This is a genomic window from Streptomyces sp. NPDC088197, assembly GCF_044741185.1.
Taxonomy (GTDB): Bacteria; Actinomycetota; Actinomycetes; order Streptomycetales; family Streptomycetaceae; genus Actinacidiphila.
On the sequence record NZ_JBIUSD010000002.1, the window covers coordinates 801,512 to 857,449 of the forward strand.

The window sequence follows — 55,938 nt, forward strand, 5'->3', positions numbered from 1 at the left end:
CATGGCGGCGGCGAGCACGGCGGGGCTGGGGTCGGCGGTGAGCAGGACGACGCCGATGGCGGGGAAGCGCAGGGCGACGTCGCGGATGAGGTCGAGCGCGGGCATCGGTCCGATGCCCTCCTGCACGATGACGACCTCGGGCAGTTCGTCGATCCCGGCCTCGGCGGCGCGCGTGAGGGTTTCGAGCAGCGTCGTGGAGTCGCCGAGCGCGGGTGCCGGTTCCGCGCCGGGCAGTTGGCCGAGCAGGCCGAGCAGGGCGCGCGCGGCGTCGGGGTCGGCGGTTCCGGCGAGGATGCGTACGGTCACGGCTTGCCTCCGGTGCCGCCGTCGCCGCTCAGGGTGTACGTGCGGTCGGTCTGCGAGGGTGCGGAGCTGTCACCTGGGGCGACGAGCGCGAGGCGTACGTGTTCCGCGAACGACTCGGCGTAGGCGACGCGTTGGGCGTCCCCGGCGTTGAGCGCGAAGGTGATCGGCACGCCTTCGGTGGACAGCCGCTGGGCGTTCTCGCTCTTGTCGAAGGCCTTGATCTCGCCGACGTCGATGACCTGCGCGCCGGACACGATGATCTTCGAGACGTCGGGGTCGGTGTCCTTGCGGCCCTGGAAGGTGGCGAAGATGTTGACCCGGGCGCCGGGGGTGATCTTGCCCGCCACGCCGGTCTCGGCGTCGATCATGATGGCGATCTCCATCTGTCCGGCCTGGAGTTCGGGCCGGGCGGCGACCATGTCGGACTGGAGCAGCGAGCCCTTGCGCAGCGGCACGGCGGCGATCTTGCCCTGGAGCTGGCCGAGATCGCGTACGGCGGTGTCCGGCAGCCAGCGCTTCGGTATCCGGATCCGGTGCACCTGGGACGCGGTCAGCGCCTGGTACGCCGGTACGTCGGCGCTGAGTTCGTACGCGGTGACCTTCGGTCCGACCTGTGACCGCGCGTCGCTGACGACGGCGAGCACTCCCGCGAAGGCGGCCACCGCGCAGATCACGGAGATCACGAGGAGGACGACACCACGACGCTGACGTGAGTTCATGTGCGGGCGGACCTATCGCTTGTGGGGTTCGAGTTGGGGGCGGCGCGGTGTCTCGACCTCGCGCCCCGGCCGGGCGGCGGCGTGCTTCGCCGGAGCCGTACGATCCCCCAGCCGTGTGGCGCAGAACAAGCACTGGTCACCGATGACTTCGAGCCCGCACCAGGTGCAGGTGTCGCGCCGTACCGAGGTGACGAGTTGGTAGAGCATGCCCACATCGGCGATGTAGGCGGTGAATTCGACCAGCCGGGACGTGCCCCACCAGCGTGGGGAGTCGGTCGGCAGCGGCACTTCGCGCAGGTGCTGGGCGCGCCAGCCGCTGGCGAGCGGTCCGGTGACCCAGGCGGGGTCGACGCCCTTGCCCGCGACGGCGAGCTGTGTCTGGTAGCCGGGTCCCGGCGGTACGGTGCCCGGTTCGGCCTCGGCCAGGTACGGCTCGGGGTGCGCGACGACGGCGAAGTGCCGTCCCGGCACGAGGGACTTGACGTGGGCGCCGACGCCGACCGGGACGCGGTCGAGCTTGGCGACGGAGCCGAGCAGCGCGCCGGAGTGCAGGTAGTACGTGAGCAGCCGGGCGGCGCCCGCGAGGACGCCGGGGCCGAGGTCGGTGCCGGAGAGCTGGCGCAGTTGCTCGGCGAGCAGGGCGATGGCCAGCGGGGGCAGCGGGCTGGGGACGATCGCTATCCGGTCGGCTTCGAGGGCGGACCGCACGGTGTGCATCCGGCGCCTGGCGGGGTCGGCCGGTTCGGCCGGTGCCAGGGCGATGAGGTGCCCGTACGTGTCGAGCGCGGTCGTGGTGCGCGTCAACTGCTCTTCCAGCGAGAGCGAGAGATCGTCAGAGGTGACGGTGATGACGCTCGGCATGCGGAACCTCCCCTCCTGCGCCCGGTGGTGGCCGGTACCTGGCGATTCGCGGTCGTCAGCTTATCGATGTGTAGCGGCTTGGGTGCGGAAAGTTGCGGATCGGAAGTGGTGAACGACAGGTGTCCGGCGGAGGTCTTGACAACCGAATTGGTCTGGACCAACTTTCTCCCTGTCATCTGTTTTCTGCATGCGCTTCACATTGCTCCGCACGTCGGCACTTCAGGTCACCCGTTCACGTCCGTACGTCATGTCATGCGCCACCGCACTCCCACTACCCCCCAACTCCTTGCCCCCAGGAGGCAGTCGTGGAACGTGCATCGCACGCGAATCAAGCGAGCCATGCCCAGCACAGATCAAAGCTCGTCCGCTCGACGTTCTTCCGCCGAGGCATCGCGGGGCTGAGCGCCGCCGCGGTGATCGGCACCGGTGTCGCGCTCGTCGACATGGGCAGCGCCAGCGCCGCGACCACCAACCTCGCCGCCAACCCCGGCTTCGAGAGCGGCCTTTCCGGCTGGACCTGCACCGCGGGCAGCGGCAGCACCGTCTCCAGCCCGGTGCACTCCGGCTCCGCCGCCCTCAAGGCCACCCCGACCAGCAGCGACACCGGCCAGTGTTCCCAGGTCGTCAGCGTGCAGCCCAACTCCCAGTACACGCTCAGCGGTTGGGTGCAGGGCTCGTACGTCTACCTGGGCGCGACCGGCACCGGCGGCACCGACCCGTCCACCTGGACGCCGTCGGCCTCCTCGTACCAGCAGCTCAGCGTCAGCTTCACCACCGGCGCGAACACCAAGTCCGTGACGATCTACACCCACGGCTGGTACGCGCAGCCCGCGTACTTCGCGGACGACATCTCGCTGTCGGGCCCCGGCGGTACGGGCACGACCCCGCCGACCACCCCGCCGACGACGCCTCCCACGACGCCTCCCACCACTCCCCCCACGACACCTCCCACCACCCCGCCCACGACGCCTCCCACCACGCCGCCGACCAGCCCGCCCACCAGCAGCATCCCCAAGCACGCGGTCACCGGCTACTGGCAGAACTTCAACAACGGCGCCACCGTGCAGACCATCGCGCAGGTGCAGAGCCAGTACGACATCATCGCCGTCGCCTTCGCGGACGCGACGACCACGCCCGGCGCGGTCTCGTTCACCCTCGACCCGGCGCTGAACTACAGCACCGCGCAGTTCAAGGCCGACATCGCCGCCAAGCAGGCCGCGGGCAAGAAGGTGATCATCTCCGTCGGCGGTCAGAACGGCACCATCTCGGTCCGTGACTCCGCCTCGGCCACCAACTTCGCTAACAGCGTCTACACGCTGATGCAGACGTACGGCTTCAACGGCGTCGACATCGACCTCGAGAACGGCATCGACACCACCTACATGCCGCAGGCGCTGCGCGCGCTGAGCGCCAAGGCGGGCTCGTCGCTCATCATCACGATGGCGCCGCAGACCATCGACATGCTCTCGGCGGGCAGTGACTACCTGGCCACGGCGCTGAAGATCAAGGACATCCTGACCGTCGTCAACACCCAGTACTACAACAGCGGTTCGATGAACGGCTGCGACGGCGGCGTCTACAGCCAGGGCACGGTGGACTTCATCACGACCCTGGCCTGCACCGCCATCCAGGCCGGGCTCTCCCCGTCCCAGGTCGGCATCGGCACCCCGGCGTCCACCAGCGCCGCGGGCTCCGGTTACGTCAGCCCGACCGTCGTCAACAACGCGCTCGACTGCCTCGCCAAGGGCACCGGGTGCGGGACCTTCCACCCGTCCACCACCTGGCCCACCATCCGCGGGGCCATGACCTGGTCCACCAACTGGGACGCCTCGGCGGGTAACGCCTGGTCCAACAGCGTCGGGGCCCACGTGCACGGCATGCCGTAACACGGAGTCCGCTCCAAGGGGGCGCCCCCTGTCCCGCACCCGCGGGACAGGGGGCGCCCCCGACGCGTTCCCCGCGCCCCGAAAGCTCTCCTCCCGCGCGGGAGGAGCCGTCACCCCAGGACGGCCAGGGCGTCGATTTCGATCAGCAGGCCGGCGGGGAGGCCGACGTAGATGGTGGTGCGGGCGGCGGGGGGCTCGACGAGGGAGGCGAAGAACTCGTTGTAGATGGCGTTGAGTTCGGCGAAGTGGTCCGTGTCCGTGAGGTAGACGCGGATCATGATGACGTCTTCCCAGGTGGCACCGCCCGCTTCGAGGACGGCCTGGACGTTGGCGAGGGTCTGGAGGGTCTGCTCGCGCAGGCCGGGGCCCGCGGGCGTCGGGGGCTGGCCCTCGACGGCCGGGAGGAAGCCGACCTGGCCGGCGACCTGGAGGAGATTCCCCTTGCGGACGCCGTGCGAGAACTTGGCGGGCGGCGCCGTGTGGGTGGCCGGGACGATCGCGGTCTTCTGGCCGTTGCTCATGCGGAGTTGTCCTTCACTGAATCTGGTGCGGGTACAGACGCGGATGCGGATGCGGATACGGGTACAGATGCGGATGCGGGCGCGGGCGCGCTTCCCGACAGGTCGCGGCTGACGGCCTCGGCCGTCCGCAGCAACAGCGGGCGCAGGCGCAGCAGTTCGTCGGCGGGGACGACGACATTGGGGGCCGAGAGCGACATGGCGGCGCAGACCCGGCCGTCGGGACCGCGCAGGGGCGCGCCCACGCAGTTGATGGACTCCTCGTGGCCGCCGAGGTCGGTGGCCCAGCCCTGTTCGCGGACGCGGGCCAGTTCGGCCAGGAACGCGGCGGCGTCGGGCGTGGACTTCGCGGTGTAGCGGGGGTACTCCAACTGCTCGGCCACCGAGCGCCGTTCGGGCTCGGGCAGGTCGGCCAGGAGCAGTTTGGCGACGGCCGCGACCGTGATGGCGACCGGGCGGCCGATCCGGGAGTACATCCGTACCGGATAGCGGCTCTCGACCTTGTCGATGTAGACGACCTCGCCCTGCTCGTACACCGCGAGGTGCACGGTGTGGCCGGTGCGTTCGTTGAGCGCGGCGAGGTGGGGGTGGGCGATGCCGCGGATGTCGAGGGTCTCGATGGCCTGCTGGGCGAGGGCGAACAGGCGGGCGCCGAGCCGGTAGCGCTGGTCCTGCTGCCGGTAGACCAGGCCGTGTTCGTGCAGGGTCCGCAGCAGCCGCAGCGCGGTGGACTTGTGGACGTCGAGCCGGGTGGCGACCTGTTCGAGCCCCGCCGGGCCCTCGGCCAGCAGCGGCAGGATGCTCAGCGCGCGGTCGACCGTCTGGCTCACCGCGGTCCCTCCTCCGTCGTCGTGGGCGCACGATCTCCGGACGCCGTCCACCCGGCGCCCAGCCGCAGTCTCCCCCATGCCGCGTCGTCCAGGGCGACCAGCGCGTCGGCGCGGGCGCGGCCGGGCGGCGTGCCGAGGTCGCCCGGCTCGGTCAGCGCGGCGGCGGCCAGCACATGGCCGTGCCTGACGCGGTCGCGTACGGGCAGGCCGCGCAGGGCCGCCGACAGGTACCCGGCGGCGAAGGCGTCGCCCGCGCCGACGTGCGCGACGACGTCGACCGCGAGGGCGGGGACGTGACGGCGTTCGTCGCCGTCGAAGACGGTCGCGCCCTCCTCGCCCTGCTTGACCACCAGCGTCCGCGGCTCGGGCAGCGCGGCCCGTACCGCGGCCGCGTCCGGCAGCCCCCAGGCGGCCTGCGCCTCGTCCTCGCCGACGAAGACGAGGTCGCAGCCGCGGGCGAGGTCGAGCGTGCGCCGGGGGTCGGCGTCGCGCCACAGCGCCGGGCGGTGGTTGACGTCGAAGGAGACCAGCGGGCGTCCCGGCGCGCGGCGGGTGAGGCCGCGCATCAGCTCCGCGCAGGTCGCGGAGAGCGCGGCGGTGATGCCGGTGAGGTGCAGCACCCGGCCGCTCCACGCGTCGGCGCGGGCGACGAGGTCGGGGGCGAGCGCGGAGGCGGCGGAACCGGCCCGGTAGTAGACGACCTCGGCCCGGTCGGCGGGGGCGTCCGTACCGACGGCGCGCTCGCCCGCCGTACGGAAGTACACGCCGGTGGGGCGGTGCGGGTCGCGCTGTACGGCGCTGACGTCGACCCCGGCCGCGGCGATGGTCTCCACGAGGTGGTCGCCGAAGCCGTCGGCGCCGACGCGGCTGATCCAGCGGGCGCGGTGGCCGGTGCGGGCCAGGGTGCAGGCCACATTGGACTCGGCGCCGCCGATCGCGCGGTGGAAGGCGGGCACGTCGGCGAGGCGGCCGGGGCGGGAGGGGACGAAGGTGACCATGGACTCGCCGAGGCAGACGACGTCGAAGTCGGCGGCGCCGGGGGCGGCGCTCGGGCTCGTCGGTACGGTCACGGCGGTCACTCACTTCTGCGGGCCGCGGCGGGAGCGGCGGTGGCCTGGTGGGCAGGAGCACCGTTGACCAGGCACTCGCGGGGATGTTAGACAGCTTGCATCACTGTATGCAACGGCCGTTGCATATGTTGCAACTCGGGAGGTTCGATGACGGCGGACGTGGGCGGACACGGGGGCGGGGCCGGGGCCGGGGTCGGCACGGGAGCCGGTGCCGGAGCCGGTGCCGGTGCCGAGCGGGTGGCGGCGCTGGCGGCCGGGCTGCGCGAGGAGCGGGTCGACCACCGTTTCAAGGGGCTGCCGCCGGACGCCGAGGGGCTGACCGTCGGCGAGCTGGCCGACCAGCGCCGCGGCCTCTTCGACGGCGGCTTCACCACGCCCGTCCTCGTCCTGTCCCAGGCCGCCCTCGCGCACAACCTCGACCTGCTGGAGCGGTACACCGCCCAACACGGCCTGTCCTTCGCCCCGCACGGCAAGACGTCCATGGCCCCGCAGCTCTTCGCCGACCAACTCGCGCGCGGCGCCTGGGGGATCACCGTCGCCGTACCCCACCAGGCGCGCGTGTGCCGGGCGTTCGGGGTGCCGCGGATCTTCATCGCCAACGAGGTCGTCGACCCGGTGGCGCTGCGCTGGATCGGCGGTCAGCTCGACGCCGACCCCGGCCTCACCGTCGTCACGTACGTCGACTCCGTGCGCGGTGTCGAGCTGATGGACGCGGCGCTGCGGGACGCCGGGACGCGGCGGCGGCTGGACGTCGTGGTCGAGCTCGCGGGCGGCGAGGGCGCCAGGACCGGTGTCAGGACCGAGGACGAGTGCGCGGCCGTCGCGGCGGCCGTCGCCGCGACCGGCACGCTGCGGCTGACCGGCGTCGCCGGGTACGAGGGCGAGGTGCCGGACGCCGACCCCGGGCGGGTACGTGCCTGGCTGCGGCGGCTGGTCGCGCTCGCCGCCGCCCTTGACGCCGACGGGCTCTTCGGGGACGCCGAGCAGATCGTGGTCAGCGCCGGGGGCTCCGCCTGGTTCGACCTCGTCGCGGAGGTCTTCGCGGACGTGCCCGCGATGTCCCGGCCGGTCCTGAAGCTGCTGCGCTCCGGGGCGTACGTCACGCACGACGACGACCACTACCGGCGGCGCACGCCGTTCAACCGGGTCCCGGACGAGGGCGCCCTCGAACCGGCCTTCCGGCTCTGGGCCCAGGTCGTCTCCCGGCCCTCCCCCACCCAGGCGTTCCTCAACGCCGGGAAGCGCGACGCGCCGTACGATCTCGGGCTGCCGTCCGTCCAGACGGTTCGCGGCGCCGACGCCGGTCCGCGTCCGGCGCCGGACGGGCTCACCGTCACCGCCCTGTCCGACCAGCACACCTGGCTGGCCGTGCCCGCCTCCGACCCCCTCGCCGTCGGCGACTGGGTCGCCCTCGGCCTCTCCCACCCCTGCACCACCTTCGACAAGTGGCCCCTCATCCCGGTCACCGCCCCCGACGCCACCGTCCCCGCCTACATCCGCACCTTCTTCTAACCCACCCGCCCCCCATGTCCTCAATCGCCGGACGGGCTGAAAGGGGTGTGCCGCGGCCCGCGCCGGAAGCTGGGCCCGGACGGCCCGGACCGTCTGGCGCGGGTGGCGCGGCGCGGGCGCAGGCTTCGCCCCCCACCGGACGGGCTCGGCGGAGGCCGCCGGGATGGGCGGGAAGGCGGCTCGGGTCCGGACGGGACGACCGCCGGGTCCAAACCCTGGGCACGGGCGGCCGGTTGGGCGGGCGCGCCAGAAGCGCCGGACCAGCCCGTCCGGCGACCGAGGACGAAGCCCACCGCCAGCCGACCAGCGCGAAGCAACACACAGCCCGACCCGCGACCGACGACGCAACCCCCGCCAGCCGACCAGCCCGTCCGGCGATTGAGGACCAGGCCCGGCGGTGATGAGTGGCAACCGTGACGACATGAAAGGCCCCGCCATGGATCTCGTGTTCCGCGACGCTCGCGTCATCGACGGAACGGGGGCGGCGTCGTATGTGGCGGACGTGGGGCTGGCGGGGGGCCGGGTCGGGGAGATCCGACGGAAGGACGGGGGGCGGCGGCTCACGGCGAGACGGGTGGTGGACGCGGAGGGTCTGGCGCTGGCGCCGGGGTTCATCGACATGCACGCGCACAGCGACCTGGCGCTGCTGCGGGACCCGTCGCACGAGGCGAAGGCGGCACAGGGCGTGACGCTGGAAGTCCTCGGCCAGGACGGCCTGTCGTACGCGCCGGTCGACGACCGGACGTTGGCGCAGGTGCGGGCCCAGATCGCGGGGTGGAACGGCGACGGCTCGGACGTGGAGTTCGACTGGCGGAGCGTCGGCGAGTACCTGGACCGGCTGGACCGGGGCATCGCGGTCAACGCCGCGTATCTGGTGCCGCAGGGCACCGTGCGGATGCTGGCGCTGGGCTGGGAGGACCGCCCGGCCACGGCGGCGGAGCTGGCACGGATGAAGGAGTTGGTCGCCGATGGCCTGGGCCAGGGCGCGGTGGGCCTGTCGTCGGGGCTGACGTACACACCGGGGATGTACGCGTCGGACGCGGAACTGACCGAGCTGTGCCGGGTGGTGGCGGCGTACGACGGCTACTACTGCCCGCACCACAGGTCGTACGGGGCGGGCGCGCTGCGGGCGTACGAGGAGATGGTGGCGCTCACCGAACAGGCGGGCTGCGCCCTGCACTTGGCGCACGCCACGATGAACTTCCCGGAGAACGAGGGCCGCGCCCCCGAACTGCTGGCGCTGCTGGACGCGGCCCTGGCCGCAGGCGCGGACATCTCGCTGGACAGCTACCCCTACCTCCCCGGCTCCACAACCCTCGTGGCGATGCTGCCCAGTTGGGCCACCGAGGGCGGCCCCGAGGCGACGCTGGCCCGGCTGCGCGACGACGCGACGGCGGCGCGCATCCGCCGGGTGATGGAGGTGGACGGCGCGGACGGCAGCCACGGCGTCCCCGTCGACTGGTCGGTGATCGAGGTCGCCGGGGTGCGCGAGCGCTCGCTGGCCGCCCATGTCGGGCGCAGGATCGCGGACTTCGCGACCGCCCGGCGGCTCCTGCTGGAGGACCGGCTCGCCACCACGATCCTCCAGCACGTCGGCCACGAGGAGAACGTCCGGGCCATCATGCGGCACCGCGTGCACACCGGCGGCTCCGACGGCATCCTGCGCGGCGACAAGCCGCACCCGCGCGCGTACGGCACCTTCCCCGAGTATCTGGGGCGCTACGTCAGGGAGTTGGGGGTGCTGCCCCTTGAGGAGTGCGTGGCCCATCTGACCGGCAGGCCCGCCGCCCGGCTGCGGCTGCCCGATCGCGGCCTGGTCCGCGAGGGCTACCGCGCCGACCTGGTCCTGTTCGACCCGGCCACCGTCGCGGCCGGTTCCACGTACGACCGCCCCCGCGCCCTGCCCACCGGTATCCCGTACGTCCTGATCGACGGCCGGTTCGTCATCGAGGACGCCCGTCGGACGGACGTGCTGGCGGGACGCTCGGTGCGGCGGACCGAGGCGCGGCGAACGGCTGGTCGGCGAACGGCCCGGGGATGAGGCCCCCTGGGGCGAGAGTCCCTGGGGCGAGGGTCTCGGCGATCGCCGGTACGGCGGTCAGGTCGTCGGTGATGACCGCCTCCAACGCCCCGGCGGCGGCCCGGTCGTTGGGCGTGATCCGCCCGGAGTAGAAGATCACCGGACCCGCGTAGCCGCGTGACCTCACACCGCGTACCAGCGCGAAGCCCTTGGCGGGCTCGTCCGCGAAGCCCGCGTGGCAGAGCAGCAGGGCGGGGCGGTGTTCGGCGAAGATCTGGACGAGTTCGGCTTCCGTGTCGGCGGGGAGCACGGCGGAGCTCACCGTCAGCAACTGGGCGATGGCACGGCCTCTGCCCCGCGCGAAGCCCGCCGCCACCGCGAGCGCGAACGTACGCTCCGGCGTCCCGGCCGGGTAGCCGGAACCCTGTTGCGGCGCGTGCCAGGCCGGTGCGTCGGCGCCGTACCCGGCCAGTTCCGGGTCGTCGAGCGCGGGGCTCACCGACTGCGGCCGCTCCAGCGGATCCGGGTCGTACGGCGACCCGTCACCGCGCGGGTAGCCGTACCCCTGCACGGGCCCCTGCCCATACCCCTGCCCGTACCCCTGCACGGGCCCCGGGTACGGCGGCGTGCCGACCCCCGTATCCCCGTAGTCGACCGACGATCCGCTCGGCCCCGGTGACGCCACCGGGTCCCCGGCCGGTTCCGGCCCGGCCGCGGGCTGCGGCGCGCTCTCCCACGGACCGGCCAGCGGCGGATACGGCGCCGCCTCGCCGTCCTCGGTGCCCTGCCGCAGCCGTCGCAGCACCAGTTCGGACTCGGGCAGCGCCACCAGGTCCTCGACCAGGGAGACGAAGGCGGGGTCGCCCGCCAGGTCGGGGAAGCCGACCGGGAGCTGGGCTTCGAGGTCGGCGAGGACCGTGCCGTGGTCCTCGTGCCCGTGCAGCGGCGGCAGGGAGTGGGCGCGCAGGAAGTCGGCGACCATCGGCCGGTCGGGGTCGGCGAGCGGCGCCGGGGACCACAGGCGGGTGCGGACCCGGCGGTAGGTGCGGAATTCGCGCACCACGTCGGCGTCGTCCCCGGGCCCGGCGGGCGCCGTCATCATGCGGTGGAAGTCGGGATAGAGGTACTGGAGCAGCAGGGTGCGGATGACGGCCTCGGGGCGGATGCCCGCCCAGACCGGGTTGAGGCTCGCCTCCAACAGCAGCCCGTTGAGCAGGCGTTTGACCCGGCGCGGGTTGCGGGCGGCGCGGTAGGCGAGGAGTTCGACCAGGTGCGGGTCCAACAGGTGGTCGATACCGGCCAGTTCGGCGCAGGAGCGGACGTACGCCTGGATCTCCCGGCCGCTGGGCGCGGGGATGCGGTAGCTGGTCTGGAAGATCTTCTCCACGAAGGCGGCCCCGGCTGGCGAGAGGTCCGGCAGCAGTCCGCCGGGGCCGATCGCGGCGCGGTCGCAGCCGATGACGAAGGCGAGGCCCGGCACGTCGAGGTAGACCTTCACGGCCTCGCAGACGGCGAGGAAGGTCTGCTCCGAGCAGCGGTCGAGGTCGTCGATGAAGATGACGAGGAGTTTGCCGCCGGGCGCGGAGCCGCGCGTCGCGGTCCACTCGCCGACCATGTCGCGCAGCGCGTCCCGCATGCCGTTGCGGGCGCCCGCGTCGACCGACAGGCGCTTCCACAGCTCGTCGACCATGCCCGCCACGCCGAGCGGCCCGGCGGCGACGACGGTCAGCGCCCGTAACAGGCCCATCAGGGCGCCGCCCGCCCTGATCCGGCGCAGGGCGCGCCGCAGGATGCTGGGGTCGACCTGGTTGAGCACCGATTTGATGAGCCCTTCGAGGGCGTCGCCGCCGGTCGAGGTCCAGGCGTTGTACCAGACGGTGTGCACGTCGGGGAACCGCTGGAGCCGTACGTCGACCAGCCGCATCAGGCTGCTCTTGCCCATCCCCCATCCGGCGTCCACCGCGAGGGTGAAGGGCGTCGCGTCGCGCGAGGCCACCAGCAGTCCGGTGAGCTGCGCCGCCGCCCGGTTGGCGCCGAGCAGGTCGCGCGTCTCGTCGGCCACGGGTTCGTCGTTGAGCAGAGCGAACGCGGGCGGGGTCACCGGCGGGTACGAGGACCCGTACGGGGATGCGTACGGCGTCGCGTACGGCGTCGCGTACGGCGACATGGGCGGCGGTCCGGCCGCTGGGGAGGACACCGTCCAAGTCTGGCAGCCGCGCCCCCGGGTCCGCCGGTACGTGGCGGAAAACACCGAGCGGTCCGCGTGACGTGGCCGTAAGGTGACCGGCATGCAGGTGATCCAGTCCACGAAGCTCGCCAACGTCTGCTACGACATCCGGGGCCCGGTCCTCGAAGAGGCCATGCGGCTTCAGGCGGCGGGTCACCGCATCCTGGAGCTGAACACCGGGAATCCGGCGCCGTTCGGGTTCGAGTGCCCGCCGGAGATCCTGGAGGACATGCTCAGGTCGCTGGGGACGGCGCACGGGTATGTGAACTCCAAGGGCATCCTCCCGGCGCGCCGCGCGGTGATGCAGCACTACCAGACCAAGGGCATCGACCTGGACGTCGAGGACGTCTACCTCGGCAACGGGGTGTCGGAGCTGATCCAGATGTCGATGCAGGCGCTGCTCGACGACGGTGACGAGGTGCTGGTGCCCGCGCCGGACTACCCGCTGTGGACGGCGTCGGTCTCGCTGTCCGGCGGCACGGCCGTGCACTACCGCTGCGACGAGCAGGCGGAATGGCAGCCGGACCTCGCCGACATCGAGCGGAAGATCACCGACCGCACCAAGGCGATCGTGATCATCAACCCGAACAACCCGACCGGCGCCGTGTACGACGACGAGATGCTGCGCGGCATCGCCGAGATCGCCCGCAGGCACCGGCTGATCGTCTGCGCCGACGAGATCTACGACAAGATCCTGTACGACGACGCGACGCACACCCCCTTCGCCGCCATCGCCCCCGACCTGATGACCCTGACTTTCAACGGTCTGTCGAAGGCGTACCGGGTGGCGGGCTTCCGCAGCGGCTGGCTCGCGGTCTGCGGCCCCAAGGACCACGCGACCAGCTACATCGAGGGTCTGACGATCCTGGCGAACATGCGGCTGTGCGCGAATGTGCCCGCGCAGCACGCCATCGCCACCGCCCTCGGCGGGCGCCAGTCCATCAAGGACCTCGTCCTGCCCGGCGGCCGGCTGACCGAGCAGCGCGACGCGGCGTACGCGGCCCTGACCGCCATCCCCGGCGTCACCTGCGTGAAGCCCAAGGGCGCCCTCTACGCCTTCCCGCGCCTCGACCCCAAGGTGCACAAGATCAAGGACGACCAGCAGATGGTCCTCGACCTCCTGCGGGCCGAGCGCATCCTCGTCGTCCAGGGCACCGGCTTCAACTGGCCCGACCCCGACCACTTCCGCCTCGTCACCCTCCCCGCCAAGGAGGACCTGACGGACGCGGTCACCCGCATCGGCGACTTCCTGGGCGGCTACAGCCAGGTGCCGTAAGAGGTACGGCGTCCGGGAGGGGTACGGGCCCGGAAGAGGTACGGCGAAGGGTCGCGGGAGGTCACCGCGAAGGGGCGCGGGCGATCCGCGCCCCCCACGTCAGCCCAGGCGCGCCACCAGGGACTCGTACTCGTCCCACAGCTCCCGCGGGGTGTGGGTGCCGAAGGTTTCGAGGTGGGCGGGGATGAGGGCGGCTTCCTCTTTCCAGACCTCGCGGTCGACGGACAGCAGCAGGTCGAGGTCGTCCTGGGAGATGTCGAGCCCCTCGGTGTCGAGGTCGCCGGGGGCCGGCAGGATGCCGATGGGGGTCTCGACACCCTTGGCCTCGCCGTTGAGGCGTTCGACGATCCACTTCAGGACCCGGCTGTTCTCGCCGAAGCCCGGCCAGACGAAGCGCCCGGCGGCGTCCTTGCGGAACCAGTTGACGTAGTAGATCTTCGGCAGCTTGGCGGCGTCGTGCGTCTTGCCGAGCGAGACCCAGTGGCCGAAGTAGTCGCCCATGTTGTAGCCGCAGAACGGCAGCATCGCGAAGGGGTCGCGGCGCAGTTCGCCGACCTTGCCCTCGGCGGCGGCGGTCTTCTCGCTGGCGACGTTGGCGCCGAGGAAGACGCCGTGCTGCCAGTCGAAGGACTCGGTGACCAGCGGTACGGCCGAGGCGCGGCGTCCGCCGAAGAGGATCGCGGAGATCGGGACGCCGCGCGGGTCCTCCCACTCGGGCGCGATGATCGGGCACTGCGCGGCGGGGACGGTGAAGCGGGCGTTGGGGTGGGCGGCGGGCGTGCCGGACTGCGGCGTCCAGTCCTGGCCCTTCCAGTCCGTGAGGTGCGCGGGCGGCTCCTCGGTCATGCCCTCCCACCACACGTCGCCGTCGTCGGTGAGGGCGACATTGGTGAAGACGGAGTTGCCGTACATCGTCTTCATCGCGTTGGAGTTGGTGTGCTCTCCGGTGCCGGGCGCCACGCCGAAGAAACCGGCCTCGGGGTTGATGGCGTACAGGCGGCCGTCCTCGCCGAAGCGCATCCAGGCGATGTCGTCGCCGATGGTCTCGACGGTCCAGCCGGGGACGGTGGGCTCCAGCATCGCGAGGTTGGTCTTGCCGCAGGCCGAGGGGAACGCGGCGGCGACGTACTTGACGGCCTCGGGTCCCCCCTTGGGCGGGGTGAGCTTGAGGATCAGCATGTGCTCGGCGAGCCAGCCCTCGTCGCGGGCCATGACGGAGGCGATGCGCAGCGCGTAGCACTTCTTGCCGAGCAGGGCGTTGCCGCCGTAGCCGGAGCCGTAGGACCAGATCTCGCGGCTCTCGGGGAAGTGCGAGATGTACTTGGTGGTGTTGCACGGCCACGGCACGTCGGCCTGGCCCTCTTCGAGCGGGGCGCCCAGGGTGTGCACGGCCTTGACGAAGAAGCCGTCGGTGCCCAGTTCGTCCAGCACGGCCTGACCCATCCGGGTCATCGTGCGCATGGAGACGGCGACGTACGCGGAGTCGGTGATCTCCACGCCGATGGCGGACAGCGGTGAGCCGACCGGGCCCATGCAGAAGGGCACGACGTACATCGTGCGGCCCTTCATCGAGCCGCGGAAGACGCCCTTGTCGCCGGTGAAGATCTCCCGCATCTCGGCGGGGGCCTTCCAGTGGTTGGTCGGGCCCGCGTCCGCCTCGTTCTCCGAGCAGATGAAGGTCCGGTCCTCGACCCGCGCCACGTCCGAGGGGTCGGAGGCCGCGTAGTACGAGTTGGGGCGCAGGGTCGGGTCGAGCTTGGTGAAGGTGCCCTTGGCGACGAGTTCTCCGGCCAGGCGGTGGTACTCCGCCTCCGAGCCGTCGCACCACACGATCTCGTCGGGCTGGGTGAGTTCGGCGATCTCGCCGACCCAGCGGGTCAGTTCCTGATGGTTGGTGGGAGCCGCAATACCGCGCGCCACGATCGCTCCGTCCCGCCGGGTCCGCACAGAACCGGCGTCACAAATTGAGGGTTTGGTTCTCGGCCCCTTGGGGGCTGCGGCCCGGACGCGTTCGTGGAGTGCTCATCCGGTACCGACCGCACTCATATGAGTGTGGGCCCCGTCAAATGATTCTGTCCAGGGCGCCGCGAGTGAGCATCACCACTCCGGGAGTGTCCCGCGCCACCTTTGAATCTACTAACAGGTAACTTACGCGACCGTAGGTAGGATTGACGGCATGGTCCTTGGCAACGACACTTCAGAGGTGTCCCCCATCGTCGACGGCGTCGACTTGCCGATCCCCGTGAAACCCAAGCTCAGAGGGTGGTTGCACGCGGGGATGTTCCCCGCCGTGCTCGTCTCGGGAGTCGTGCTCACCGCCTTCGCCCAGAGCACCAGGGGACGGATCGCCTGCGGCGTCTTCACCGTGACCGCGTGCGCGCTGTTCGGCGTGAGCGCGCTCTACCACCGGGGCAACTGGGGCCCTCGGGGCGAAGCGATTTTGCGACGACTTGACCATGCGAACATCTTCCTGATCATCGCGGGCACCTACACGCCGCTGGCGATCCTGCTGCTGCCCGGCGACACCTCGAAGGCGCTGCTGTGGGTCGTCTGGGCGGGCGCGCTCGCCGGAATCGCCTTCCGCGTCTTCTGGGTCGGCGCCCCGCGCTGGCTCTACACCCCGTGCTACATCGCGCTCGGCTGGGTCGCGGTCTTCTTCCTGCCGGACTTCCTGCGGACCGGCGGCGTGGCCGTCATGGTCTGCGTCATCGTCGGCGGCCTGCTCTACAGCGGCGGCGCCGTCGTCTACGGCTTCAAGCGGCCGAATCCGTCACCGCGTTGGTTCGGCTTCCACGAGGTCTTCCACTCCTTCACGCTGGTCGCCTTCATCGTCCACTACGTCGGCATCTCGCTGGTCGCCTACCAGCACGCGTAAATCCGCCGGGCCGCAGCCGCCCGCCCCTTCACCCACCCGCGCCCGTCCCCACGGGGGCGGGTTTTTTCGTACGCCCGCACGTCGGCGCGCGTCCGCGGGTGAGTGAGGGCGCGTACGCCGGTGCGTACGCGTACGCCGACACCCATCCCCGGACGCGCCCACCCGCACGGGTTCCCATGCGGCGATCTGACAGCTACTCTTTTTTAGGAGTCACTTTCATTTGACACAGACCCTCAGGAGTCGTCATGGCAACCTCTTCCTCCCCGGCCCCGCCCCCGGCGGACGCGCAAGCCCCGCCGCAGGCGGACCCGCGGCGCTGGCTGGCACTGCTCGCGATCATCGCCAGCGTCCTCGTCCTCAGCTTCGACACGACGATCCTCAACGTGGCGCTGCCGACGATGTCCGCCCAGATCGGCGCCGACACCGGCGACATGCAGTGGATCGTGGACTCGTACACCGTCGTCTTCGCCGCCGCGATGCTCCCGGCGGGCCTGCTGGGCGACCGGTTCGGACGGCGCCGGATGCTGGTCACGGGCCTCGTCGTGTTCCTGGCCGGATCGATGCTCGGCGTGCTGGCGCACAGCCCGGGACCGGTGATCGCCGCCCGTACGGTGATGGGCGTCGGCGGGGCCTTCATCATGCCGCTGGCGCTGTCGGTGCTGCCGTCGATGTTCAGCGGGCAGGAGCGCTCGCGGGCGGTCGCGATCGTGTCCACCGCGATGGCGCTCGGCATGCCGCTCGGCCCGATCATCGGCGGCACGCTGCTCGAACACTTCTGGTGGGGCTCGGTCTTCCTGATCAACATCCCGCTGGTCGGCCTGAGCGTCGTCGCCTGCATGACGCTGCTGCCCGAGACCCGCGACCCCGCCGCGCCCCGGGTGGACGTCCCCAGCACGGTGTTCGCCGCCGGGGGCCTCGGCGCCCTGGTCTTCGGCATCATCGAGGCGCCCGACCGGGGCTGGGGCGACCCGCTGGTGCTGCTGATGCTGTTCGGCGGGGTCGCGCTAATCACCGGGCTGGTGCTGCGCGAGCGCGGGGTGAGCAGGCCGATGCTCGACCTGACCCTGCTGCGGCAGCGCGGTTTCGTGTGGAACGCGGTCGCCGCCACCCTGGTCACCTTCATCCTCACCGGGCTGCTCTTCGTCCTGCCGTCCTACCTCCAGACCTCCCTGGGCTACGACGCGTTCGGCACCGGTCTGCGGCTGCTGCCGATGATGGGCGGGCTGATGTTCTCCGCCCGCGCGGGCTCCCCGCTGGTCAAGCGGTTCGGCCCGCGGCCGGTGATCGTCGGCGGACTCGCCGTCCTGGCGGGCGCGGCCTTCCTCGGCAGCACCACGCGCGTCGGTGACGGTTACGGCGTCACCGCCCTGTGGCTGTCGATCGCCGGGCTCGGCTTCGGCCTCGCCATCGTGCCCGCCATGGACAGCGCGCTCGGCGCGCTCCCCCGCGAGCGCGCGGGCAGCGGCTCGGGACTGCTCCAGACGCTGCGGCAGACCGGCGGCGCGATCGGCGTCGCCATCCTCGGCAGCGTTCTCGCCGCCGGGTACACCGGACGGCTGGACACCAGCGGCCTGTCCTCGGCCGCCGCGCACACCGCCAAGGACTCCGTCGTCGGCGCCCACGCCGTCGCCGCCTCCCTGGGCGACCGCGCGCTGGCCACCGCGGCCGACGCCGCGTACCTGCACGGCATGAGCGTCGTCCTCACCGTCTGCGGTGTCGCGTCCCTGGTGGCCGCCGCGCTGGTGGCGGCCTTCCTGCCGAATCCGCGCACCGGGAAAGCGACGGAGGGGGGCGCGGCCGACCGGGGCGCGAAGGGGTCTGGAGACGGGTCCGGACACGGGTCCGGGTCCGGGAGCGACACCGCGCCCGGAATCGTGACCGGCTCCGTGACCGGCTCCGACACCCGCGCCGGGGCATCGCTGCCCGTGGCAGAACGCACCACGGATGCCGGACAATGAGGCCATGTCCCCTCGCTCCAGCGGCATCATCCCGGCGAAGACCGGTCTGCGCGAACGCAAGAAGGCCCAGACCCGCCAGGCCATCCGCGCCGCCGCCTACCGGCTCTTCGCCGAGCAGGGGTACGACGCCACCCCCGTCGACCAGATCGCGGCCGAGGCGGACGTCTCGCCGAGCACCGTCTTCCGGTACTTCCCCACCAAGGAGGACATCGTCCTCACGGACGAGTACGACGCGGGCATGGCCGAGATGCTGCGGTCCCGGCCCGCCGACGAGTCACCGCTGACGGCGCTGGAAATGGTCATGCACGAATCGCTCAGCCTGCTGCTCCAGGACCCCGAGGGCCAGGCCGAGATGGTTCAGCGCGAGGAACTGGTCCGCGACGTCCCCGCCATCCGCTCCCGCTCCCACGAAACCATGTCGGAGACCGGTCGGCTGCTCGGCGGCATCATCGCCGAGCGGTCCGGCCGCTCGGCCGACGACCTCGAAGTACGCGTCTTCACCGCCGCCGTCTTCAGCGTCATCCACGAGACGACGATGTACTGGGTCGAACAGGGCCGCACCGAAGAACTCCTCCCCCTCCTCGACCGCGCCCTCGGCCTGCTGCGCGGTGGCCTGGAGTTCTGACCCGCACGCCTCCCCGGCGCCAACCCCCATGACCAAGCCCCCAGCCCCCACCGGCCGGTGACCCGGCCACCCCCGAAGCGCCGGGACGGCCGGTGACCCGCGGGAGCGTCGTGGCTGAGCGCGCAGTTCCCCGCGCCCCTAAAAAGATCGGCTCGCCGCCCGGACGAAAGACAGTGCGCCCCGTCAGGGGCGCGAGGAACTGCGCGAGCAACCCACCACCGGCCGGTGGTCCCGGAACAACCGAACCGCCCCGCCGGGACGGCCGGTGACCGCTCGCCGCCCGGGCGAAAGACGGTGCGCCCCGTCAGGGGCGCTGGGGGCACCTCCCGGCCGAAGGCTGGGGGAGGAACTGCGCGAGCAACCCACCACCGGCCGGTGGTCCGGGAACAACCGATCCGACCCGCCGGGACGGGCGGTGACCCGCGGGAGCGTCGTGGCTGAGCGCGCACCCCCGCAGGGGGGCCGGCTAGCTCGGGCGGGGTCCGGTCCACACGTCGGAGCGGAGCTGCGAGCGCAGGGTGCGGGCGTCGGACGTCGGCGCGTCACAGACGAAGTTGCGGCAGACGTACGCGGCGGCCTGCCCGGCGCGCGTCGGCCGGGCGTGCAGCAGCGGGAATTCCGTACTGCCCTCCTCGCCGACCGCGACCACGGCGCCGGGCGCGGCGCCGAGCAGCGCGGTGAGGTGGAGTTCGTCGGTCAGGGGATCGCCGACCGCGCCGACGACGGCGACCTCGCGCGGCCCGTCGAGCGCGGCCTCGGCGACGGCCAGACCCCAGCCGACGAACCGCGGCGCGCGGGAGGCGAGCGCGCCGACGACACCCAACGCCCTTTCCGCGGCGGTGCGGTGGGCATCGGAGCCGGTGTGGGCGGCGTACGTGAGCAGCGCACCCGCGGCGGCCGTCCAGCCGGACGGCGTCGCGTTGTCGGTGGGGTCCTGCGGGCGGCGGATCAGGGTCTCGGCGTCGTCGGCGGTGTCGTACAACCCGCCGTCGTCCGCGGTGAAGTGGACGATGACGGAGTCGAGCAGCAGCCCGGCGAAGTCCAGCCAGACGCCCTCGCCGGTCACCGACGCGAGCGCCAGGAAGCCCTCGGCGACGTCGCCGTAGTCCTCCAGCACACCGTCGTTGGCCCCGGCGACACCGTCGCGCGAGGTGCGCGAGAGCCGTCCGCGCTCGTCCATGTGGACGCGTACGAGCAGGTCGGCGGCGTCGACCGCGGCCTGTACGAGGTCGGGCCTGTCGAAGTAGGCGCCGGTCTCGGCGAGCGCGGCGATGGCCAGGCCGTTCCAGGCGGCGACCACCTTGTCGTCGCGCCCCGGACGGGGGCGCGACGCGCGGGCGGTGAGCAGCCGTTCGCGTACGGAGGCGACCCGGTCGGCGTCCACCACGCCGTTGCCCTGCGGGAGTTGGAGTACGGAGGCGCCCTCCTCGAAGGTGCCCTCCTCGGTGACGCCGAAGTAGCCCGCCGCGAACTCCCCGTCGGCCGCGCCCAGTACCTCGGTGAGCTGCGCGGGCGTCCACGCGTAGTAGGCGCCCTCGGCGTGCTTGCCGGTGCCGTCGTCGCTGTCGGCGTCCAGCGCGGACGCGAACCCGCCCTCGTCCGTGGCCAGTTCGGCGATCATGAAGTCCGCGGTCTCCAGCGCGACGCGGCGCGCGAAGTCGGAGCCGGTGGCCCGCCACAGGTGCGCGTACACGCGGGTGAGCAGCGCGTTGTCGTAAAGCATTTTCTCGAAGTGCGGGACGGTCCAGGTGCGGTCGACCGCGTACCGGGCGAAGCCGCCGCCGAGTTGGTCGTAGATCCCGCCGCGCGCCATCGCCTCGCAGGTGTCGCGGGCCATCTGCAACGCACCCTCGGCGCCGGTCCGCGCGTGGTGCCGCAGCAGGAACTCCAGCGCCATGGACGGCGGGAACTTCGGCGCCCCGCCGAACCCGCCGCGCCGCGCGTCGTATTCACGGGTCAGCCCGAGCAGCGCCGCCGACAGTTCGCCTTCACCCGGATGGACGGCCGCGCCGTACGCGTCGGCCCGCTCGGCCAGGTCCCGGACGATCCGCGTCGCGACATCCGCGACCTCCTCGCGCCGGTCCCGCCACGCCGCGACGACGCCCTCCAGCACGTCCCGGAACCCGGGCATCCCCTGCCGCGCGGCCGGCGGGAAGTACGTACCGAAGTAGAACGGCTCGCCCTCCGGCGTCAGAAACACCGTCATCGGCCAGCCGCCCTGACCGGTGGCCGCCTGCACGGCCTCCATGTACACGGCGTCGACGTCCGGCCGCTCCTCGCGGTCCACCTTCACCGACACGAAGTGCTCATTGAGATACGCGGCCGTCACCTCGTCCTCGAAGGACTCGTGCGCCATCACATGGCACCAGTGGCACGCGCTGTACCCCACGCTCAGCAGCACCGGCACACCGCGCTTGCGCGCCTCCGCGAACGCCTCCGCCCCCCACGGCCACCAGTCCACGGGATTCGCGGCGTGCTGGAGAAGATAGGGCGAGGTCGCGTCAGCCAACCGGTTCACGCGGCCTAGCCTCTCACAAAGCAAGGCCCGCGAGACGATCGCGCGCGGCGGCGGGAGGCTGTCGTTCGGGCATCTCGACGCACCGGGCGGGAGCGGGAGCGGGACCGGTGGGGACGGGGTCCGGCGGGGGGCGGGGCGATCAAGGGGCCGGGGGCGGGGCGATCTCGTGGAGGAGGGTCTCGACCAGGGACTTGATCTCGTCGCGGATCGGGCGCACGGCTTCGACGCCCTGGCCGGCCGGGTCGTCGAGCTTCCAGTCGAGGTAGCGCTTGCCGGGGAAGACCGGGCAGGTGTCGCCGCAGCCCATCGTGACGCACACGTCGGACTCGCGTACCGCGTCCACGGTGAGGATCTTCGGGGCCTCGGCGGAGATGTCGATGCCGACCTCGGCCATGGCCCGGACGGCGGCCGGGTTGACGGCGGCGCCCGGGTCGGACCCGGCGGAGCGGACCTCGACGCGGTCCCCGGCCAGGTGGGTGAGCCACGCGGCGGCCATCTGCGAGCGGCCGGCGTTGTGGACGCAGACGAACAGGACGGAAGGCTTGTCGGACATGGGGCTTCCCTGTTCCTTCCTCGGTTGAACGGCGTGATGGGACGGGCGTGGTGGGACCGGCGTGACGGGACGGGCGTGACGGGACCGGCGTGATGAGGCGGGCTTGGTGCGACGGCTTGACGGGACGGGTTCGCTGCGGCGACGTGGCGAGGCGAACGAACGATTCAGCCCGCGCTGGTATCAGCGGCGACTGATGTGTGACAGTATCAGTCCATGCTGACATCAGTCGACACTGATCTGATGCGGGTGCTGGCCGACCCGCTCAGGCTCCGGATCGTGACCCTGCTCGCCCGCGAGACCCTGTGCACCACGCACCTGGTCGAGGAGACCGGAGCCAGGCAGACCAATCTCTCCAACCACATGAAGGTCCTGCGCGAGGCGGGCGTGGTGGACACCGAGCCCTGCGGCCGGTTCGTCTACTACAAGCTGCGCCCCGAGGTGCTGGCCGGACTGTCCGAGCGGTTCGCCGCGCTCGCGGAGTCCGCGCGTACCGCCGCCGAGAACAAGCGGGCGTGCCCGTGACCTCCGCGGAACCCCGACCCGCGCCCTCGGCGGAACCCCGGCCCGCGCCCTCCGCGCAGCCCGCCGCCGCCCGCCCACCGGGCGGCGGTCCGGCCCCGCGCGACTCGGTCGTCGGGAAGCTCTCCGCCCTGGACCGCTACCTCGCGGTCTGGATCCTGGCCGCGATGGGGGCCGGTCTGGGGCTGGGCCGCGCCGTCCCGGGGCTGAACGACGCGCTCGCGAAGACCGAGATCGGCGGGATCTCGCTGCCGATCGCGCTCGGCCTGCTCGTGATGATGTACCCGGTGCTGGCCAAGGTCCGCTACGACCGGCTCGACCGCGTCACCGGCGACCGGAAGCTGATGGCGTCCTCCCTGCTCCTCAACTGGGTCGTCGGCCCCGCCATCATGTTCGCGCTGGCCTGGCTCTTCCTGCCGGACCTGCCCGAGTACCGCACCGGTCTGATCATCGTGGGACTCGCCCGCTGCATCGCCATGGTCGTCATCTGGAACGACCTCGCGTGCGGCGACCGCGAGGCCGCCGCCGTCCTGGTCGCGCTCAACTCGGTGTTCCAGGTGCTCGCGTTCGCGCTGCTGGGCTGGTTCTACCTCGACCTGCTGCCGCGTCTGCTCAACCTCGGCGACGGCCAGGGCCTGGACGTCTCCGCCTGGCACATCGCGCTGAACGTCGTCGTCTTCCTCGGCGTGCCCCTGCTCGCGGGGTTCCTCACGCGCCGCGTCGGCGAGCGGCGCGTGGGGCGCGAGCGGTACGAGAGCGCGTTCCTGCCGAGGATCGGCCCGTGGGCGCTGTACGGGCTGCTGTTCACGATCGTCGTCCTCTTCGCCCTCCAGGGCGGGACGATCACCTCGCGCCCGCTGGACGTCGTACGGATCGCGGCTCCGCTGCTGGTCTACTTCGCGGTCATGTTCTTCGGCGCCTTCCTCCTCGGCAAGGGTGTCGGTCTGGCCTACGACCGCACCGCGACCCTCGCGTTCACCGCGGCGGGCAACAACTTCGAGCTGGCCATCGCGGTCGCCGTCGCCACCTTCGGGGTCACCTCCGGCCAGGCGCTGGCCGGGGTCGTCGGCCCGCTGATCGAGGTCCCCGTCCTGATCGGCCTCGTCCACGTCGCGCTCGCCTGGCGCCGGAGGTTCACCGCCGACGCGCTGACGACGGCTGATTGACGCTGATTGACCTACGCCTTACGCGTCCTGGCCGCGGGGCCAGGTCCTGACGGGGGCGCTGCTGCGGCCGGCCCGGCCGCTCAGCTCGGCGTCGAGGGTCTCCTGGGCCACGCGCATGGCCTCGGCGTACACGGGGTCCTCCAGCCGCTTCCACATGTCGTCCGCGGAGACGTCCTCCACGCGGCTGACCACCCACCAGATGTTGCCGAAGGGGTCCTTGATCCGGCCGCCGCGCTGTCCGAAGGCGTCGTCGGCCAGCTCCGTGACGATACGGCCGCCGGCCGCGACGGCCCGCGCGAACGCCTCGTCGGCGTCGGCGACGAACACCCGCAGCAGGCTCGGCACGACGGGCCAGTCCGCGTGCCGGTCGAAGGCCAGCACCACGGTGTCGCCGATACGGATCTCGCCGTGTCCGATCAGGCCGTCCTCCGTCGCCACCCGCCCGAGTTCCTCACCCCCGAACGCCGCGGCCACGAAGTCGAGGAACGCCCCCGTGTCGTCGGTGACCACCCAGGGCGCCACCGTGGTGTAGCCCTCGGGCGCGGCATTGGTCTTCTCGGGCATCGCGGTCCTTTCGCTGACATCGGTTGTCGACAGCGACGCTAGGCGCGATTGCGGTCAGTTCCGGTCCGCAACGGCGCAGCGGCGGTGCCGCGATCCGCCGATACCCCCGCCCGGGCCCGGTCGGTCACGGCCGGCCGGGGGCCACGGCCGGCTCGGGGCTCGGGGTGAGGTCGCGGCGGGGCAGCAGGAGCGGGGTGGTCAGGATGAGCAGGCCCACGACCGTGAGGGCGGTGCGCGGGCCGGTGACGTCGGCGAGCAGCCCGGCGAGCGCGGTGAGGACGGCGATGGCCGTCTGCTGGCCGATCGACCAGGCCGACAGGGTCCGGGCGACGAGGTGCCGGGGGGTGTGTTCGAGCCGGTAGGTGGCGAGCACCGGTGTGTACAGGCTCATGTTGACGATGATCGCCAGCTCGACGGCGATCACGGTGAGCAGGCCGACGACGCCGGGCCGGACGAAGGCCAGCCCGATCAGCCAGACGGCGCGCAGGGTGCCGACGGTCCGGAAGACCCACTGCTGCCCGTGGCGGGCGACCACCCGGCGGGCCAGCCGCGAGCCGATGAGCCCGCCGACGCAGGGCGCGGCGAAGGCGAGGCCGTACTGCCAGGGCGGGAAGCCGAGTTGGCGCAGCAGGAGCACGGCGAGCAGCGGTTCCGTGGCCATGATCAGACCGCCGACGAGCAGCTGGTTGAGGTAGAGCGCCCGCAGGCCGGGGTGGCCCAGGAGGTGCCGCCAGCCGTCGAGCAGCGCGCCCGCCCGGGTCGTCGGTGTGCCGGTGGGCCGCGGCGCGTCCTCCCGGCCGCGGATCGCGGTGACGCACAGCGCGGAGCACAGGTAGCTGAGCGCGTCGGCCACGACGGTGACGACCGGCCCGAACAGGCCGATGGCCGCTCCGCCGAGCGGCGGCCCGACCGCGATGGAGCTCCAGTTCGTGGACTCGAAGCGGGCGTTGGCCACGAGCAGGTCGTCCGGCCGGACGAGCGCCTTGAGGTAGGCGCCGCTGGAGGCGTTGAAGGCGATCTTGGCCGCGGCGGACACGGCGGAGACCACGAGCAGGTGGACGAAGCTGAGCCAGCCGAGGGCGTACGCGGCCGGGACCGTCGCCATGACCGCGAACCGGGTCAGGTCCATCGCGACCATGACCGGGCGCTTGCGCCGGAACTCCACCCACGGCGCGAGCGGCAGCGCGATCAGCGCTCCCACCGCGGGCCCCACGGCGGACAGCGCGGACACCTCGGCGGGGCCCGCGTGCAGGGCCAGCACCGCGATCAGCGGCAGCGCGCCGAAGCCCAGCCCCGACCCGTAGGCGCTCACCGCGTACGCCGCCCACAGCCAGCCGAACGGCCGCCCCAGCGCTCTCCTGCCCCTCATGCGCGGCGCTCCCCCTTCGACGGGCCGACGTGGACCGGTGAGAGCTAAGCGAGCGGCACAACCGCAGGTCAAACAACCGCACCGCCCGCGATCCACAACCATTCGTTGTTCACTAAGGTGAATCGACGTGGACCTCGAAGCCGTACGCACCTTCGTCGCCGTCGCGGACGCGGGCCAGTTCCAGAAGGCCGCCGCCGACCTGTCGATCACCCAGCAGGCGGTCTCCAAGCGGGTCGCCGCGCTGGAACGCGCCCTGGGCATGCGGCTGTTCGCCCGCGCCCCGCGCGGCGCCGAACTCACCATCGACGGCCAGGCGTTCCTGCCCCACGCGCGCGAACTGCTGCGCGTCGCCGAACGCGCGGTCGCGTCCGTACGCCCCGGCCGCCGTCCGCTGCGCGTCGACGTGATGGCCTCGCGCGGCGCGCAGGCGGGCCTGATGCGCGGCTTCCACCGCGCGCACCCCGAGATCGACCTCGACGTGGTGATGCTGCTGGAATTCGGCACGGCCGTCGGCGCCGTCAGGTCCGGTGCGATCGACGCGACCTTCCGCGCCGTCGCCGCGCCCGGCCTGCCGCTCCCCGAGGACGTCGCGTCCGTACGGGTGCTCGACGAGCCGCTCCAGCTCCTCACCGGCCCGGCCCACGCGCTGGCGGGCGCCCGGTCGGTGACCGTCGAGCGGCTCGTGGGGCACCGGATCTGGATGCCCGGCATCGTCCCCGGCTCCGAGTGGGGCGCCTACTACGACGACCTCGTCGACGAGTTCGGCCTCACCATCGAGGCGACCGGCCCCAACTTCGGTTCCGACGCGCTCCTCGACACCCTCGCCGAGACCCCGGCGCTGGCCACCTTCATGGGCGAGCCCACCCGTCTCATCTGGCCCGCGGGCCACGGCCTGCGCCGTATCCCGGTGACCGACCCCACCCCCGTCTACCCGCACGCCCTCCTGTGGCACCGCGACAACCCCCACCCGGCGCTGGCCGTTCTGCGCGCCCACCTCGCCGCCGCGGCGACCGCCCACGACGCCGCCGGGACGTGGCGCCCCGACTGGGTGATCCCCCCGCCTCCGGTGTCACCGCCGACGAACTCCGGGCCGGATTCGCCGGGTGGCGGCTGACGGACGTGACGCCCGGTGCGCGTCCGGTCCGGAAAGCCGGGGGTCGGCGCGTACGCTCATGGGCGGATGTTCCGGAAGTGGCGGAAGTGGTGCCAATGGCACCAGGAGCGCCGACGGGCGCCAGCGGGAGCGGTGCCGGGTGAGCGTGAGGGGTGGTCGCGGATGGCGGGGCGGATTCGGGTGCTGCTGACGGCCGTACTGGTGGCCGTGACGGGGATCGTGACGGCGTCGGCACCGGCCTCCGCGGTGATCGGCGGGTCGAAGAGCACGTACGGGCCGTGGGCGGTGCGGATGTTCGTCGACGGGAAGCCGGTGTGCACCGGGGCGGCCGTGACGCGCCGGTGGATTCTGACCGCGTCGCACTGCTTCTTCGAGCAGGCGCGGCCGGTCGCGGACAAGCGGATCACGTTCCGGGTGGGCAGCCTCGACGTCCGCAAGGGCACGACGCTCCGGCCGGTGCCCGGCGGGCGCGTGGGAAGCGCCGTCGCCGACATGATGCTGGTCGAGGTGCCGGCCATGAACGTCCGCACGGCGCGCCTGTCCACCGCGCCCGTCCGTCCCGGCCGGACCGTGCGGGTGTACGGGTGGGGCGCGACGTGCGCCGGGGACGAGAACTCCTGCCAGTCGCCGGTGCTCAAGCAGTCGCGGCTGCGGGTCGTCCGGCCGGACGACCCGCGGTGCGACGGCGCCACCGCGCCGGGCGGCTCGGACTTCTGCATGGTGAAGGTGTCCGGGATTCCCGCGGGCGGGGACTCCGGCGGACCGGTGATGAGCGTCGCCCCGCACGGCGCGGAAACCCTCCTCGGCGTCTTCGACGGCTCCGACCGGGAGAAGGTCGCCGAGGCCGGGGACGTCGGTCAGCAGCTCGCCTGGATCCGCTCGGTCACCCGCCGGTAGCCCCCACCGCCCGCCCAGGTCCGCCCCGTCACCCGGCGGTACCCGCCACCGCCACCGGGCCTGCTGGGTACGGAACAGGCGGCGACATGGCCTGGAAGTCGGCGAGGCGCGCGGCGGGGCGGCTTCGGCGAGGGGCCGGACAGCTGCCGGACAGGTGCGGGACAACCGCCGTACACCGACCGGATAGACTGCCGCAATTCTGCACCTCACCCGTATGCACCGTTTTTCACGCCAAAGAGGGAGCGTCGTGGCGCTGCTCGACCACACCCGGCCGGCGCCCGCGGCGGAGGCCACCGGCCGGAGGGACGCGCTGCGGCGCGCGGCCCGCGCGGCGGCGCCCGCGGTCCTCGGCTATCTGCTGGTGCGGCTCGCAGCGACCGCGATGCTCTGGATGTGGGCACGGTCGGAACACAAGAGCCTGCTGGGGCTGCTGGGCCGCAAATGGGACTCGCTGTGGTTCCTGGGCATCATCGAGCACGGCTACGACCACGGCACCCCGGCGCAGAGCAACCTCGCGTTCTTCCCGCTCTACCCCCAACTGGTGCGCGGCACCGCCGCGCTGTCCCCCACCGGGCCCGCGACCACCGGCGTCGTCCTCGGCTGGCTCTTCGCGCTGGCCGCCGCCTGGGGCATCTACGCGGTCGGCGCGAAGCTGTACGGCCAGCGCGCCGGGGTGGTGCTCGCCGTGCTGTGGGGCGTCATCCCGCACGCCGTCGTCGAGTCGATGGCGTACACCGAGAGCCTGTTCACGGCGCTGGCCGCCTGGACGCTGTACGCGCTGCTCTGCGAACACTGGCTGACCAGTGCCTTCCTGTGCCTGCTCGCCGGGCTGACCCGGCCGACCGCCTCCGCGCTGGTGCCGGTGGTCTGCCTGGCCGCGCTGTTCGCGATCGTCCGCGCGCCGCGCGCCTGGCGCGCGTGGGCGGCGCTGCTGATCGCGCCCGCCGGCTGGATCGGCTATCTGGTGTGGGTGGGCCTGCGGGTGCACCGGCTGGACGGCTGGTTCCACATCCAGAAGGACGGCTGGGGATCGTCGTGGGACGGCGGCCGGTTCACCGTCGACAGCGCCCGGCACATCCTCAGCACGCCGTCGGCGCTCGACCTGTACGCGGTGACCGTCGTCCTGCTGCTGGCCGTGGCGCTCTTCGTCCTCGGCGTGCTCGACCGGCAGCCCTGGCCGCTGCTGCTCTTCAGCTTCCTGCTGCTGGCCACCTCGATCGGCGGCTCCGGCTACTACCACTCCAAGGCGCGCTTCCTCGTCGCGGCCTTCCCGCTGCTCATCCCGCCCGCCGTGGCACTGGCCAAGGCCAGGACCGGTACGGCCGTCACCGTCGTGACGACGCTGACGCTGGTGTCCGGGTACTTCGGCGGCTATCTGCTGCTGGTCTGGAACCACTCCCCGTGAGCCGGGCGGTTCACAAGCCGTAGCGCCGACGCCGTCGAAGACGCGCGGCATCGCGGACTGCCACGGCGCGCGGGAGAGCCGGCCGCCGACGCCGAGGCGCACGAGATGCTCGACCTCTGCCTCGGCGACAAGGCGCCCTACGGCCTGATCGGCCTGTTCACCGGCGCCGCACCACCGGAACCCGCCTCCCCCGCGCGGGCCTGAACCGCGCGCGTGCGCGCGGCGGCGACGGCGGCTCCGCGCCCGGGAGGGGCGCGCGGGGACGGCGCTGTGGGATCCACAGGGCCGCGGGGGCTTGACGCGGGCGCTGGGTGGGCACCAAACCCACTCATGGGTTGTCCGCACGTCGAAGTTGTCGAAGCCGTACGCGGGAGGACATGTGCCGGAGTCACGGGCCGCGCTGCGCGCCCCGCACCGGGCCGAGGTGGTGCGCCTGCTGGAGCGGGCGGTGGCCCAGCAGGGGCAGGGCGTGGACGGGAAGGCGCTGCTGGCGCGGGGGTTGGAGCGGCTGGAGGAGATCGCGGCCGCGGCGGACGAGGAGTACGGGGCGTACGTCAGGGCGCTGGAGGCCGGTCAGGCGGCCGGACCGCAGGAGCGCTCGGGGCGCGCCACCGCCGCGGTGCAGGGCCTGGTCGCGGGCGTAACGGCCGCGGTGGCCTTCGGAGTCGACCTCGGCTACGGCCTCGCGGCGGGACCCGCGCTGGTGACCGGCCTCGCGGTCGGCGCGGCGGGAGCGGTGACGCTGACCGGAGCGGGCAAGCAGGGAAAGGCGCGGCGCGCGGGCGCCGGCCAGGGCTTACCGGGCGGTCCGGAACAACTGCGGCTGCTGTGGCTGGCCGCGCTCGACCGCCGCGGCGTACGGCCGTTCATCGAGGCGCAGCGCGCGGTCGTCCCCGCGCCGCCCCGCAAGAAGTCCGCCAAGGTGCCCAACCAGCCCTCCCCGCCGCGCCGTTCGGGCAACGATCGCAGCGCGGCGGCCCGCACACGCGCCGTACTGGAGCAGTCGTTCGGCCATCTCCCGGACGCGGAAGGCCCGTTCGCCGGGCGCCGCGCCCATGTCGCGCGGATCGCCCAGTGGGTGCACCAGGCCCGGGTGTCCACGGCGGTACGGCCCACGGTGGTCGTCCTGCACGGCCCGGCGGGCAGCGGCCGTACGACGCTGGCGGTGCGTACCGCACGGCAGTTGAAGGACCAGTTCCGCGGCGCGTGCGTGGTGGACCTGCGCGGCGCGAGCGACGGCAGGACGCCGCTGCCCACCAGGGAGGCGCTGCTGCACCTGCTCAACCGGCTCGGCGCGCCCCGCGACCAGCTCCTCTTCCGCGAGCGGCAGAATCAGGAACAGCACCTGCGACGGCTCAGCGAGCAGTACCAGCAGCACCTCAGGGACGTGCCCGTGGTGATCGTGCTGGACGACGCCACCGACGCGGCGCAGATCAGGACGCTGGTCCCCGAGCGGTCCGAGAGCCTGGTGCTGGTCACCAGCCGCGCGCCGTTCGACCCGGAGGAACTGGCGCTGCCCGGCGCCTTCGTGCACAGCCTGGACGTCGGCGCGCTCGACGCGGACGACACCTTGGAGCTGCTGGGCGAACTGGCCGCGGCGGGCGGCGGCGCCGCCCCGCTGCGGGAGGAGGCCGAGCGGCTGCGCGACCTGTGCGCGGGTCTGCCGATAGCCCTGCGGATCGCCGGAGCCGCGCTCCCCGACCACCACGGCGCCACCGAACTCGCCGCAGACCTGGAGGTGTTCGGCCCGCGCGACCCGGTCGACCGCGTCCTCGCACTGCGCTACCACGACCAGCCGGAGCCCAACCGCCGTCTGCTGCGCCGCCTCGCGCTGGCCGGGCGCGCCAGCTTCGGCGCCGCCGCCGCGGCGGCCCTGATGGCCACCGACGAACGCGAGGCCGCCCGCAGGCTCGACGAACTCGCCGCCGCGGGGCTGATCGAGAACGTCCGCGGCAGCCGCTACCGCCCGCACGACCTCGTCCGCGCCTTCGCGGGCGAACGGCTGCTGGACGAGGAGGACCCGGTGGAGCGCGGCGCCGCCCACGAGCGGCTGATCCGCTCGTACGCGGACCTCGCGAACACCGTCATCCGGCTGGTCGAGGGCAAGACCTCCACCCGCGCCGGGCGGTTCGGCCAGCACGGCTTCGCCTCACTGGAGCTGGCGCTGCGCTGGCTGGACGAGGAGTCCAGCTTCATCACCGCCGCGCTGCGCGACACCGAGGGCGTCGACCGGGCCGCCGTACAGGCGCTGCTCGGCGCGCTGTGCGACTACTGCCTGCTGCGCGGCGACCTCTACCGGCTCGGCGAGATCAGCGAGATGGCGCAGGCCCAACAGGCCGCCGGGCAGCAGAAGTCGGGCCCCGACGAGGACCGCTCGGTGCTGGTGCGGTCGGTGCAGTGGCGTACCGGCATCGCGGCCCGGCAGCTCGGCGAGCTGGACAAGGCGCGGTCGACGCTGACGTCGGTGGTCGACCTGTACTTCGAGGCGCGGCACCCGTCGGGCGCGGCCCGCGCGCTGGACAGCCTCGGCATCACCCTGCACCACCAGGGCAACCTCAAGGAGGCCGAGCGCAGGCTGCGCGAGGCGCTGGAGATCCAGTCCGCCCCCGAGCTGGACGAGGACCGGGCCTGGACGCTGCACGCGCTGGCCGCCGTGCTGCGCGACATGGGCCAGGTCGGCACGGCGCTGGAGCTGCTGCGCGAGTCGCTGGCGCTGCACCGCGAGAACGAGAGCGTGCAGGGCGAGGCGTGGGCGCACCTCCAGCTCGGCCAGGTGTACCTGCGGCTCGGGCGGCTCGACCTCGGCGAGGCCGAACTGCGCGCCGCCGGGCAGTCGTACGCGCTGGCCCGCGACCCGCGCGGCGGCGCGTGGACCGCGACGCAGCTCGCCCGGGCCCTGCTGCTGCGCGGCGAGGCCCGGCAGGCCGCCCAGGACCTGGACGAGGCGGTGCAGCGGCACCGCGCCTGCGAGGACGCGCGCGGCGAGGCGTGGACGCTGTACTACCTCGGGCACGCGCTGGAGGAGTCCGGCGACACCGACTCGGCGCTGCGCACCCTGGAACGCGCCCGCACGATGTTCTCCCGCATGCGGGACGTCTACGGGCTGGCCTGCGCCCGGCACCACTCCGCGCGGGTCACCCGCGACCAGCGGGCGGCCCGTACCGGCAATCTGCGCAACAGCGGCTTCGCCCGGCAGCTCCTCCAGGACGCCCGCCAGGACTTCCGCCGGATCGGCGTCGAGCACGGCGAGGCGTGGTCGTGCGTCGAGCTGTCCGTCATCGACGCCGGGAACGGGCGGCTGCCCGAGGCCCTCGCCCTCCTCGACGAGGCCGTCGAACTCTTCCGTGGGCTCGGCGACCGGCGCGGCCACGACTGGGCCGTCTTCCTGCGCGCCACCGTCCAGCCGCTGCTCTCCGAGGACGGCCTGGCCCTGGCCCGCTCAGCCCTCGCCGGGCTCCTCGCCGACGCCTATCCGGGGCGGGACCCGGACCTCGAGGAGTACGTCGAGGCGTACGCCCTCCTCCTGGAGCGCGGCACCGTCGCCCCCGGCGGACCCTGGGACACCTGGCGCCTCGGCATGACCCCCGGCCGCTCCGCCCGCATGGTCATGGCCGTCCCCGTCTGACCCCGCCCTTGCACACGACGTGCCCCGTCGGGGGCGCGGGGAACCGCGCGGCCGGCCACGACGCTCCCGCAGGTCACCACCCGCCCCGGCGGGGCAGGTCGGTGGTCTCCGGACCACCGGCCGGTGGCGGCTGGCCGCGCGGTTCCCCGCGCCCCTGAAAAGCACGCCCTGCGCAAGGGCCGCCCCCCGTCAGGGGCGTGGCGGCTCCGGGGCGGAGGAGGCGGAGGCGGAGGCGGCGGGAGAAGCGGAGGGAGAGGCCGCGGGGGCCTCATGCGGCGGGCGAGCCGCGGGCTCCTCGGTGAAATCGATCTTCTTCATCTGCTTGCCCATGTTCTTCATCAGCAGCCACAGCCCGATGGCGATGGCGGCGAAGATCACGAAACCGAGGAGCCCCGGCGTCACCTTGTCCTGGTTCAGCTCACCGGCGGCGTTCGAGGCGAGCGGGACCAGCGTATTGAATCCGTGGGAGGCGTTCACCCGCCCATTGTCGCCTAGGCCCTCTCGATCCCCGCAAAGAGGTCGTCCTCAGGGATCGAGGTGTCCACGCGGGACTGCGCCAGCTCGTAGTCCTCGGTCGGCCAGACCTCCCGCTGGAGGTCCATCGGGATACGGAACCAGCCGCCGTCCGGGTCGATCTGCGTGGCGTGCGCGAGCAGCGCCTTGTCACGGATCTCGAAGAAGTCCGAGCAGGGCACGTGGGTGGTGAGCTGCCGCTCCGGGCGGTCGAACTCCTCCCAGCGCTTGAGCCACTCGCCGTACGGGGACTCCATGCCGCGCGCGAGCAGCGCCTCGTGCAGCGCGAGGGTGCGCTCCTTGTTGAAGCCCTGGTTGTAGTAGAGCTTCAGCGGCGTCCACGGCTCCCCGGCCTCGGGGTAGCGCTCGGGGTCGCCCGCGGCGTCGAAGGCCACCGCCGAGATCTTGTGCGTCATGATGTGGTCTGGGTGCGGATAGCCGCCGTTCTCGTCGTACGTGGTGATGACGTGCGGCCGGAACTCGCGGATCAGCTTCACCAGGGTGCCCGCTGCCACGTCCACGTCCTGGAGGGCGAAGCAGCCCTCGGGCAGCGGCGGCAGCGGGTCGCCCTCGGGCAGTCCCGAGTCGACGTAGCCGAGCCAGGACTGGCGGACGCCCAGGATCTGGCGCGCCTCGTCCATCTCCTTGGCGCGTACCTCGTGGATGTTCTCCTCGATGTAGGGGTCGCCCTGGAGTTTGGGGTTGAGCACCGAGCCACGCTCGCCTCCGGTGCAGGTCGCCACCAGTACGTCCACCCCCTCGGACACGTACTTGGCCATGGTGGCCGCGCCCTTGCTCGACTCGTCGTCGGGGTGGGCGTGAACGGCCATCAGTCGAAGCTGCTCAGTCAAGGCTGGGTCCTCAGGTCTTCGGGGTCCGAGCGGCGCCGAGCCCCCGTCTTCTAAGCCCCCTCCGTCGGCCGAGAGGGCGCCTCCTATAGTGACCGAGTGAGGGGACGATTAATTCCGCCGTTCCCGCGCTCGGGAGGAAAAGCCTATGACCGCCGTGCGGCCCGGTGAGCCGGGCGCCCGCCCCGCCCTGCCCGACGGCAGGTACGGTCCGGGCGCCGACGCGCGGGCGGACCGCAAGCTGCGGATCGCCGCCGTCGTGCTGGGCGCGCTGATGGTCGTCGGCGTCGGGTGGTACGGCTGGCACGCCCTCACCGGCACCAAGGTCAGCGGTCAGGTCATCGCCTTCAAGGCCGTGTCGGACCAGGCCGTGGAGATCCACCTGGAGGTCCACAAGGACCCGGGGACCGTCGCCGTCTGCACCCTGCGCTCGGTGGACGTCGACCACAACGAGGTGGGCCGCAAGGACGTCCGCCTCGCGCAGCACGCCCGGCAGGTCGACACCGTCGTCACGGTGCGGACGACCTCGCGCGGTGAGACCGGTGAGCTGGTCAGCTGCCAGACCGCCCCGCGCGGCTGACCCCGGACCCCGGCACCCGCGTTCGTTTCTCGTCCCCTTGACCGACGAGTAATTGTTAGGCTCGTGGTTTCGTCCCGGCGACCGGTGGCAATGGACTTGTTCATCGGGGCGCACCCCGGCACCGGCCGTGGGGACGAGCCGTCGGCCCCACGGGTGCGACGGCACACACCGCCCCGCGGGGAGTCCGCGGGACAGGCACACGGCATGACCAGTACCGACGAGGAGCACCTGTGACCCAGACCAGCGAGAACGTCACCTGGCTGACCCAGGCGGCGTATGACCAGCTCAAGGCCGAGCTGGAGCATCTGTCTGGTCCGGCGCGCGCCGAGATCGTCGCCAAGATCGAGGAAGCCCGCCAGGAAGGCGATCTCAAGGAGAACGCCGGCTATCACGCGGCGCGTGAGGACCAGGGCAAGCTGGAGCTGCGCATCCGCCAGCTCAACCAGATCCTGGAGTCCGCGAAGGTCGGCGAGGCCCCGGCGGACGACGGTGTGGTGGCGCCCGGCATGGTGGTGACCATCGCCTTCGACGGCGACCCCGACGACACCATGACCTTCCTGCTCGGCTCCCGCGAGGGCGTCTCCAGCGACCTGGACACGTACTCGCCGCAGTCGCCGCTCGGCCGCGGTGTGGCGGGCAAGAAGCCGGGCGAGGACGCCACGTACGAACTGCCCAACGGCAAGAGCGCGTCGGTGAAGGTCCTCGACGTGAAGCCGTACCAGGGCTGAGCGGACAGCGGTGTGCCGCCCGTCCCCGTGGCACGGGCGGCACATGTGTGACGCGGCTCTCCGCGAAGGCGTCGGGCGTGACGCGATCGTCGAGCGTGAGGCGGTCGTCCGGCTCTCCGCGGTGACCGGCTGTTAAGCGGTCGCCGAGCGGTACTTGCGGACCGCGAGCGTACGGAAGACCACGATGATGAGCACGGACCAGATCAGCGACGCCCACACCGGGTGCTGCATCGGCCAGGCGCCGGACTGCGAGACGCCCGGGTTGCCGAAGAGCACGCGGCACGCCTGCACGGTGGCGCTGAACGGGTTCCAGTCGGCGACCGCCTGGAGCCAGCCCGGCATGTTGGACGAGTCCACGAAGGCGTTCGACACGAACGTCACCGGGAAGAGCCAGATCAGGCCGCCCGAGGTGGCCGCCTCCGGGGTGCGGACCGACAGGCCGATCAGCGCGCCGATCCAGGAGAAGGCGTAGCCCAGCAGGAGCAGCAGCAGAAACGCGCCGATCATCTTCGGCACGCCGTTGTGGATGCGCCAGCCGACGAGCACGCCGACCACCGCGAGGACGACGACGGTGAGCGTCGTCTGGACGAGGTCGGCGAGGGTGCGGCCGGTGAGCACCGCGCCGCGCGCCATGGGCAGCGACCGGAAGCGGTCGATGAGGCCCTTGTTCATGTCGTCGGCGATGCCCGCGCCCGCGCCCGCGGTGGCGAAGGTGACCGTCTGGGCGAAGATGCCCGCCATCAGGAAGTTGCGGTAGTCCGAGGCGCTGAGGGAGCCGCCGACGGCGACCGAGCCGCCGAAGACGTAGCTGAACAGCACCACGAACATGATCGGCTGGATCAGCCCGAAGATGATCATCTCGGGGATGCGCAGCATCCGGATCAGATTGCGCTTGGCGACGACCAGCGAGTCCCTGACGGACTGGACGACGCCGCCCGCGCCCTTGGGCGCGGCGGTGGTCACGATGTCGGTCGTGGCGCTCACTTGACTGCCTCCTTGCGGGACGCGTCGGCCTTGCGGGCGCCCGGGTCCTCGGTCTCCTCGTCGGCGGCGTTGTCCTGCTCGGCCGCGTGGCCGGTCAGGGAGATGAACACGTCGTCCAGGGTGGGTCGGCGCAGGCCGATGTCGTCGATCTCGATGCCCTGCGCGTCCAGGTCGCGGATCACCTCGGCGAGCAGCTTGGCGCCGCCGGTCACCGGGACGGTGATCTTCCGCTGGTGTTCCTCGATCTTCGCGTCGCCCTTGCCGAATCCGGCGAGCGCGCGGGCGGCGTCGGAGATGCGGTCCCGCTCGTGCACGACGACCTCGACGCGTTCGCCGCCGGTCTGCGCCTTGAGCTGGTCGGAGGTGCCGCGCGCGATGACCTTGCCGTGGTCGATCACGCAGATGTCGTGCGCGAGGTGGTCGGCCTCTTCCAGATACTGGGTGGTGAGCAGCAAGGTGGTGCCGCCCGCGACCAGTTCCTGGATGACCTCCCAGAGCTGCTGGCGGTTGCGCGGGTCGAGTCCGGTGGTCGGCTCGTCCATGAACATCACCGGCGGGCTCACGACGAGCGCGGCGGCGAGGTCGAGGCGGCGGCGCATACCGCCGGAGTAGGTCTTGGAGGGCCGGTTCGCGGCGTCCGCCAGATTGAAGCGCTCCAGCAGTTCGTCGGCCCGCGCGCGGGCCGCCTTGGCGCTCATCTGGTAGAGCTGGCCGACCATTTGGATGTTCTCCCGGCCGGTCAGATACTCGTCGACCGCGGCGAACTGACCCGACAGGCCGATGTGCCTGCGGACCTCGTTGGGGTGCTTCAGTACGTCGATGCCCGCGACGACGGCTCTGCCGCTGTCGGGTTGCAGGAGTGTGGTCAGGACCCGGACGGCGGTGGTCTTTCCCGCGCCGTTCGGCCCGAGCAGCCCGAGGACCGTGCCCTCCGGCACGTCGAGGTCCACTCCCCCCAGTGCCTTGACATCGCCGAAGGTCTTCACAAGACCCTCTGCATAGATGGCGCCCGGCATTTTGTCACTCCGTCCGTTGGTGCGGTGTGCAGCTCTCACGACTGGTGCGGTGTGCGGCTTCATGACTTCGACCGCCCGAACGGCCGAAACTCATCGCTCAGCGCGCGGCGGACCGCGCGGCGAACCGCGATGGAACGCGAGAATGACAGACGCGATATATCGCGTCAAGCCAATTTCGCGTCCGCCACGGAACCTGGTACACGGCGCGCCGCCGCGGGGCTCGGCGGGCGACTCCCCCGCGGCGGCGGGTCGTACGACGGCGAGCTCCGCCCGCCGGGGCGGTCACCGGATGACGGTGTAACCCGCGTTCTCCAGTGCCTCGCCCACGGCGACACAGTGCTCAGGTCCCTTGGTTTCCAGGTGCACCTCGACCTCGGCCTCGGTGAGGCCGAGCCGCGGGTCGGTGCGCACATGGCTGACATCGAGGACGTTAGCGTCGACCACTGACAACACCCCCAGGAGCGTGGCGAGCGCGCCGGGCCGGTCGGTGAGACGCAGCCGCAGGGACAGGTAACGGCCGGCGGCCGACATGCCGTGCCGCAGGATGCGCTGCATCAGCAGCGGGTCGACATTGCCGCCGGAGAGCACCGCGACGACGGGCCCCCGCAGCGCCTCGGGCGCGGCCAGCAGCGCCGCGACCGGACTGGCCCCGGCCGGTTCCACGACCAGCTTCGCGCGTTCCAGGCAGAGCAGCAGCGCGGAGGAGAGCTGGTCCTCCGTCACCGTCACGACCTCGTCCACCAGGTCCCTGACCAGGGCGAACGGTATGTCGCCCGGACGGCCGACCATGATTCCGTCGGCCATCGTGGCGACCGTGCCGAGCGCCACCGGGCGGCCGACGGCGAGCGAGGGCGGATACGCGGCGGCGCCCGCGGCCTGCACGCCGACGATCTTCACATCGGGCCGCAGCGCCTTGACGGCGACCGCGAGACCGGCGGCGAGACCGCCGCCGCCGATGCCGACCACGATGGTGCCGACCTCGGGGCACTGCTCAAGGATCTCCAGGCCCACCGTGCCCTGCCCGGCGATGATGTCCGGGTGGTCGAAGGGGTGGATGAAGACCGCCCCGGTCTGCTCGGCGTACTCGATGGCCGCCCGCAGCGTCTCGTCGACGACCGCGCCGTGCAGCCGTACCTCGGCGCCGTAGTCACGGGTCGCGGCCACCTTGGGCAGCGGGGCGCCGACGGGCATGAAGACGGTCGAGCGGACACCGAGCAGGGAGGCCGCGAGGGCCACGCCCTGGGCGTGGTTCCCGGCGCTGGCCGCCACCACCCCGGCCGCGCGCTCCTCCGGGCCGAGGCCCGCGATGCGGACGTACGCGCCGCGAATTTTGAACGAACCTGTGCGTTGAAGATTCTCGCATTTGAGGTGCACAGGTGCTCCGACCAGCGACGACAGATGGCGGCTGCCTTCCATCGCGGTGATACGGGCCACCCCGGAGAGCATTTTGTGCGCTCCTCGCACGTCATCGAGGGTGATCGAAGGGGACGCTGCGGGCACCGAACTGTCCATGGGCCCAGTCTCCCAGCTCCGGCGGACCGCCACCGCCGGGGGCCAAGGGTGTCACCGGCGGCCGGAATACGTGTCAGGGCCGGGGCCGCGGCGGGCGGCGTATTGCCGGTGAAGGGTCACGGGGCCTTCCGCGCCGCGTACTCTTCTCCACAACTTCCGCCTTCCCGTTCCCCTTCACAGGACCGACAGAACGCGAGCTTCAAGGTCATGTCCAACCCCACGGAGACCTCGACCGAACTCCTTGAGCGCCTCCAGCACCAGGTCGCACTTTTCGCCCGTCGCGCGGAACAGACGCGGCTCGGCGGAGTCGGCAAGGCCCGCAACTCCATGGACCGCGCCGCCTACCTGCTGCTCAACCGGCTCGACCGCGAAGGCCCGATGGGCGTCAAGGCGCTCGCCGAGGCCATGGGCATCGACTCCTCCACGGTCACCCGTCAGGTCGCCCCGCTCGTCGACACCGGCCTGGTCAAGCGCACCTCGCACCCGGAGGACGGCCGCGCGGTCGTCCTCGCCCTGTCGCCGCGCGGCCGGTCCCGGCTCGACGCGGTACGCGACTCCCGCCGCCGGCTGATGGCCGAGGTCACCGACGAGTGGACCCCGCGGGAGCGGGAGATCTTCACCGAGTTGCTGGCCCGCTTCAACACCTCGCTCGCCGACTGGCACACCGGGGCGGGACAGCGCGAAGAGCCGGAGTCCGACGAGGCCGGTGGGACCGAGGGGACCGGCGGCGCGACCGGGTCGCGGGGAGACACGCAAGGGGCTTGACCCGGAACACCCGGTTGCCGTCCCATGGCCGCGTGGGGAAGCGCCGGGCGGCAGCGGAAAACCGACGGGACGCCGAATTCGCGGCGTTCACCGCGGGCGCGGCGGGCCGTCTGCTGCACGCCGCCACACTGCTGGCGGGCGACCCCGAGGCCGCCGACCGCCTCCTGACCGCGACGCTCGCGCACGTCTACGCCAACTGGCTCACGATGCGCGCGGAGGACCCGTACGAACGGGCCAGGAGCGAGCTGGTACGGCGGTTCGCCTACCGCCCGTGGTGGCGGCGGCCCCGCGGCGGCACCCTGGACCGGCTCAGCGGCCAGGAGCGGCTGATCGTCGTGATGCGGCACTTCGAGGGCGTCGCGGAGGAGCAGACCGCGGCCCAACTCGGCCTGCCCGTCGAGCGGGTGCGCGCCATCTGCGCCCGCGGGACGGCCACGCTGCGCAGCAGGCCCGAAGAGGACGATCCGGCCGCCGACGCGGCGGCCAGGGCCGTGGCCGCCGCCGCGGCGCGGGCCCGCAGAGCCCCCGGGGAGACCGAACCGGCTTCCGAGGCACCGGAGTTGGCCGAGTCCAGCGCGGTGGCGCCGTGAGCCGCCTGCCCAACCGCCGCGACGACGAGGTGCGCCGCCTGCTGGACACCCCGCACCCGGTGGTCCCGCTCGATCTCACCGCCCGCGCCGCCGCCCGCGGACGCCGGATCGTACGCCGCCGCCGGGTCGTCCGACTCGCCCTGTGGCTGGTGCTGTTCGCGGCCGTCGTGGCCGGTCTGGTCCTGGCCGCGGTGGCGTGGCCCGACCACTCGGCCCCTACGACGCCGACGGACGGCAGTTGGTGGTCGGCGACGGGCTGAGCCTTCCGTGGGAAAGGCGCCGGGCCCGTACGGTACGCGGCGCGCGCGACCGTACGGGCCCGGGAGTTCACGCTCTCAGGACGGTGTCACGACCTCAGCCGAGGGCCTGCGCCAGGTCGGCCAGCAGGTCGTCCGCGGCCTCGATGCCGACCGACAGGCGTACCAGATCGGCGGGCACCTCCAGCGCGGAACCGGCCACCGAGGCGTGCGTCATACGGCCCGGGTGCTCGATCAACGACTCGACGCCGCCGAGGGATTCGCCGAGCGTGAAGAGCTCCGCGCGGTCGCAGACGGCGACCGCCGCGTCCTCGCCGCCCACGACGCGGAAAGACACCATGCCGCCGAACGCCTTCATCTGCTTGGCGGCCACCTCGTGCCCCGCGTGCTCCGGCAGACCGGGGTAGTACACCTGCGCCACCTTCGGGTGCGCGGCCAGCATGCCGGCCACCCGCGTCGCGTTGGCGCTGTGCCGGTCCATCCGTACCGCGAGCGTCTTGACGCCGCGCATCACCAGCCACGCGTCGAACGGCCCGGCGACCGCGCCCATCGCGTTCTGGTGGTACGCCAACTCCTCGCCCAGGCCCGCGTCCGAGGTGACCAGCGCGCCGCCGACCACGTCGGAGTGCCCGCCCATGTACTTGGTCGTGGAGTGCACGACGACGTCCGCGCCGAGCGCCAACGGCTGCTGGAGGTAAGGGCTCGCGAAGGTGTTGTCGACCACCAGCCGCACCCCGGCCTGGCGGGCGACCCCGGCGACCGCCGCGATGTCGGTGATGCCGAGCAGCGGGTTCGAGGGCGTCTCGACCCAGATCAGCTTGGTCTCCGGCCGGAGCGCGTCCCGTACCGCCTGGACGTCGGAGGTGTCGGCCACCGACCAGCGCACGCCCCAGCGCTCCACGACCTTCGCGAAGAGCCGGAAGGTGCCGCCGTACGCGTCGTTCGGGATCACCACGTGGTCGCCCGGCGCGAGCATCGTACGCAGCAGGCAGTCCTCGGCCGCGAGCCCCGAGGCGAAGGCGAGGCCGCGGCTGCCGCCCTCCAGCGCCGCCAGGTTCTCTTCGAGGGCGGTCCTGGTCGGGTTGGCCGACCGGCTGTACTCGTAGCCGCCGCGCAGGCCGCCGACACCGTCCTGCTTGTACGTCGACACCTGGTAAATCGGCGTCACCACGGCCCCGGTCTGCGCGTCCGCGGCCTGGCCGGCGTGGATCGCGAGGGTCTCGAAGTGCTGGTGGCCGATGTCCTGGTGCCCGATGTGCTTGTCGCTCATGGCCCCGAGCGTAGTGCCGCCGTCAGGCCCGCGCCGACAGCCTCGCGCGCAGCACGGCCGCGCTGCGCTCGCACCACTCGGCGTTTCCCCGCTCGAAGGCGAGGCCGCGCAGGCACGTCAGATACGGGCCGATGCGGGTGCCGTGGCGCAGGAAGTCCTCCTCGTCCCGGTCGCCGCGGAGCTTGCCGAGCAGGGTCGTGAACAGCTCGGCCTTCGCCGCCGCGAAGGCGGCGCGCTCCATGAGCTGGGCGATGACGGCCTCGGTGCCGAGGCGGTCGGCGGTCTGAACCTTCACAAGGAGTTCATCACGGATGAAGGACGGTTTCGCGGGCGCCGCCGCGAAGCGTTCCAGTTCGGCGAGGCCGGCGTCGGTCACCTGGAAGAGGCGCTTGTTCGGCCGCGTGTCCTGGACGACCTCCCGGCCGGTGACCAGGCCGTCGCTCTCCAGCCTGGTCAGTTCCGCGTAGAGCTGCTGGGGCAGCGCGTGCCAGAAGTTGGCCACGCCGACGTTGAACGCCTTGGCCAGCTGGTAGCCGCTCAGCTCCTCGTCCAGCAGCGCCGCGAGCACCGCGTGGCGCAAAGCCATCGCCCGGCCTCCTCCCGTCCGCCCGGTCCGTTGTACGCTCGACATGATACTCAAGAAAGTGACTAATCAGATGCACGAGTAGGGGGGCCGCCCAGGGCAGCCCTCCAGAACCGAAGGAGCAGCCGCCCGTGACCGCGACGGACGCCGTGACCGCAGACCCCTCCGCCTTCCGCGCCGCCGTCGAGTCGGGCGACGTCGAGGCCCTCAGCCGCCTGTTCACCGACGACATCCGGCTCTACAGCCCGGTGAAGTTCACCCCGTTCGAGGGCAAGCCGCTCGTCGTCGGCCTCTTCCACGTCCTGGTGCGCACCTTCGAGGACTTCCGCTACATCGGCCGGTTCGACGGCTCCGCCCGGACCACCGGTGACGGCACCGACGCCCCGTCCGCGATCCTGCTCTTCCGCGCCACCGTCAACGGCAAGGAGATCCACGGCATCGACATGCTCCAGTTCGACCCGGCCGGGCTGATCAAGGAGATCACTGTCATGGTCCGCCCCCAGTCCGCCGTCCAGACCCTCGGCGAAGCCGTCCTCGCCGGCCTCGTCGCCGACGGCCTGGCCCCGGCCCCGGCCCCGCGCTGACGGCCGACGGCTCGGCCCGCACAGGAGGCAGGGGGCAAGAGGTGGATGACGTGACCGGGGAACCGCCGCTCGCGGCGGATGAGGCGTTGCGCCACGTGACCGGGCTGGCGCGGGCCGGGACGCCGGTTGCGGCCGGGGTGCGGGTGAGTGTGAATTTCCATCCGGACCGCGGGGGGATGCTGGAGGCGCTGGGACGGGAGGGCGTGTACCGGTCGCAGTTCGTGACCGGTACGAGCAACGGGGGCCTGACCGCGTATCCGGGCGGAGACCGGTGGCGGTGGGAGAGCCGGATCTTCGGGGGCGCGTACGACCGGGCGGACGGGCGGGCACGGCCGGTGTACGGGGCGTTGAACTTCCGGCGCGAGCGGGTCGGCGCGGCCCCGCGCTTCGGGTCCGCGCACTTCCGGCTGCGCGCCGGGACGCTGGCGCGGGCGACCTTCTGCTATCCGGACAGCGCCCGGGAACCGTCCGACTTCGGGGTCGAAGGGACGGTGTCGGCCCTGGTGGAGCTGGCCCGCGCGGACACCGCGGCCGGGCGGGGGGACGCGCTCGACGGCTATGTGGAGGCGCAGGTGCACGGTCCCGTGGTGCTCGCCGAGGACGTGGAGGCGCTGGTGCTCGACCCGAGCCACCGCGGCACCGCCGTGGAGGACGCCGCGCGCCTGCTGCCGTGCCCGCTGGAGTGGCACGCCGGTTTCCGCCTCGCCGTCACGGAGTTGCGCCGCCACCCGGACTACCGGGGGCCGGAATTCGTCGCGCTGGGCGCCGAGATCGCGGAGGGCGGATTCCTCGACCCGCGCGTCATCGGCGAGGCCGCCCGCACCGGCCGCCACGACCCGCAGTCGCTCAAGCGCGTCTGGCACTGCGTGGCCCGCTTCGGGGCGCCGCCGGAGGGTCAGGCGGTTGTGGTGGGGGAGGTCGGGGAGGTGGGGAGGCGGTAGTCGGACAGGGAGAGCATGCGGCGGTGCTGGGGGCGCAGACCCGTGATGTGGAGCGGGAGCGCGAAGGCGGTGCAGCGGGCGTGCAGGCTGCTCAGGAAGCGCAGCGCCGTCGTGTCCATGAAGGGGACGGCGTCGAAGTCGAGGTGGACCCCCCGCAGGCCGGGGCGCAGCGCCAGTTGGGCCTGGGTCAGAGCCGGGCGCGCTTCGAGGTCGATGTCCCCGCACGGCCGGAGGGTGAGTATCCCGTCGTCGTCCAGCGCGGTCGGACAGGTGAAGGGAGCCGTGGCGTCCATGGCGGTCTGTGTCCTCTCTCGAATCTCGAAGGGTCTGCACCCTTGGACACCGTGGGCGGACGGACATCACGCGCGGGGACGTACCCGGTGAAAACGGGCGGTCTCAGACGATCGCGGTAACCGTCACCGACACCGTGACCGGCGTGGTCAGCGTCTGCGGATACGTCGTGTAGACCGCCTCGACGACCGCCTCCCGCACGTGCTGGGCGACCCGGGCCGCCTGGTAGCCGGTGCGTACGGCCAGCGAGACCGTGACCGCGCACTGCGCGGGGTCGGTCCGCCACCGCACGGTGACACCGGGGGCGGTACGCGAGCGCAGCCGGTCGGTCAGGCGCGGGCTGAGGTAGGCGACGCCGGGGACGTCGGCCGCGGCGGCGCCCGCCGCGGTCGCGGTCTCGCGCTCTTCCGGTGTACGGGTCAGCGGGTTCATCGGGTCAGCCCTCCCCGGAGGTCGCGTCGTTGAGCGGGCGGTCGGCCGCCGCCCCGTCGTCCAGAACGTCCACCACCGACACGTCCACCGCGGCGACGTCCAGGCCGATCACCGCGTGCGCCGCGTTCATGACGCGTTCGCGGACCGCCGCGGCGGCCTCGGGGACGGTACGGCTGAGGACGACGGCCACTTCCAGGCGGACCCGCAGCGGCACGCGCGGCAGCGGCAGCCCGGGCAGTACGTAACGCGCGGGCTCGCGGGCCGCGGTGATCCGGCAGCTCCCGGCCACGACACCGGGAACCGCGTCCGCGGCCTGCCGGAAGAGCCGGGCGGCGGCGGTCTCGGTGATCCAGTCGTCGGCCGCGGGGTCGCCGAGCGGTACGAGGCGGCCGGGCCGCAGTTCGGTCCGCACCAGGTCCATCACGCGGGCGGCCAGATCGGGCGCGGGCAGGTCGCGTACCGCCAGCGCCTGGTGCACGGCCTGGTCGAGCTGGGCCAGTTCGGCGAGCGAGTCCCGGCAGTGCGGGCAGTCCTCGTGGCCGGGGGCGGGCTCGCCGCCCTCCCACAGATCGGCCAACGAGGCGTCGCAGGGCAGGAGTTCGTCGTCTAGCGCCATGTGTCCATCGCCTCCGTCAGATAGCGGCGGGCGCGGAAGATCCGTCCCCGGACGGCCGGTTCGCCGATCCCCACGGCGGCGGCGATCTCGTCGTACGACAGGCCGTGGAATTCGCGCAGCACCCAGCACGCGCGCTGCTCGGGGGTGAGCCCGGCCAGCGCGCGGTGCAGCGCCTCGGCCGACGCGGCGGACTCCGCGGCGCGGACGGGCGAGGACTGGTACTCGGGCGCGGCGGGTTCGACGATCGAGTCCAGCGGCTGGGTGGGGCGGCGGCCCCTGAGGACGTTGAGGCAGCGGTTGGTCACGATGCGGTACATCCACGTGCCGAAGGCCGCGTTCCTGCGGAACTCCGGCAGCCGCCGCCACGCGCTGACATACGCGTCCTGCACCGCGTCCTCCGCCTCGGCGTCGTTGCCGAGCAACCGGCGTGCCAGGCGCAGCAGTTCGCCGCTGTGCCGCCGTACCAGGATCTCGAACGCCTCGTCGTCGCCCTCGCTCGCCCGGGCGACCAGCAGGTCTTCCTCCCGCCCGGACGCCGGCGGCTCCGGCTCGGGCGGGGGCACATGCGACGGCGCCCCGTCGGACGCCTCACCGGACACGGCACCGCGCCGGGTCCTCGGCGGCGAGCAGAGGCACGTACAAGCAGGTCAACGTCGTCCGTCCAACAGGTGATCGCGGTCCACGGGGGTGTGCCGTACGGCACCGGGTTCGTGCGAGCGGCAGCGGCGTGCGGGGGCGCCGGGGTGGGACAGCCCCGGCGCCCCCGGAGAACGGCTACTGCACTCGTCCCTCGGCGGGGGTGTCGTCGTCCTCGTCGGGCAGGTGCACGTCGACGATCGAGACGTTGACTTCGACGACCTCGAGGCCGGTCATGCGCTCGACGGCGGAGATCACGTTCTCCCGTACGTCGGCGGACACATCGGTGATGGCGACGCCGTACTCGACCACCAGCTCCAGGTCCACGGCCGTCTGCCGCTCGCCGACCTCGACCTTGACGCCGCGGGTCACGTTGGGGCGGCCACCGGGGACGCGGTCGCGGATGGCGCCCATGCTGCGGGCGAGGCTGCCGCCGAAGTCGTGGACGCCGAGCACCTCGCGTGCCGCCATGCCCGCGATCTTCTCCACGACGGAATTGGCGATGGACGTACGGCCGCGCTCGGCGGGCACGCGGAAGGCGCCGTCGGCCCGCTTCTCCAGGCCCTGCCCCTTGCTGCCGTCGTCGTCGCGGTCCGTGCTGGTGCGCTGGGGCGAAACCGGCGCTTCGGCCTTCGTCGTGGTCATACCGGGTCTCCTGGTGTTCGCAAGTACACCGGCCGGGTCGCGCGGATCCACTGACGCGGATCGCACGACGGTGGATCGTACGAATACGCCGACCCTACGGTGCATGTGGCGGCCTCATGGGCCCTGACATTCTTAAGACACCCCTGATCCGGAGACCTCACGCGCGAATCCGGGATCTTCTCGAAGAGATTCCCGCGCGGGTCGGCGGGAGCGGGCCCGGCCCGGGTCCTGAGGCTCCGCGGCCCCGGTCCCGGCGGGGCTCAGACGTCGGTGCGCACCCAGAGGCAGAAGGGGTGACCGGCCGGGTCGAGGAAGATCCGCGTGTCGTCCTCCGGCTGGTGCGCGGCGAGGGTGGCGCCGCAGGCCAGGGCCGTGGCGGTGCCCGCCGGGAGGTCGGTGACCTCGAAGTCGAGATGCAGCATCATCTGCTGCGCGGCGGGGGCGGAGGGCCAGGTCGGCGGGGTGTAGAGGGGCTCGGTCTGGAAGGACAGGCCCGTGCCGCCGCCGGGCGGGTTGAGCTTGACCCAGTCGGGCTCCCGCGCGGTGACCTCCCAGCCGAGCAGCCGCCGGTAGAAGTCGGCGAGCGCCGTCGCGTCGGGCGCGTCGAGGACGACGGCGGTGAAGGTCGTACGCAGTGGTGCGGTCGGCTCTGACATCGGTCTCCCCTGGTCGCGGCGGGCCGGGCACGGCGGCCCGGCTCTCGGGCGTGCGGCCCGTCCGCGGTCCAGCGTGGCACCGGGCACCGACAACGCGGCGCCGCCTCTCCGCCGCCGGACGGACCGACCGGCGGAGGGGAGGCGGGGGGCCCGCCGCGCTCCCGACTCAGGCGGCTGTGCGCTCGCGCAGCGTCAGCGTCCCCTTCCTGATCGTCGCCAGCCGCGGCGCCCGCTTGGCGATGCCCGAGTCGTGGGTGACGAGGATGAAGGTGAGGCCGCGGTCGCGCCAGAGCCCTTCGAGCAGGCCCATGATGTCGTCGCGGGTGCCCTCGTCGAGGTTGCCGGTGGGCTCGTCGGCGAGCAGCACCTTGGGCTCCTTGACCAGGGCGCGGGCGATGGCGACGCGCTGTTGCTGGCCGCCGGAGAGCTCGGACGGCAGGTGGGTCAGCCGTTCGCCGAGGCCCACCGACTCCAGTGCCCGCGCGGCGCGTTCGCGGCGGGTCGCGCCCTTGACCCCCATGGGTACGAGGGCGGTCTCGACGTTCTCCTGCGCGGTGAGGGTCGGGATGAGGTTGAAGCTCTGGAAGATGAAGCCGATGTTCTCCGACCGCACCTTGGTGAGCTTGGCCTCGCCGAGCTTGGCGAGGTCGACGCCGTCCAGTTCCACGGCGCCCGACGTCGGGCGGTCGAGGCCGCCGAGCATCTGGAGGAGCGTGGACTTGCCGCCGCCGGTGGGGCCCTGGATGACGAGCTGGTCGCCGTCGGCGATGGCCAGGTCGATGCCCTTGAGGGCGTCCACGGTGGCCTTGCCGCGCCGGTAGCGCTTGGTCACGCCGGTCAACTGATACATGGTCAATTCCTTCTGGACGAGGGGCTATTCGACGCGGCGCAGGGCGTCGGCGGGGCGCAGCCGGGAGGCGCGCCAGCCGCCGAAGGCGCCCGCGATCAGGCCGCCCGCGACGGCCAGGCCGACGGCGAGGGCGATGGTGTGGACGCTGACCGGGGCGCTCAGCGCGATGTCGACGGTCTTGGCGGCGGAACGGGCCGGGCCGCCGAAGCCGCCGCCACCGCCGCCGCCCGCACCGCCACCGCCTCCGTTGGAGCCGAGTTGAGCGCTGAGCGTCGGGCTGATCGCGGTGACCGCGTACGCCCCCGCCAGGCCGAGCGCGATGCCGAGGACACCGCCGAGCAGCCCGTTGACCAGCGCTTCGCCCATCACCTGCCGGGTGACCCGGCCGCTCTTCCAGCCGAGCGCCTTGAGCGTGCCGAATTCCCGTACCCGCCTGCTGACGGCGGAGGAGGTGAGCAGCCCCGCGACCAGGAAGGCCGCGACGAGGACGGCGATCGACAGCCACTTGCCGACGTTGGTGGCGAGCGAGGACGCCGTCGACAGCGAGCCGGAGACGGTGGAGGCCAGGTCGGCCGAGGTGGTGACCGTGGTCCCCGAAATGTTCTTCTGGATGGCCGACTTGACGCTGTCGATCTGCTGCGAGCCGGACGCCTTGACGTACACCGTGGTGATCTTGTCCGCGGAGTCCGAGAGCGTCTGCGCCTGTTTCAGCGGCAGGTAGAGGTTGGCCGCCGCCTGGCCGCTGTCGGCGGTCGCGATGCCGATGACCTTGTACTTCGTGTCCTTGACGGTGACCGTCGAGCCGACCGAGAGCTTGTTCTCCTTGGCGTACGCGGAGTCGGCCACGGCGACCTCGGCGTCCGCCTGGGCGGCGGTGAAGGTGGTGCCCGAGGTGATCTTCGACGAAGTCAGCGGGCCGAGCGCGAGGTTGGAGACATCGACGCCGTACAGCGTGTAGCTGTTGGCGTCGAACTGCGCGCCGCCGCCCCGGACTTCGCCCTGCGGCGGGGTGTTGCCGCCGCCGCGCCCGCCGCCGCTGCCGCCGGAGGTGCCCTGCTTCTGCTGGAACTGGCCTTGTGTGAACGAGCCGTCGATCTTGAGCACTTGGAGGCTGAGGCCGCCGACCGCGCCCGCGACGTGCTGCTGACCGCTCACCTTGCCGACGACCGAGGACGCCAGCGTCTGGAAGCCCTGGACCATGACGCGGTCGCTGCTCTGCGTCTTTCCGTCGCTGTTCGCGTCGAAGTCGAACTTGGGGCGGGTCGTACCGCCGCTCGCGGTGGCGGCGGGCGCGGCCTTGGTGACGGTCATGTCCGTACCGAGGCCGTACAGCGACTGGAGGACCTTGTCCTGCGCCTGGCCCATGCCGGACGAGACGGAGTTGACGGTGATGACCAGCCCGATGCCGAGCGCGAGGCCCAGAGCGACGACGAGTGCCGCCTTGCGTCGGCGGCGCAGCTCGCGCCGGAGATACGTGAAGAACATCCGATTCCTCGTGGGTGGCAGTGGGTGGAGCCGGGAGTGGAGTGGACGCGAGGAGGGGGTGCGTCCACTCCGCTCCCGCTGCCGCGAACGCTAGGAATCAGCGGTGACGTTCCGGTGAGGCGGGTGTGAGGGAGTGCTGAGAAACAGGGTGCCGCGATGAGCCGGGGATAAAGCCCGGGTGAGGAGTTCCTTGAACAGCTCTCCCACGGGCCCTGCACAGGCCCGTGACAGTTCGCTCGGGAAGTCTGACGCGGGGTGCGACCCGCACCCCGCGGGAGTCACCGCGGGCCGCGCCGCCTGCCCCCGGTCAGCGGACACCCAGCAGGTGGTCCATGGCGAGCTGGTCGAGCGCTTCGAAGGCCATGCCCCGCTCGGCCGCCGCCGTGACGTCGAAGTCCTCGTACGCGCCGCGGTCGGCGAGCAGTCCGGCCAGCCGTCCGCCCAGCGTGTCCTCCGCGCCGAGCGTCGGCAGGGCCAGCTCGTCCAGGCGCGAGGCCCGCAGCGCGGCCTGCACCTCGGGGTCGGCGCGGAAGGCGGCGGCGCGCTCCTTGAGGATCAGGTAGTTGCGCATGCAGCCCGCGGCCGACGCCCACACCCCGTCGTAGTCCTCGGTACGCGGCGGCTTGAAGTCGAAGTGCCGCGGCCCCTGGTATCCGGCGGTCTCCAGCAGGTCGACCAGCCAGAAGGCGGAGCGCAGGTCGCCCGCGCCGAAGCGGAGGTCCTGGTCGTACTTGATGCCGGTCTGGCCGTTGAGGTCGATGTGGAAGAGCTTGCCGTGCCACAGCGCCTGGGCGATGCCGTGCGGGAAGTTGAGCCCGGCCATCTGCTCGTGGCCGACCTCGGGGTTGACGCCGACGATGTCGGGGCGCTCCAGCGAGTTGATGAAGGCCAGCGCGTGGCCGACGGTCGGCAGCAGGATGTCGCCGCGCGGCTCGTTCGGCTTCGGCTCGACCGCGAACCGCAGGTTGTAGCCCTGCTCGGTGACGTACTCGCCGAGCAGGTCGAACGCCTCCTTCATCCGGTCGAGCGCCAGCCGTACGTCCTTGGCGCCGCCGGACTCCGCGCCCTCCCGGCCGCCCCACGCCACGTACGTCTCCGCGCCCAGCTCGGCGGCGAGGTCGATGTTGCGGAGGGTCTTGCGGAGGGCGAAGCGGCGGACGTCGCGGTCGTTGGCGGTGAAGGCGCCGTCCTTGAAGACCGGGTGCGTGAAGAGGTTCGTGGTCAGCATCGGGGTGGTCATCCCGGTGGTGTCCAGCGCCTGCCGGAACCGCTTGACCAGCGCGTCGCGCTCCGCGTCCGTCGAGCCGAACGGGATCAGGTCGTCGTCGTGGAAGGTGACGCCGTACGCGCCCAGCTCGGAGAGCCGGTTGACGGACTCGACCGGGTCCAGCGGGGCGCGGGTGGCGTCGCCGAACGGGTCGCGGCCCTGCCAGCCGACGGTCCACAGGCCGAAGGTGAACTTGTGCTCGGGGGCCGGGGTAAGACTCTCGGAAGTCATTGCGACTGGCTCCTATTCGTCAGACTGTTAAACAAATTAGTATGCGAGACCAGCGATGGGAAGTGGCGCTCGCGAAGGGATCGGGAATCGCATGGGGTCGAAAGCAGGGACGGGACGGGTCGTGCTCGGGGTAGACAGCTCCACGCAGTCCACGAAAGTGCTGGCCGTCGACGTGGACAGCGGCGCCGTCCTGGCCGCCGGGCAGGCGCCGCACACGGTCAGCTCGGGGGCCGGACGCGAGACCGACCCCGAGGTGTGGTGGACGGCGCTGCGCGACGCGATCGGGCAGACCGGGGAGTACGCGGCGCGCGCCGAGGCGATATCGGTCGGCGGGCAGCAGCACGGGCTGGTCGTCCTCGACGCCGCCGGACGCCCGCTGCGGCCCGCGCTGCTCTGGAACGACGTACGGTCCGCGCCGCAGGCCGCCGCGCTCGTCGAACGGCACGGCGCGCAGTGGTGGGCCGAGCGCTTCGGCTCCGTCCCCGCGGCCAGCTTCACCGCCGCCAAGTGGGCATGGCTCACCGAGCACGAGCCCGAGGTCGCGGCGGCCGCCGCGGCCGTACGCCTCCCCCACGACTTCCTCACCGAGCGGCTCGGCGGCGCCGCCGTCACCGACCGCGGCGACGTCTCCGGCACCGGCTGGTGGGCCTCGGGCACCGAGACCTACGACGACGGGCTGCTCGCCGAGATCGGGCTCGACCCCGCGCTGCTCCCGACCGTCCTCGGGCCCGGCGAGGAGGCGGGCACCGTCTCCGCCGGTCTGCCCCTGCGGCCCGGCACCCTCGTCGCCTCCGGCACCGGCGACAACGCCGCCGCCGCGCTGGGCCTCGGCCTCGAACCCGGACGCGCCGTCCTCAGCCTCGGTACCTCCGGTACGGTCTACGCCGTTTCGCGGCGGCGGCCCACCGACGCGTCCGGGACCGTCGCGGGGTTCGCCGCCGCCGACGGGGGCTGGCTGCCGCTGGCCTGCACCCTCAACTGCACGCTGGCCGTCGACAAGGTGGCCGCGCTCCTGCGGCTCGACCGGGAGGAGGTGGAGCCCGGCGGCTCCGTCGCCTTCCTCCCCTTCCTCGACGGTGAGCGCACGCCCAACCTGCCGTACGCCTCGGGGCTGCTGACCGGCCTGCGCCACGACACGTCCGCCGGACAGGTGCTCCAGGCCGCCTACGACGGGGCCGTCTACGCGCTTCTCTCCGCCCTCGACCAGGTGCTCGCCGTGGACTCCGCCCCCTCCGACCAGCCCCTTCTCCTCATCGGCGGCGGCGCCCGGGGCGCGGCCTGGCTCGACACCGTCCGCCGCCTTTCGGGGCGGGCCGTTCAGGTGCCGCGTGCCGCGGAGCTGGTCGCGCTGGGCGCCGCCGCCCAGGCCGCGGCTCTCCTCACCAAGGAGTCTCCCTCCGCCGTCGCGCTCCGCTGGGGTACCGCGGCCGGGGCTCTCCACCCGCCCCTTCCCCGCGATGACGCTGCGCTCGCCCGCCTCTCCTCCGCGCTCCCGCTGGCGGCCGGCCGCTGACGCCGCCGCCTTTCTGGGGGCGGCGCCCGTTTCTTTCCCACCCGCCCACCCGTGCGAGTGCTTTCTTCGTCTGCGGGTGCCGCCTGTGCCTGGTCGGTCCCGGCCCGGGGCACCTCCTCGGGCGACGAACCTGCGGCCACTTCCATGACGTCCAGCCCTTGCCCGTTCGTCCCCCTGCGGGGGCACCCCGCACCGTCCCCTCCTCGCCCGTCGGCGTCCGCCTGTCCGCTGTGGCTGGGGGGGGAGGGGGCGGGAGGGGGCCGGGCCCTGCGCCACCCGACGTCCAGCCGGGTGGGCGGGGGTGCGGGTGCTGGGGAGTGGGGGGTGGCAGGGGCTTCGTTGGGCTGTTGGAGGAAGGGCCCGAGCATTCCGACTCACCGGGAGGGGGCACCGGCGCAGGGCGGCCCGCCGAAAGAATCCCCCTCCCGGCAACCCCCACCGGCGGGCGGACGCCGACGTACCGGGAGGGGACGGGCCGGGGTGCCCCCGCAGAAATGCGGTGACAGGGACGGTGCCGAATAAGCAAAGAGCAGGTAGCCGCATTTCGAGGAGGTGCCCCGGACCGGCACCGACCAGGCACAAGCGGCACCCGCAGACGACAACACACCCGCACGGGTGGGCGGGCGGGCAGAGAACACCGCCGCGGCGCAGCCGCACATACTTGGGGGGATGGGATGGAGGACGGCGTGGGTAAGGGAATGGGCGCGCAAGCGGGCCTGAGGCGCCGCAACATGGCACTGGTCATGCGTGCCCTCGCCGCAGGCGAGAACGTCACGCGCGCCGCCGTCGCGGCAGAGGTCGGCCTGACGAGGGCGACCGTCTCGACGCTGGTGGACGAACTGCTGGCGGCCGGCCTGGTGGAAGAGCGCGGCGCGCAGCGCCCCGGCACCGTCGGCCGCCCCGGCACCGCCCTGGCCCTGAGCGAACGCGGCCCCGCCGGCCTCGGCGCCGAGGTCGGCGTCGACCACCTGGCCGCCTGCGTGGTGGACCTGCGCGGCACCGTCCGCTGCCACGCCGAGGCGAAGGCGGCGAACCGCGGCCGCCCGGCCGCCGAAGTGCTGGCGGAACTGGCCGAGTTGACGGCGAAGGTGACCAGGGAGGCGGCCGGGAGCGGCCTGCGCCCGGTCGCCACGACAGTGGCGGTCCCCGGCCTGGTCGGAAAGGACCGCGGCACGGTCCTGCGCGCCCCGAACCTGGGCTGGGAGGACGTGGCCGTCGCGGCCCCCCTCGGCGAGGGCACGGTCGTGGAGAACGAGGCGAATCTCGGCGCGCTCGCCGAATTGTGGCTCGGCGGCCACGAGAGGCTCGCGGACTTCGTGCACGTCTCCGCGGAGATCGGCATCGGCGCCGCCCTCGTCGTGGAGGGCCGCCTGTTCCGCGGCGCCCGCGGCTTCGCGGGCGAGCTGGGCCACGTACCGGTGCACCCGGACGGCCCCTTGTGCTCGTGCGGCGCGCACGGCTGCCTGGAGACGTACGCGGGCGAGGAGGCGCTGCTGCGGGCGGCGGGGGTGGGCGCGGGCGGCGGCCCGGCACTGCGGGCGGCGGCGGCCGACGGCGACCCGGCGGCGCTGAAGGCGCTGGAGGAGGCGGGCGCGGCGCTCGGCATCGCGCTGAGCGGCGCGGTGAACCTGCTGGACCCGCAGGCGGTGGTGGTCGGCGGCCCGCTGGCCGAACTGGCGCCGTGGCTGCTGCCGGGCGTCCGGCGGGAGCTGGCGGCCCGCGTCACCGACCGGCAGTGGCGCCCTGAGGACGTGGTGACGTCCAGGCTGGGCCGCGACGGGGTGCTGCGGGGCGCGGCGTACAGCTCCGTCCGCACGGTGCTGGAGGACCCGGCGAGCTGGGCCCTCCAGCAGGAGGCGTGAAAGCCTTACGCCTGCGGAGCCGTCCACGCCGCCCAGGACAGGTTCCAGCCGTTGAGCCCGTTGTCCGGCTGGATCGTCTTGTCGGCGGAGTCCTTGACGATGACGACGTCACCGACCATGGAGTTGTTGTAGAACCAGGCGGCCGGGGTGTTGGGGTCCTTGCCGCCCTTGGTGTCGCTCAGGCCCACGCAGCCGTGGCTGGTGTTGGTGGCGCCGAAGATCGACTTGCTGCCCCAGTAGTTGCCGTGGATGAAGGTCCCGGAGTTGCTGAGCCGCATGGCGTGCGGGACGTCGGGGATGTCGTACTCGCCCTTGCCGTCGTCCTCGGTGAAGCCGACCGTCGCGCCGTTCATCCGCGTGGTCTGGTACTTCTCGGAGATGACCATCTGGCCGTTGTACGTGCTGTGGTCCGGTGCGCCCGCCGAGATCGGGATGGTCTTGAGGACCTTGCCGTCGCGGACGACGGTCATCTGGTGGGTCGCGGCGTCGACGGTGGAGACCTGGGAGCGGCCGACGGTGAAGTTCACCGTCTTGTCCTGGACGCCGTAGATGCCCGCGCCGCCCTTGACGCCGTCGAGCTTGAGCTTGAGGGAGACGTGCGAGCCCGCCTGCCAGTACTGCTGGGGGCGGAAGTCGAGCCGGGTGGAGCTGAACCAGTGGCCCTCGACCCGCTGGCCGCTGCTGGAGGTCACCGAGACCGCGGCCTCGACGGCGGCGCGGTTGGTGATCGCCTTGTCGAAGTTGATCGAGACCGGCATGCCGACGCCGACGGTGGAGCCGTCCTCCGGCGTGAAGTAGCCGATGAAGCTGCTGGCGGCGGAGACGGTCGAGAAGGTGCCGTTCGCCGCGGCCGTACGGCCCTGGGAGTCGGTGGCGGCGGCCGATATCGCGTACTGCGTGCCGCGGGCCAGCGCGACGTCCGGGGTCCAGCTCGTGCGGTCGGCGGATATGGTGCCCGCGATCTTGTTGCCGGTGGCCTTGGACGTCATGGTGACCGAGGTGAGGGTGCCGCCCGCCACCGTGACCTTGGCGTCGTTGTGGATGCTCGCGCCGGTGCTGCCGTCCTTGGGCGTGATGGTGATCTTCGCGTCGGACGCCTGCTTCGCCGCCGCGGCGTCCTCCTTGGACTGGGCGGCGGCCGACGGGGACTGCCCGGCCGACGGGGACGAGCTGGCGGAGCTGGTCGGTTTGTCGCCGCCCGCGGCCTTGTCGCCGCCGCCGCCTCCGCCGCCGCCGCACGCCGTCAGCGTGACGGCACCGCCGATCAGCACCGCGGCGGCCGCGAGTGCGCGGCGGCGGGTGAAGGGCGAGCGCTTGGCGGGGGCATGTGCGTTGTCGGGCGGCGTCACGCGTGTCTCCAATGGGCTGGGGTCGCTCGCGGGTGAATGACGAGCTTCGTCCACATGCCATGAAAACAGGCCGACACCGGTAACCGTGCCCCGAGTGCCGGAATTGTGGGGTAACGCACGCGGGCCGTTTCCGGCCGCACGCGACGGGAGGCGGCGCGTTCGCGCAGGTGGGAGGGGTTGTCCGGGCGCCGCCTCCGGGCCGGTCGGCGCGGAGCGTCCGGCTCCGCTTCCGGCGCCGCCGGACCCCCGGACAACGCCCTAGTCCTCGGCGTCCGCGTCCTCCTCGTCGAGGTCCCACTCGTCGGAGTCCGGGTCGTACTCGGTGTGCGCGCACGACCACGACGCCTGGACGAGGTCGACGCCCGGCACGGCCGAGAGCAGGTCGGCCGGGTCGACGAGGTACGCCAGCGCCTCCGACTCGTCCTTGCCGACGGCGTCGCGTGCGTGCAGGCGTTCCTGCGGCGGCATGAACTCGTCGGCGCCGATGTGGTCCAGGGCCGCGCCGCGCAGCTCGTCGGGCC

The 55,938-nt window shown here is 72.6% G+C and carries 52 protein-coding genes (2 of these 52 only partly in view); 22 read left to right on the forward strand and 30 right to left on the reverse strand.

The genetic code is table 11. From position 1 onward, the window contains the following. The 3 genes in view from ACIOC1_RS08200 to ACIOC1_RS08210 are tightly spaced (at most 12 nt apart) and all read right to left on the reverse strand, a layout consistent with a single transcriptional unit that may run on beyond the window. On the reverse strand, positions 1 to 306 hold the 5' portion of the coding sequence (locus tag ACIOC1_RS08200; protein ID WP_401852666.1) for a CpaE family protein. It extends 1,263 nt beyond the left edge of the window; only the first 306 of its 1,569 coding nucleotides appear in the window; it begins with the start codon at positions 304 to 306; the stop codon falls past the left edge of the window. Continuing rightward, complete coding sequence (gene cpaB / locus ACIOC1_RS08205; protein WP_355347863.1) at positions 303 to 1,025, reverse strand: Flp pilus assembly protein CpaB; 723 nt, start codon at positions 1,023 to 1,025, stop codon at positions 303 to 305. Before cpaB ends, ACIOC1_RS08200 begins: the two co-directional genes overlap by 4 nt. A 12-nt stretch (positions 1,026 to 1,037) precedes the next feature. Beyond that, entirely contained in the window at positions 1,038 to 1,886 is an 849-nt protein-coding gene (locus ACIOC1_RS08210; protein ID WP_355347860.1) for a hypothetical protein, read from the reverse strand. 389 nt (positions 1,887 to 2,275) lie between these two features. Here ACIOC1_RS08210 and ACIOC1_RS08215 point away from each other — a divergent pair, with 389 nt between their 5' ends. Continuing rightward, positions 2,276 to 3,772 carry a glycosyl hydrolase family 18 protein gene (locus tag ACIOC1_RS08215; RefSeq protein ID WP_391049374.1) on the forward strand — a complete coding sequence of 499 codons (1,497 nt, stop codon included), beginning with the start codon at positions 2,276 to 2,278 and terminating at the stop codon, positions 3,770 to 3,772. Between the two features lie 110 nt (positions 3,773 to 3,882). On the opposite strand, the gene ACIOC1_RS08220 is transcribed toward ACIOC1_RS08215, so the two are convergent. Genes ACIOC1_RS08220 through ACIOC1_RS08230 form a run of 3 tightly spaced genes read right to left on the reverse strand, consistent with a single transcriptional unit; the run spans position 3,883 to position 6,190 of the window. Next, positions 3,883 to 4,293, reverse strand: coding sequence for a RidA family protein (locus tag ACIOC1_RS08220; RefSeq protein ID WP_355347857.1), 411 nt, complete (start codon positions 4,291 to 4,293; stop codon positions 3,883 to 3,885). After that, the gene (locus ACIOC1_RS08225; RefSeq protein WP_401852670.1) at positions 4,290 to 5,120 is read right to left on the reverse strand and encodes an IclR family transcriptional regulator; all 831 of its coding nucleotides are present in this window, start codon (positions 5,118 to 5,120) and stop codon (positions 4,290 to 4,292) included. Before ACIOC1_RS08225 ends, ACIOC1_RS08220 begins: the two co-directional genes overlap by 4 nt. Then, positions 5,117 to 6,190: a sugar kinase gene (locus ACIOC1_RS08230; RefSeq protein WP_401852673.1), complete on the reverse strand. Its 1,074-nt coding sequence runs from the start codon at positions 6,188 to 6,190 to the stop codon at positions 5,117 to 5,119. Before ACIOC1_RS08230 ends, ACIOC1_RS08225 begins: the two co-directional genes overlap by 4 nt. Positions 6,191 to 6,337: 147 nt before the next feature. Here ACIOC1_RS08230 and ACIOC1_RS08235 point away from each other — a divergent pair, with 147 nt between their 5' ends. Beyond that, positions 6,338 to 7,702, forward strand: a complete 1,365-nt coding sequence (locus ACIOC1_RS08235; RefSeq protein WP_401852680.1) for an alanine racemase — start codon at positions 6,338 to 6,340, stop codon at positions 7,700 to 7,702. Positions 7,703 to 8,138: 436 nt separating this feature from the next. Beyond that, a complete protein-coding gene (locus ACIOC1_RS08240; protein ID WP_401852682.1) occupies positions 8,139 to 9,743 on the forward strand; it encodes an amidohydrolase family protein in 1,605 nt (534 codons plus the stop codon). Here the strand turns inward: ACIOC1_RS08240 and ACIOC1_RS08245 are convergent. Next, on the reverse strand, positions 9,646 to 11,919 hold the full coding sequence (locus ACIOC1_RS08245) for a P-loop NTPase fold protein (RefSeq protein WP_401852685.1): 2,274 nt from the start codon (positions 11,917 to 11,919) through the stop codon (positions 9,646 to 9,648). The genes ACIOC1_RS08240 and ACIOC1_RS08245 overlap by 98 nt on opposite strands. A gap of 91 nt (positions 11,920 to 12,010) precedes the next feature. On the opposite strand from ACIOC1_RS08245, the gene ACIOC1_RS08250 reads away from it, so the two are divergent. Further along, positions 12,011 to 13,225: an aminotransferase class I/II-fold pyridoxal phosphate-dependent enzyme gene (locus ACIOC1_RS08250; protein ID WP_391127123.1), complete on the forward strand. Its 1,215-nt coding sequence runs from the start codon at positions 12,011 to 12,013 to the stop codon at positions 13,223 to 13,225. A 99-nt stretch (positions 13,226 to 13,324) separates the two neighbouring features. On the opposite strand, the gene ACIOC1_RS08255 is transcribed toward ACIOC1_RS08250, so the two are convergent. After that, a complete protein-coding gene (locus ACIOC1_RS08255; RefSeq protein ID WP_355347836.1) occupies positions 13,325 to 15,145 on the reverse strand; it encodes a phosphoenolpyruvate carboxykinase (GTP) in 1,821 nt (606 codons plus the stop codon). A gap of 256 nt (positions 15,146 to 15,401) precedes the next feature. Here ACIOC1_RS08255 and ACIOC1_RS08260 point away from each other — a divergent pair, with 256 nt between their 5' ends. From ACIOC1_RS08260 to ACIOC1_RS08270, 3 genes are all read left to right on the forward strand, one after another. After that, positions 15,402 to 16,100: a hemolysin III family protein gene (locus tag ACIOC1_RS08260; protein ID WP_355347833.1), complete on the forward strand. Its 699-nt coding sequence runs from the start codon at positions 15,402 to 15,404 to the stop codon at positions 16,098 to 16,100. A 245-nt stretch (positions 16,101 to 16,345) separates the two neighbouring features. Then, complete coding sequence (locus tag ACIOC1_RS08265) at positions 16,346 to 18,058, forward strand: MFS transporter (RefSeq protein WP_401852689.1); 1,713 nt, start codon at positions 16,346 to 16,348, stop codon at positions 18,056 to 18,058. A 4-nt stretch (positions 18,059 to 18,062) separates the two neighbouring features. Continuing rightward, entirely contained in the window at positions 18,063 to 18,683 is a 621-nt protein-coding gene (locus tag ACIOC1_RS08270; protein WP_401852692.1) for a TetR/AcrR family transcriptional regulator, read from the forward strand. 466 nt (positions 18,684 to 19,149) lie between these two features. On the opposite strand, the gene ACIOC1_RS08275 is transcribed toward ACIOC1_RS08270, so the two are convergent. Further along, entirely contained in the window at positions 19,150 to 21,201 is a 2,052-nt protein-coding gene (locus ACIOC1_RS08275; RefSeq protein ID WP_391049134.1) for a DUF255 domain-containing protein, read from the reverse strand. A gap of 139 nt (positions 21,202 to 21,340) precedes the next feature. Beyond that, complete coding sequence (locus ACIOC1_RS08280) at positions 21,341 to 21,754, reverse strand: arsenate reductase ArsC (protein WP_401852695.1); 414 nt, start codon at positions 21,752 to 21,754, stop codon at positions 21,341 to 21,343. Positions 21,755 to 21,967: 213 nt separating this feature from the next. On the opposite strand from ACIOC1_RS08280, the gene ACIOC1_RS08285 reads away from it, so the two are divergent. Together ACIOC1_RS08285 and arsB are read left to right on the forward strand one after the other, a co-directional pair. After that, positions 21,968 to 22,276, forward strand: coding sequence for a metalloregulator ArsR/SmtB family transcription factor (locus ACIOC1_RS08285; protein WP_355350097.1), 309 nt, complete (start codon positions 21,968 to 21,970; stop codon positions 22,274 to 22,276). Further along, on the forward strand, positions 22,273 to 23,439 hold the full coding sequence (gene arsB, locus ACIOC1_RS08290) for an ACR3 family arsenite efflux transporter (protein WP_401852801.1): 1,167 nt from the start codon (positions 22,273 to 22,275) through the stop codon (positions 23,437 to 23,439). Before ACIOC1_RS08285 ends, arsB begins: the two co-directional genes overlap by 4 nt. An 18-nt stretch (positions 23,440 to 23,457) precedes the next feature. Here the strand turns inward: arsB and ACIOC1_RS08295 are convergent, their stop codons facing one another. Together ACIOC1_RS08295 and ACIOC1_RS08300 are read right to left on the reverse strand one after the other, a co-directional pair. After that, positions 23,458 to 24,003 (reverse strand): VOC family protein, encoded by a 546-nt coding sequence (locus tag ACIOC1_RS08295; RefSeq protein ID WP_391049126.1) that lies wholly within the window; start codon positions 24,001 to 24,003, stop codon positions 23,458 to 23,460. Positions 24,004 to 24,127: 124 nt separating this feature from the next. Further along, complete coding sequence (locus ACIOC1_RS08300) at positions 24,128 to 25,372, reverse strand: MFS transporter (RefSeq protein WP_355350106.1); 1,245 nt, start codon at positions 25,370 to 25,372, stop codon at positions 24,128 to 24,130. 127 nt (positions 25,373 to 25,499) lie between these two features. On the opposite strand from ACIOC1_RS08300, the gene ACIOC1_RS08305 reads away from it, so the two are divergent. The 4 genes from ACIOC1_RS08305 (at position 25,500) to ACIOC1_RS08320 (ending at position 32,413) form a co-directional block, all read left to right on the forward strand. Further along, positions 25,500 to 26,486, forward strand: a complete 987-nt coding sequence (locus tag ACIOC1_RS08305) for a LysR family transcriptional regulator (RefSeq protein WP_401852699.1) — start codon at positions 25,500 to 25,502, stop codon at positions 26,484 to 26,486. Positions 26,487 to 26,648: 162 nt separating this feature from the next. Beyond that, a complete protein-coding gene (locus tag ACIOC1_RS08310; protein ID WP_401852702.1) occupies positions 26,649 to 27,383 on the forward strand; it encodes a S1 family peptidase in 735 nt (244 codons plus the stop codon). A gap of 247 nt (positions 27,384 to 27,630) precedes the next feature. After that, a complete protein-coding gene (locus ACIOC1_RS08315) occupies positions 27,631 to 28,788 on the forward strand; it encodes a hypothetical protein (RefSeq protein ID WP_401852703.1) in 1,158 nt (385 codons plus the stop codon). 379 nt (positions 28,789 to 29,167) lie between these two features. After that, positions 29,168 to 32,413, forward strand: coding sequence for a tetratricopeptide repeat protein (locus ACIOC1_RS08320; RefSeq protein ID WP_401852705.1), 3,246 nt, complete (start codon positions 29,168 to 29,170; stop codon positions 32,411 to 32,413). 189 nt (positions 32,414 to 32,602) lie between these two features. On the opposite strand, the gene ACIOC1_RS08325 is transcribed toward ACIOC1_RS08320, so the two are convergent. Both ACIOC1_RS08325 and mca read right to left on the reverse strand, forming a co-directional pair. Continuing rightward, the gene (locus tag ACIOC1_RS08325; RefSeq protein WP_355350121.1) at positions 32,603 to 32,890 is read right to left on the reverse strand and encodes a hypothetical protein; all 288 of its coding nucleotides are present in this window, start codon (positions 32,888 to 32,890) and stop codon (positions 32,603 to 32,605) included. Positions 32,891 to 32,904: 14 nt separating this feature from the next. After that, the gene (gene mca, locus ACIOC1_RS08330) at positions 32,905 to 33,777 is read right to left on the reverse strand and encodes a mycothiol conjugate amidase Mca (protein ID WP_355350124.1); all 873 of its coding nucleotides are present in this window, start codon (positions 33,775 to 33,777) and stop codon (positions 32,905 to 32,907) included. Between the two features lie 145 nt (positions 33,778 to 33,922). On the opposite strand from mca, the gene ACIOC1_RS08335 reads away from it, so the two are divergent. Together ACIOC1_RS08335 and greA are read left to right on the forward strand one after the other, a co-directional pair. Beyond that, positions 33,923 to 34,354 (forward strand): DUF4307 domain-containing protein, encoded by a 432-nt coding sequence (locus tag ACIOC1_RS08335; protein WP_355350127.1) that lies wholly within the window; start codon positions 33,923 to 33,925, stop codon positions 34,352 to 34,354. A 230-nt stretch (positions 34,355 to 34,584) separates the two neighbouring features. After that, entirely contained in the window at positions 34,585 to 35,082 is a 498-nt protein-coding gene (greA, locus tag ACIOC1_RS08340) for a transcription elongation factor GreA (RefSeq protein WP_188280881.1), read from the forward strand. A gap of 132 nt (positions 35,083 to 35,214) precedes the next feature. Here greA and ACIOC1_RS08345 read toward each other — a convergent pair whose 3' ends face one another. From ACIOC1_RS08345 to ilvA, 3 genes are all read right to left on the reverse strand, one after another. Further along, positions 35,215 to 36,066, reverse strand: coding sequence for an ABC transporter permease (locus tag ACIOC1_RS08345; RefSeq protein WP_355350130.1), 852 nt, complete (start codon positions 36,064 to 36,066; stop codon positions 35,215 to 35,217). Then, complete coding sequence (locus ACIOC1_RS08350; protein ID WP_391049111.1) at positions 36,063 to 37,082, reverse strand: ATP-binding cassette domain-containing protein; 1,020 nt, start codon at positions 37,080 to 37,082, stop codon at positions 36,063 to 36,065. Before ACIOC1_RS08350 ends, ACIOC1_RS08345 begins: the two co-directional genes overlap by 4 nt. Before the next feature lie 282 nt (positions 37,083 to 37,364). Beyond that, on the reverse strand, positions 37,365 to 38,594 hold the full coding sequence (ilvA, locus tag ACIOC1_RS08355) for a threonine ammonia-lyase (RefSeq protein ID WP_355350136.1): 1,230 nt from the start codon (positions 38,592 to 38,594) through the stop codon (positions 37,365 to 37,367). 207 nt (positions 38,595 to 38,801) lie between these two features. On the opposite strand from ilvA, the gene ACIOC1_RS08360 reads away from it, so the two are divergent. Genes ACIOC1_RS08360 through ACIOC1_RS08370 form a run of 3 tightly spaced genes read left to right on the forward strand, consistent with a single transcriptional unit; the run spans position 38,802 to position 40,209 of the window. Next, positions 38,802 to 39,359 carry a MarR family transcriptional regulator gene (locus tag ACIOC1_RS08360; protein ID WP_355350139.1) on the forward strand — a complete coding sequence of 186 codons (558 nt, stop codon included), beginning with the start codon at positions 38,802 to 38,804 and terminating at the stop codon, positions 39,357 to 39,359. Positions 39,360 to 39,391: 32 nt separating this feature from the next. Continuing rightward, complete coding sequence (locus tag ACIOC1_RS08365; RefSeq protein WP_401852712.1) at positions 39,392 to 39,949, forward strand: sigma factor-like helix-turn-helix DNA-binding protein; 558 nt, start codon at positions 39,392 to 39,394, stop codon at positions 39,947 to 39,949. Then, on the forward strand, positions 39,946 to 40,209 hold the full coding sequence (locus tag ACIOC1_RS08370) for a hypothetical protein (protein ID WP_391049106.1): 264 nt from the start codon (positions 39,946 to 39,948) through the stop codon (positions 40,207 to 40,209). Before ACIOC1_RS08365 ends, ACIOC1_RS08370 begins: the two co-directional genes overlap by 4 nt. A 94-nt stretch (positions 40,210 to 40,303) precedes the next feature. On the opposite strand, the gene ACIOC1_RS08375 is transcribed toward ACIOC1_RS08370, so the two are convergent. Further along, positions 40,304 to 41,476, reverse strand: a complete 1,173-nt coding sequence (locus ACIOC1_RS08375) for a cystathionine gamma-synthase (RefSeq protein ID WP_355349930.1) — start codon at positions 41,474 to 41,476, stop codon at positions 40,304 to 40,306. Positions 41,477 to 41,498: 22 nt separating this feature from the next. Continuing rightward, positions 41,499 to 42,062 carry a PadR family transcriptional regulator gene (locus tag ACIOC1_RS08380; protein ID WP_355349927.1) on the reverse strand — a complete coding sequence of 188 codons (564 nt, stop codon included), beginning with the start codon at positions 42,060 to 42,062 and terminating at the stop codon, positions 41,499 to 41,501. Positions 42,063 to 42,190: 128 nt separating this feature from the next. On the opposite strand from ACIOC1_RS08380, the gene ACIOC1_RS08385 reads away from it, so the two are divergent. Both ACIOC1_RS08385 and ACIOC1_RS08390 read left to right on the forward strand, forming a co-directional pair. Further along, on the forward strand, positions 42,191 to 42,643 hold the full coding sequence (locus ACIOC1_RS08385; protein WP_391161718.1) for a nuclear transport factor 2 family protein: 453 nt from the start codon (positions 42,191 to 42,193) through the stop codon (positions 42,641 to 42,643). Positions 42,644 to 42,693: 50 nt separating this feature from the next. After that, positions 42,694 to 43,584: a DUF3626 domain-containing protein gene (locus ACIOC1_RS08390; RefSeq protein WP_391049099.1), complete on the forward strand. Its 891-nt coding sequence runs from the start codon at positions 42,694 to 42,696 to the stop codon at positions 43,582 to 43,584. On the opposite strand, the gene ACIOC1_RS08395 is transcribed toward ACIOC1_RS08390, so the two are convergent. From ACIOC1_RS08395 to xylA, 9 genes are all read right to left on the reverse strand, one after another. Continuing rightward, positions 43,539 to 43,877, reverse strand: a complete 339-nt coding sequence (locus ACIOC1_RS08395) for an STAS domain-containing protein (protein WP_355349918.1) — start codon at positions 43,875 to 43,877, stop codon at positions 43,539 to 43,541. The two genes, ACIOC1_RS08390 and ACIOC1_RS08395, sit on opposite strands and share 46 nt — an antisense overlap. Positions 43,878 to 43,980: 103 nt before the next feature. Continuing rightward, positions 43,981 to 44,307, reverse strand: coding sequence for an Asp23/Gls24 family envelope stress response protein (locus ACIOC1_RS08400; protein ID WP_391049097.1), 327 nt, complete (start codon positions 44,305 to 44,307; stop codon positions 43,981 to 43,983). 4 nt (positions 44,308 to 44,311) lie between these two features. Beyond that, positions 44,312 to 44,923: a hypothetical protein gene (locus tag ACIOC1_RS08405; RefSeq protein WP_355349913.1), complete on the reverse strand. Its 612-nt coding sequence runs from the start codon at positions 44,921 to 44,923 to the stop codon at positions 44,312 to 44,314. Beyond that, entirely contained in the window at positions 44,914 to 45,486 is a 573-nt protein-coding gene (locus tag ACIOC1_RS08410; protein ID WP_355349938.1) for an RNA polymerase sigma factor, read from the reverse strand. Before ACIOC1_RS08410 ends, ACIOC1_RS08405 begins: the two co-directional genes overlap by 10 nt. Before the next feature lie 211 nt (positions 45,487 to 45,697). After that, a complete protein-coding gene (locus tag ACIOC1_RS08415; RefSeq protein ID WP_355349910.1) occupies positions 45,698 to 46,204 on the reverse strand; it encodes an Asp23/Gls24 family envelope stress response protein in 507 nt (168 codons plus the stop codon). Positions 46,205 to 46,464: 260 nt separating this feature from the next. Continuing rightward, positions 46,465 to 46,860, reverse strand: a complete 396-nt coding sequence (locus ACIOC1_RS08420) for a VOC family protein (protein ID WP_401721670.1) — start codon at positions 46,858 to 46,860, stop codon at positions 46,465 to 46,467. A 166-nt stretch (positions 46,861 to 47,026) separates the two neighbouring features. Continuing rightward, a complete protein-coding gene (locus tag ACIOC1_RS08425; RefSeq protein WP_401721667.1) occupies positions 47,027 to 47,710 on the reverse strand; it encodes an ABC transporter ATP-binding protein in 684 nt (227 codons plus the stop codon). A gap of 24 nt (positions 47,711 to 47,734) precedes the next feature. Further along, positions 47,735 to 49,195: an ABC transporter permease gene (locus ACIOC1_RS08430; protein ID WP_401852721.1), complete on the reverse strand. Its 1,461-nt coding sequence runs from the start codon at positions 49,193 to 49,195 to the stop codon at positions 47,735 to 47,737. Between the two features lie 307 nt (positions 49,196 to 49,502). Beyond that, positions 49,503 to 50,693 carry a xylose isomerase gene (gene xylA, locus ACIOC1_RS08435; RefSeq protein ID WP_355349898.1) on the reverse strand — a complete coding sequence of 397 codons (1,191 nt, stop codon included), beginning with the start codon at positions 50,691 to 50,693 and terminating at the stop codon, positions 49,503 to 49,505. A gap of 91 nt (positions 50,694 to 50,784) precedes the next feature. On the opposite strand from xylA, the gene xylB reads away from it, so the two are divergent. Both xylB and ACIOC1_RS08445 read left to right on the forward strand, forming a co-directional pair. Next, positions 50,785 to 52,206 carry a xylulokinase gene (gene xylB / locus ACIOC1_RS08440; protein ID WP_355349895.1) on the forward strand — a complete coding sequence of 474 codons (1,422 nt, stop codon included), beginning with the start codon at positions 50,785 to 50,787 and terminating at the stop codon, positions 52,204 to 52,206. Positions 52,207 to 52,937: 731 nt separating this feature from the next. Then, positions 52,938 to 54,068 (forward strand): ROK family transcriptional regulator, encoded by a 1,131-nt coding sequence (locus ACIOC1_RS08445; protein WP_355349892.1) that lies wholly within the window; start codon positions 52,938 to 52,940, stop codon positions 54,066 to 54,068. A 5-nt stretch (positions 54,069 to 54,073) separates the two neighbouring features. On the opposite strand, the gene ACIOC1_RS08450 is transcribed toward ACIOC1_RS08445, so the two are convergent. Then, positions 54,074 to 55,417: an Ig-like domain-containing protein gene (locus ACIOC1_RS08450; protein ID WP_401852725.1), complete on the reverse strand. Its 1,344-nt coding sequence runs from the start codon at positions 55,415 to 55,417 to the stop codon at positions 54,074 to 54,076. 258 nt (positions 55,418 to 55,675) lie between these two features. Continuing rightward, on the reverse strand, positions 55,676 to 55,938 hold the 3' portion of the coding sequence (locus ACIOC1_RS08455; protein ID WP_401721655.1) for a hypothetical protein. Its footprint extends 82 nt past the window's final position; only the last 263 of its 345 coding nucleotides appear in the window; the start codon falls outside the window, past its right edge; it ends in the stop codon at positions 55,676 to 55,678.

What these genes read in the sequence shown, in the direction of transcription:
- cpaB (WP_355347863.1), bottom strand. Translation starts at nt 1,025, where the DNA reads ATGAACTCACGTCAGCGTCGTGGTGTCGTCCTCCTCGTGATCTCCGTG.
- ACIOC1_RS08210 (WP_355347860.1), bottom strand. Translation starts at nt 1,886, where the DNA reads ATGCCGAGCGTCATCACCGTCACCTCTGACGATCTCTCGCTCTCGCTG.
- ACIOC1_RS08220 (WP_355347857.1), bottom strand. Translation starts at nt 4,293, where the DNA reads ATGAGCAACGGCCAGAAGACCGCGATCGTCCCGGCCACCCACACGGCG.
- ACIOC1_RS08235 (WP_401852680.1), top strand. Translation starts at nt 6,338, where the DNA reads ATGACGGCGGACGTGGGCGGACACGGGGGCGGGGCCGGGGCCGGGGTC.
- ACIOC1_RS08240 (WP_401852682.1), top strand. Translation starts at nt 8,139, where the DNA reads ATGGATCTCGTGTTCCGCGACGCTCGCGTCATCGACGGAACGGGGGCG.
- ACIOC1_RS08250 (WP_391127123.1), top strand. Translation starts at nt 12,011, where the DNA reads ATGCAGGTGATCCAGTCCACGAAGCTCGCCAACGTCTGCTACGACATC.
- ACIOC1_RS08260 (WP_355347833.1), top strand. Translation starts at nt 15,402, where the DNA reads ATGGTCCTTGGCAACGACACTTCAGAGGTGTCCCCCATCGTCGACGGC.
- ACIOC1_RS08265 (WP_401852689.1), top strand. Translation starts at nt 16,346, where the DNA reads ATGGCAACCTCTTCCTCCCCGGCCCCGCCCCCGGCGGACGCGCAAGCC.
- ACIOC1_RS08270 (WP_401852692.1), top strand. Translation starts at nt 18,063, where the DNA reads ATGTCCCCTCGCTCCAGCGGCATCATCCCGGCGAAGACCGGTCTGCGC.
- ACIOC1_RS08280 (WP_401852695.1), bottom strand. Translation starts at nt 21,754, where the DNA reads ATGTCCGACAAGCCTTCCGTCCTGTTCGTCTGCGTCCACAACGCCGGC.
- ACIOC1_RS08285 (WP_355350097.1), top strand. Translation starts at nt 21,968, where the DNA reads ATGCTGACATCAGTCGACACTGATCTGATGCGGGTGCTGGCCGACCCG.
- ACIOC1_RS08295 (WP_391049126.1), bottom strand. Translation starts at nt 24,003, where the DNA reads ATGCCCGAGAAGACCAATGCCGCGCCCGAGGGCTACACCACGGTGGCG.
- ACIOC1_RS08300 (WP_355350106.1), bottom strand. Translation starts at nt 25,372, where the DNA reads ATGAGGGGCAGGAGAGCGCTGGGGCGGCCGTTCGGCTGGCTGTGGGCG.
- ACIOC1_RS08310 (WP_401852702.1), top strand. Translation starts at nt 26,649, where the DNA reads ATGGCGGGGCGGATTCGGGTGCTGCTGACGGCCGTACTGGTGGCCGTG.
- ACIOC1_RS08335 (WP_355350127.1), top strand. Translation starts at nt 33,923, where the DNA reads ATGACCGCCGTGCGGCCCGGTGAGCCGGGCGCCCGCCCCGCCCTGCCC.
- ACIOC1_RS08350 (WP_391049111.1), bottom strand. Translation starts at nt 37,082, where the DNA reads ATGCCGGGCGCCATCTATGCAGAGGGTCTTGTGAAGACCTTCGGCGAT.
- ilvA (WP_355350136.1), bottom strand. Translation starts at nt 38,594, where the DNA reads ATGGACAGTTCGGTGCCCGCAGCGTCCCCTTCGATCACCCTCGATGAC.
- ACIOC1_RS08360 (WP_355350139.1), top strand. Translation starts at nt 38,802, where the DNA reads ATGTCCAACCCCACGGAGACCTCGACCGAACTCCTTGAGCGCCTCCAG.
- ACIOC1_RS08375 (WP_355349930.1), bottom strand. Translation starts at nt 41,476, where the DNA reads ATGAGCGACAAGCACATCGGGCACCAGGACATCGGCCACCAGCACTTC.
- ACIOC1_RS08380 (WP_355349927.1), bottom strand. Translation starts at nt 42,062, where the DNA reads ATGGCTTTGCGCCACGCGGTGCTCGCGGCGCTGCTGGACGAGGAGCTG.
- ACIOC1_RS08395 (WP_355349918.1), bottom strand. Translation starts at nt 43,877, where the DNA reads ATGGACGCCACGGCTCCCTTCACCTGTCCGACCGCGCTGGACGACGAC.
- ACIOC1_RS08400 (WP_391049097.1), bottom strand. Translation starts at nt 44,307, where the DNA reads ATGAACCCGCTGACCCGTACACCGGAAGAGCGCGAGACCGCGACCGCG.
- ACIOC1_RS08405 (WP_355349913.1), bottom strand. Translation starts at nt 44,923, where the DNA reads ATGGCGCTAGACGACGAACTCCTGCCCTGCGACGCCTCGTTGGCCGAT.
- ACIOC1_RS08415 (WP_355349910.1), bottom strand. Translation starts at nt 46,204, where the DNA reads ATGACCACGACGAAGGCCGAAGCGCCGGTTTCGCCCCAGCGCACCAGC.
- ACIOC1_RS08420 (WP_401721670.1), bottom strand. Translation starts at nt 46,860, where the DNA reads ATGTCAGAGCCGACCGCACCACTGCGTACGACCTTCACCGCCGTCGTC.
- ACIOC1_RS08425 (WP_401721667.1), bottom strand. Translation starts at nt 47,710, where the DNA reads ATGTATCAGTTGACCGGCGTGACCAAGCGCTACCGGCGCGGCAAGGCC.
- ACIOC1_RS08430 (WP_401852721.1), bottom strand. Translation starts at nt 49,195, where the DNA reads ATGTTCTTCACGTATCTCCGGCGCGAGCTGCGCCGCCGACGCAAGGCG.
- xylA (WP_355349898.1), bottom strand. Translation starts at nt 50,693, where the DNA reads ATGACTTCCGAGAGTCTTACCCCGGCCCCCGAGCACAAGTTCACCTTC.
- xylB (WP_355349895.1), top strand. Translation starts at nt 50,785, where the DNA reads ATGGGGTCGAAAGCAGGGACGGGACGGGTCGTGCTCGGGGTAGACAGC.
- ACIOC1_RS08445 (WP_355349892.1), top strand. Translation starts at nt 52,938, where the DNA reads ATGGCACTGGTCATGCGTGCCCTCGCCGCAGGCGAGAACGTCACGCGC.